The 55609-nt window shown below is 37.9% G+C and carries 70 protein-coding genes; 45 read left to right on the plus strand and 25 right to left on the minus strand.

From position 1 onward, the window contains the following. The 29 genes from PUN35_RS22025 (at window position 1) to PUN35_RS22165 (ending at window position 25384) form a co-directional block, all read left to right on the plus strand. On the plus strand, window positions 1-1458 hold the full coding sequence (locus PUN35_RS22025; RefSeq protein WP_013603208.1) for a hypothetical protein: 1458 nt from the start codon (window positions 1-3) through the stop codon (window positions 1456-1458). A gap of 26 nt (window positions 1459-1484) precedes the next feature. Then, window positions 1485-2576, plus strand: a complete 1092-nt coding sequence (locus PUN35_RS22030; RefSeq protein ID WP_013603209.1) for a hypothetical protein — start codon at window positions 1485-1487, stop codon at window positions 2574-2576. 48 nt (window positions 2577-2624) lie between these two features. Further along, window positions 2625-4985 carry a VirD4-like conjugal transfer protein, CD1115 family gene (locus tag PUN35_RS22035; RefSeq protein ID WP_013603210.1) on the plus strand — a complete coding sequence of 787 codons (2361 nt, stop codon included), beginning with the start codon at window positions 2625-2627 and terminating at the stop codon, window positions 4983-4985. Window positions 4986-4998: 13 nt separating this feature from the next. Next, entirely contained in the window at window positions 4999-7923 is a 2925-nt protein-coding gene (locus PUN35_RS22040) for a pLS20_p028 family conjugation system transmembrane protein (protein ID WP_061113857.1), read from the plus strand. Next, a complete protein-coding gene (locus PUN35_RS22045) occupies window positions 7920-8231 on the plus strand; it encodes a DUF5592 family protein (RefSeq protein WP_013603212.1) in 312 nt (103 codons plus the stop codon). The genes PUN35_RS22040 and PUN35_RS22045 overlap by 4 nt, the downstream gene beginning before the upstream one ends. A 1-nt stretch (window position 8232) precedes the next feature. Further along, on the plus strand, window positions 8233-8811 hold the full coding sequence (locus PUN35_RS22050) for a hypothetical protein (protein WP_013603213.1): 579 nt from the start codon (window positions 8233-8235) through the stop codon (window positions 8809-8811). A 13-nt stretch (window positions 8812-8824) separates the two neighbouring features. Further along, window positions 8825-10720, plus strand: a complete 1896-nt coding sequence (locus tag PUN35_RS22055; protein WP_013603214.1) for a VirB4 family type IV secretion system protein — start codon at window positions 8825-8827, stop codon at window positions 10718-10720. Next, the gene (locus PUN35_RS22060; protein ID WP_013603215.1) at window positions 10720-11346 is read left to right on the plus strand and encodes a hypothetical protein; all 627 of its coding nucleotides are present in this window, start codon (window positions 10720-10722) and stop codon (window positions 11344-11346) included. Before PUN35_RS22055 ends, PUN35_RS22060 begins: the two co-directional genes overlap by 1 nt. Continuing rightward, window positions 11339-12445, plus strand: a complete 1107-nt coding sequence (locus tag PUN35_RS22065) for a bifunctional lytic transglycosylase/C40 family peptidase (protein ID WP_013603216.1) — start codon at window positions 11339-11341, stop codon at window positions 12443-12445. Before PUN35_RS22060 ends, PUN35_RS22065 begins: the two co-directional genes overlap by 8 nt. 18 nt (window positions 12446-12463) lie before the next feature. After that, complete coding sequence (locus tag PUN35_RS22070) at window positions 12464-13273, plus strand: coiled-coil domain-containing protein (RefSeq protein ID WP_013603217.1); 810 nt, start codon at window positions 12464-12466, stop codon at window positions 13271-13273. Between the two features lie 334 nt (window positions 13274-13607). Next, window positions 13608-13847, plus strand: a complete 240-nt coding sequence (locus tag PUN35_RS22075) for a hypothetical protein (protein ID WP_013603219.1) — start codon at window positions 13608-13610, stop codon at window positions 13845-13847. A 182-nt stretch (window positions 13848-14029) separates the two neighbouring features. Then, a complete protein-coding gene (locus tag PUN35_RS22080) occupies window positions 14030-14473 on the plus strand; it encodes a hypothetical protein (RefSeq protein WP_013603220.1) in 444 nt (147 codons plus the stop codon). Then, window positions 14473-15705, plus strand: a complete 1233-nt coding sequence (gene mobP2, locus PUN35_RS22085; protein WP_013603221.1) for a MobP2 family relaxase — start codon at window positions 14473-14475, stop codon at window positions 15703-15705. The genes PUN35_RS22080 and mobP2 overlap by 1 nt, the downstream gene beginning before the upstream one ends. 30 nt (window positions 15706-15735) lie before the next feature. Then, window positions 15736-16206, plus strand: a complete 471-nt coding sequence (locus PUN35_RS22090) for a hypothetical protein (protein WP_013603222.1) — start codon at window positions 15736-15738, stop codon at window positions 16204-16206. Window positions 16207-16280: 74 nt separating this feature from the next. Further along, window positions 16281-17660 carry a DUF3991 and TOPRIM domain-containing protein gene (locus tag PUN35_RS22095; RefSeq protein WP_013603223.1) on the plus strand — a complete coding sequence of 460 codons (1380 nt, stop codon included), beginning with the start codon at window positions 16281-16283 and terminating at the stop codon, window positions 17658-17660. Between the two features lie 106 nt (window positions 17661-17766). Continuing rightward, window positions 17767-17922 carry a hypothetical protein gene (locus tag PUN35_RS22100; RefSeq protein WP_013603224.1) on the plus strand — a complete coding sequence of 52 codons (156 nt, stop codon included), beginning with the start codon at window positions 17767-17769 and terminating at the stop codon, window positions 17920-17922. After that, window positions 17923-18435 carry a type II toxin-antitoxin system PemK/MazF family toxin gene (locus PUN35_RS22105; protein WP_013603225.1) on the plus strand — a complete coding sequence of 171 codons (513 nt, stop codon included), beginning with the start codon at window positions 17923-17925 and terminating at the stop codon, window positions 18433-18435. Between the two features lie 217 nt (window positions 18436-18652). Next, window positions 18653-19000 carry a hypothetical protein gene (locus PUN35_RS22110; RefSeq protein ID WP_013603227.1) on the plus strand — a complete coding sequence of 116 codons (348 nt, stop codon included), beginning with the start codon at window positions 18653-18655 and terminating at the stop codon, window positions 18998-19000. 683 nt (window positions 19001-19683) lie between these two features. Continuing rightward, entirely contained in the window at window positions 19684-20082 is a 399-nt protein-coding gene (locus tag PUN35_RS22115; RefSeq protein ID WP_013603229.1) for a Rok-like winged helix domain-containing protein, read from the plus strand. A 168-nt stretch (window positions 20083-20250) separates the two neighbouring features. Beyond that, entirely contained in the window at window positions 20251-20544 is a 294-nt protein-coding gene (locus PUN35_RS22120) for a hypothetical protein (protein ID WP_013603230.1), read from the plus strand. Then, window positions 20538-21008, plus strand: a complete 471-nt coding sequence (gene ssb, locus PUN35_RS22125) for a single-stranded DNA-binding protein (RefSeq protein WP_013603231.1) — start codon at window positions 20538-20540, stop codon at window positions 21006-21008. The genes PUN35_RS22120 and ssb overlap by 7 nt, the downstream gene beginning before the upstream one ends. A 24-nt stretch (window positions 21009-21032) precedes the next feature. Then, entirely contained in the window at window positions 21033-21482 is a 450-nt protein-coding gene (locus PUN35_RS22130; RefSeq protein ID WP_013603232.1) for a hypothetical protein, read from the plus strand. 114 nt (window positions 21483-21596) lie between these two features. Then, entirely contained in the window at window positions 21597-21812 is a 216-nt protein-coding gene (locus tag PUN35_RS22135; RefSeq protein ID WP_013603233.1) for a hypothetical protein, read from the plus strand. Between the two features lie 121 nt (window positions 21813-21933). Further along, window positions 21934-22503, plus strand: coding sequence for a site-specific integrase (locus tag PUN35_RS22140; protein ID WP_013603234.1), 570 nt, complete (start codon window positions 21934-21936; stop codon window positions 22501-22503). Between the two features lie 28 nt (window positions 22504-22531). Next, window positions 22532-22771: a hypothetical protein gene (locus tag PUN35_RS22145; protein ID WP_013603235.1), complete on the plus strand. Its 240-nt coding sequence runs from the start codon at window positions 22532-22534 to the stop codon at window positions 22769-22771. A 12-nt stretch (window positions 22772-22783) separates the two neighbouring features. Next, a complete protein-coding gene (locus PUN35_RS22150) occupies window positions 22784-23446 on the plus strand; it encodes a hypothetical protein (protein ID WP_013603236.1) in 663 nt (220 codons plus the stop codon). 62 nt (window positions 23447-23508) lie between these two features. Beyond that, a complete protein-coding gene (locus PUN35_RS22155) occupies window positions 23509-23826 on the plus strand; it encodes a hypothetical protein (RefSeq protein WP_013603237.1) in 318 nt (105 codons plus the stop codon). Window positions 23827-23976: 150 nt separating this feature from the next. Then, window positions 23977-25146 (plus strand): DUF4062 domain-containing protein, encoded by a 1170-nt coding sequence (locus PUN35_RS22160; protein WP_256683832.1) that lies wholly within the window; start codon window positions 23977-23979, stop codon window positions 25144-25146. Continuing rightward, complete coding sequence (locus PUN35_RS22165) at window positions 25139-25384, plus strand: hypothetical protein (RefSeq protein ID WP_013603240.1); 246 nt, start codon at window positions 25139-25141, stop codon at window positions 25382-25384. The genes PUN35_RS22160 and PUN35_RS22165 overlap by 8 nt, the downstream gene beginning before the upstream one ends. Window positions 25385-25798: 414 nt before the next feature. Here the strand turns inward: PUN35_RS22165 and PUN35_RS22170 are convergent, their stop codons facing one another. The 7 genes from PUN35_RS22170 to PUN35_RS22200 all read right to left on the minus strand — a co-directional run bounded on the left by PUN35_RS22170 (window position 25799) and on the right by PUN35_RS22200 (window position 31474). After that, a complete protein-coding gene (locus PUN35_RS22170) occupies window positions 25799-26611 on the minus strand; it encodes an ATP-dependent DNA ligase (RefSeq protein ID WP_013603241.1) in 813 nt (270 codons plus the stop codon). A 1023-nt stretch (window positions 26612-27634) separates the two neighbouring features. Further along, window positions 27635-28102: a hypothetical protein gene (locus PUN35_RS22175; protein WP_013603243.1), complete on the minus strand. Its 468-nt coding sequence runs from the start codon at window positions 28100-28102 to the stop codon at window positions 27635-27637. Then, window positions 28099-28896 carry a hypothetical protein gene (locus PUN35_RS22180; RefSeq protein ID WP_013603244.1) on the minus strand — a complete coding sequence of 266 codons (798 nt, stop codon included), beginning with the start codon at window positions 28894-28896 and terminating at the stop codon, window positions 28099-28101. Before PUN35_RS22180 ends, PUN35_RS22175 begins: the two co-directional genes overlap by 4 nt. Before the next feature lie 4 nt (window positions 28897-28900). Next, window positions 28901-29428 (minus strand): thermonuclease family protein, encoded by a 528-nt coding sequence (locus tag PUN35_RS22185; RefSeq protein ID WP_013603245.1) that lies wholly within the window; start codon window positions 29426-29428, stop codon window positions 28901-28903. Next, on the minus strand, window positions 29422-29715 hold the full coding sequence (locus PUN35_RS22190) for a hypothetical protein (RefSeq protein WP_013603246.1): 294 nt from the start codon (window positions 29713-29715) through the stop codon (window positions 29422-29424). The genes PUN35_RS22185 and PUN35_RS22190 overlap by 7 nt, the downstream gene beginning before the upstream one ends. A 559-nt stretch (window positions 29716-30274) precedes the next feature. Continuing rightward, complete coding sequence (locus tag PUN35_RS22195) at window positions 30275-30532, minus strand: hypothetical protein (protein WP_013603248.1); 258 nt, start codon at window positions 30530-30532, stop codon at window positions 30275-30277. 99 nt (window positions 30533-30631) lie between these two features. Further along, window positions 30632-31474 carry an ArdC family protein gene (locus PUN35_RS22200; protein ID WP_013603249.1) on the minus strand — a complete coding sequence of 281 codons (843 nt, stop codon included), beginning with the start codon at window positions 31472-31474 and terminating at the stop codon, window positions 30632-30634. A gap of 352 nt (window positions 31475-31826) precedes the next feature. Here PUN35_RS22200 and PUN35_RS22205 point away from each other — a divergent pair, with 352 nt between their 5' ends. Together PUN35_RS22205 and PUN35_RS22210 are read left to right on the plus strand one after the other, a co-directional pair. Further along, window positions 31827-32117 carry a hypothetical protein gene (locus PUN35_RS22205; RefSeq protein ID WP_013603250.1) on the plus strand — a complete coding sequence of 97 codons (291 nt, stop codon included), beginning with the start codon at window positions 31827-31829 and terminating at the stop codon, window positions 32115-32117. Window positions 32118-32409: 292 nt separating this feature from the next. Beyond that, window positions 32410-32559 (plus strand): hypothetical protein, encoded by a 150-nt coding sequence (locus PUN35_RS22210; protein ID WP_013603251.1) that lies wholly within the window; start codon window positions 32410-32412, stop codon window positions 32557-32559. A 294-nt stretch (window positions 32560-32853) separates the two neighbouring features. Here PUN35_RS22210 and PUN35_RS22215 read toward each other — a convergent pair whose 3' ends face one another. The 5 genes from PUN35_RS22215 to PUN35_RS22235 all read right to left on the minus strand — a co-directional run bounded on the left by PUN35_RS22215 (window position 32854) and on the right by PUN35_RS22235 (window position 34701). Next, entirely contained in the window at window positions 32854-33048 is a 195-nt protein-coding gene (locus tag PUN35_RS22215; RefSeq protein WP_013603253.1) for a hypothetical protein, read from the minus strand. 46 nt (window positions 33049-33094) lie between these two features. After that, window positions 33095-33226, minus strand: coding sequence for a hypothetical protein (locus PUN35_RS22220; protein WP_013603254.1), 132 nt, complete (start codon window positions 33224-33226; stop codon window positions 33095-33097). Window positions 33227-33311: 85 nt separating this feature from the next. Further along, window positions 33312-34163, minus strand: coding sequence for a hypothetical protein (locus tag PUN35_RS22225; RefSeq protein WP_013603255.1), 852 nt, complete (start codon window positions 34161-34163; stop codon window positions 33312-33314). Continuing rightward, window positions 34163-34420, minus strand: a complete 258-nt coding sequence (locus tag PUN35_RS22230) for a hypothetical protein (RefSeq protein WP_013603256.1) — start codon at window positions 34418-34420, stop codon at window positions 34163-34165. Before PUN35_RS22230 ends, PUN35_RS22225 begins: the two co-directional genes overlap by 1 nt. A 92-nt stretch (window positions 34421-34512) precedes the next feature. Continuing rightward, window positions 34513-34701, minus strand: a complete 189-nt coding sequence (locus PUN35_RS22235) for a hypothetical protein (RefSeq protein ID WP_033881410.1) — start codon at window positions 34699-34701, stop codon at window positions 34513-34515. A gap of 347 nt (window positions 34702-35048) precedes the next feature. Between PUN35_RS22235 and PUN35_RS22240 the strand changes: the two genes are divergently transcribed. After that, window positions 35049-35321: a hypothetical protein gene (locus PUN35_RS22240; RefSeq protein WP_072592627.1), complete on the plus strand. Its 273-nt coding sequence runs from the start codon at window positions 35049-35051 to the stop codon at window positions 35319-35321. A gap of 446 nt (window positions 35322-35767) precedes the next feature. Here PUN35_RS22240 and PUN35_RS22245 read toward each other — a convergent pair whose 3' ends face one another. The 4 genes from PUN35_RS22245 to PUN35_RS22260 form a co-directional block, all read right to left on the minus strand. Continuing rightward, window positions 35768-36019, minus strand: a complete 252-nt coding sequence (locus PUN35_RS22245) for a hypothetical protein (RefSeq protein ID WP_013603263.1) — start codon at window positions 36017-36019, stop codon at window positions 35768-35770. Between the two features lies 1 nt (window position 36020). Further along, window positions 36021-36521 (minus strand): hypothetical protein, encoded by a 501-nt coding sequence (locus tag PUN35_RS22250; RefSeq protein WP_013603264.1) that lies wholly within the window; start codon window positions 36519-36521, stop codon window positions 36021-36023. Between the two features lie 74 nt (window positions 36522-36595). Continuing rightward, a complete protein-coding gene (locus PUN35_RS22255) occupies window positions 36596-36838 on the minus strand; it encodes a hypothetical protein (protein ID WP_013603265.1) in 243 nt (80 codons plus the stop codon). After that, entirely contained in the window at window positions 36816-37304 is a 489-nt protein-coding gene (locus tag PUN35_RS22260) for a hypothetical protein (RefSeq protein ID WP_013603266.1), read from the minus strand. Before PUN35_RS22260 ends, PUN35_RS22255 begins: the two co-directional genes overlap by 23 nt. Window positions 37305-37790: 486 nt before the next feature. On the opposite strand from PUN35_RS22260, the gene PUN35_RS22265 reads away from it, so the two are divergent. Then, window positions 37791-38093, plus strand: coding sequence for a hypothetical protein (locus PUN35_RS22265; protein WP_013603268.1), 303 nt, complete (start codon window positions 37791-37793; stop codon window positions 38091-38093). 290 nt (window positions 38094-38383) lie between these two features. Here PUN35_RS22265 and PUN35_RS22270 read toward each other — a convergent pair whose 3' ends face one another. The 3 genes from PUN35_RS22270 to PUN35_RS22280 are packed head-to-tail and all read right to left on the minus strand — an operon-like array spanning window position 38384 to window position 39407. Then, the gene (locus tag PUN35_RS22270; RefSeq protein WP_013603270.1) at window positions 38384-38641 is read right to left on the minus strand and encodes a hypothetical protein; all 258 of its coding nucleotides are present in this window, start codon (window positions 38639-38641) and stop codon (window positions 38384-38386) included. Window positions 38642-38667: 26 nt separating this feature from the next. Then, window positions 38668-38958, minus strand: a complete 291-nt coding sequence (locus PUN35_RS22275; protein WP_013603271.1) for a hypothetical protein — start codon at window positions 38956-38958, stop codon at window positions 38668-38670. Beyond that, a complete protein-coding gene (locus tag PUN35_RS22280; RefSeq protein ID WP_061113858.1) occupies window positions 38955-39407 on the minus strand; it encodes a hypothetical protein in 453 nt (150 codons plus the stop codon). Before PUN35_RS22280 ends, PUN35_RS22275 begins: the two co-directional genes overlap by 4 nt. A gap of 1261 nt (window positions 39408-40668) precedes the next feature. Between PUN35_RS22280 and PUN35_RS22285 the strand changes: the two genes are divergently transcribed. The 4 genes from PUN35_RS22285 to PUN35_RS22300 all read left to right on the plus strand — a co-directional run bounded on the left by PUN35_RS22285 (window position 40669) and on the right by PUN35_RS22300 (window position 44111). Beyond that, window positions 40669-41310, plus strand: a complete 642-nt coding sequence (locus PUN35_RS22285; RefSeq protein ID WP_013603278.1) for a hypothetical protein — start codon at window positions 40669-40671, stop codon at window positions 41308-41310. 134 nt (window positions 41311-41444) lie between these two features. After that, a complete protein-coding gene (locus PUN35_RS22290; protein ID WP_052006222.1) occupies window positions 41445-41777 on the plus strand; it encodes a YolD-like family protein in 333 nt (110 codons plus the stop codon). Then, window positions 41770-43035: a Y-family DNA polymerase gene (locus PUN35_RS22295; protein WP_033881015.1), complete on the plus strand. Its 1266-nt coding sequence runs from the start codon at window positions 41770-41772 to the stop codon at window positions 43033-43035. The genes PUN35_RS22290 and PUN35_RS22295 overlap by 8 nt, the downstream gene beginning before the upstream one ends. Window positions 43036-43775: 740 nt before the next feature. Further along, window positions 43776-44111: a YolC/YozM family protein gene (locus PUN35_RS22300; protein WP_013603282.1), complete on the plus strand. Its 336-nt coding sequence runs from the start codon at window positions 43776-43778 to the stop codon at window positions 44109-44111. A gap of 36 nt (window positions 44112-44147) precedes the next feature. Here PUN35_RS22300 and PUN35_RS22305 read toward each other — a convergent pair whose 3' ends face one another. Then, a complete protein-coding gene (locus PUN35_RS22305) occupies window positions 44148-44765 on the minus strand; it encodes a hypothetical protein (RefSeq protein ID WP_013603283.1) in 618 nt (205 codons plus the stop codon). 440 nt (window positions 44766-45205) lie between these two features. On the opposite strand from PUN35_RS22305, the gene PUN35_RS22310 reads away from it, so the two are divergent. Continuing rightward, a complete protein-coding gene (locus PUN35_RS22310) occupies window positions 45206-45406 on the plus strand; it encodes a hypothetical protein (RefSeq protein WP_033881013.1) in 201 nt (66 codons plus the stop codon). A 73-nt stretch (window positions 45407-45479) separates the two neighbouring features. On the opposite strand, the gene PUN35_RS22315 is transcribed toward PUN35_RS22310, so the two are convergent. Together PUN35_RS22315 and PUN35_RS22320 are read right to left on the minus strand one after the other, a co-directional pair. Next, window positions 45480-46106, minus strand: coding sequence for a VanZ family protein (locus PUN35_RS22315; protein WP_013603286.1), 627 nt, complete (start codon window positions 46104-46106; stop codon window positions 45480-45482). A gap of 32 nt (window positions 46107-46138) precedes the next feature. Continuing rightward, the gene (locus PUN35_RS22320) at window positions 46139-46528 is read right to left on the minus strand and encodes a hypothetical protein (protein ID WP_013603287.1); all 390 of its coding nucleotides are present in this window, start codon (window positions 46526-46528) and stop codon (window positions 46139-46141) included. A 335-nt stretch (window positions 46529-46863) separates the two neighbouring features. Between PUN35_RS22320 and PUN35_RS22325 the strand changes: the two genes are divergently transcribed. Then, window positions 46864-47136, plus strand: a complete 273-nt coding sequence (locus PUN35_RS22325; RefSeq protein WP_013603288.1) for a hypothetical protein — start codon at window positions 46864-46866, stop codon at window positions 47134-47136. 292 nt (window positions 47137-47428) lie between these two features. On the opposite strand, the gene PUN35_RS22330 is transcribed toward PUN35_RS22325, so the two are convergent. Together PUN35_RS22330 and PUN35_RS22335 are read right to left on the minus strand one after the other, a co-directional pair. Next, window positions 47429-47833 (minus strand): hypothetical protein, encoded by a 405-nt coding sequence (locus PUN35_RS22330; protein WP_013603290.1) that lies wholly within the window; start codon window positions 47831-47833, stop codon window positions 47429-47431. 10 nt (window positions 47834-47843) lie between these two features. Next, window positions 47844-49019, minus strand: coding sequence for an Alp7A family actin-like protein (locus PUN35_RS22335; RefSeq protein WP_013603291.1), 1176 nt, complete (start codon window positions 49017-49019; stop codon window positions 47844-47846). Window positions 49020-50404: 1385 nt separating this feature from the next. On the opposite strand from PUN35_RS22335, the gene PUN35_RS22340 reads away from it, so the two are divergent. Together PUN35_RS22340 and PUN35_RS22345 are read left to right on the plus strand one after the other, a co-directional pair. Then, complete coding sequence (locus PUN35_RS22340; protein ID WP_013603185.1) at window positions 50405-51511, plus strand: tetratricopeptide repeat protein; 1107 nt, start codon at window positions 50405-50407, stop codon at window positions 51509-51511. Beyond that, window positions 51508-51642 (plus strand): hypothetical protein, encoded by a 135-nt coding sequence (locus PUN35_RS22345; protein WP_013603186.1) that lies wholly within the window; start codon window positions 51508-51510, stop codon window positions 51640-51642. The genes PUN35_RS22340 and PUN35_RS22345 overlap by 4 nt, the downstream gene beginning before the upstream one ends. Window positions 51643-51812: 170 nt before the next feature. Here the strand turns inward: PUN35_RS22345 and PUN35_RS22350 are convergent, their stop codons facing one another. Further along, window positions 51813-52298, minus strand: a complete 486-nt coding sequence (locus PUN35_RS22350) for a helix-turn-helix domain-containing protein (protein ID WP_013603187.1) — start codon at window positions 52296-52298, stop codon at window positions 51813-51815. 595 nt (window positions 52299-52893) lie between these two features. Between PUN35_RS22350 and PUN35_RS22355 the strand changes: the two genes are divergently transcribed. From PUN35_RS22355 to PUN35_RS22370, 4 genes are all read left to right on the plus strand, one after another. Continuing rightward, window positions 52894-53412 carry a hypothetical protein gene (locus PUN35_RS22355; protein ID WP_013603189.1) on the plus strand — a complete coding sequence of 173 codons (519 nt, stop codon included), beginning with the start codon at window positions 52894-52896 and terminating at the stop codon, window positions 53410-53412. A gap of 383 nt (window positions 53413-53795) precedes the next feature. After that, window positions 53796-54968 (plus strand): hypothetical protein, encoded by a 1173-nt coding sequence (locus PUN35_RS22360; RefSeq protein ID WP_013603190.1) that lies wholly within the window; start codon window positions 53796-53798, stop codon window positions 54966-54968. 3 nt (window positions 54969-54971) lie between these two features. Beyond that, window positions 54972-55271 (plus strand): type IV pilus modification PilV family protein, encoded by a 300-nt coding sequence (locus PUN35_RS22365; protein WP_033881011.1) that lies wholly within the window; start codon window positions 54972-54974, stop codon window positions 55269-55271. A gap of 47 nt (window positions 55272-55318) precedes the next feature. Continuing rightward, complete coding sequence (locus tag PUN35_RS22370; protein WP_033881010.1) at window positions 55319-55603, plus strand: SLAP domain-containing protein; 285 nt, start codon at window positions 55319-55321, stop codon at window positions 55601-55603. Window positions 55604-55609 lie beyond the last annotated feature (6 nt).

A 55609-nucleotide genomic window follows, 5' to 3' on the forward strand; every position in this document is an offset into this window, starting at 1 on the left:
ATGATTCGAGCTTCGTTTAAGGGTGGGAGAAAATTTCGATCCATTATTCCATCCAGAAAACAATACAGTATACGTTTAGCTTCCTCGAAAATGGCGGAATTAGAGAGATTTGCTGAGGAAAATAACCTTAATGCGGAAATAGTATTAACTATCTTTGACGATGAAGATAATTCAGTTCTCTTTCGGGAATCTTTTTCTGTTGGAGAAGGGATTTCGAACAACCTACTCTTTCTCGTAAGCAGAACATTAGATACTACTTTTAAAGACAGTCCGCAGGAAGAAAAAGATGCATTGCTTCAAATGTTATCAAAAGCCATGGAAGAGGAAGCTGTTGAACAGGAATGTAATAAGAAGCTGTTTTCAGTTCCGAATTTAGGTTTTTTTAAAGGCAGAAAGAAAAATGAACTAGATCCTAAGGCAGCCGAGGCAGAGCGTGCCCGCCAGGCTGAAGAGAAGGCCCGGCAGGAGGCAGCCGAGGCAGAGCGTGCCCGCCAGGCTGAAGAGAAGGCCCGGCAGGAGGCAGCCGAGGCAGAGCGTGCCCGCCAGGCTGAAGAGAAGGCCCGGCAGGAGGCAGCCGAGGCAGAGCGTGCCCGCCAGGCTGAAGAGGAAGCCCGGCAGGAGGCAGCTGAGGCAGAGCGTGCCCGCCAGGCTGAAGAGAAGGCCCGGCAGGAGGCAGCTGAGGCAGAGCGTGCCCGCCAGGCTGAAGAGGAAGCCCGGCAGGAGGCAGCTGAAGCAGAGCGTGCCCGCCAGGCTGAAGAGAAGGCCCGGCAGGAGGCAGCCGAGGCAGAGCGTGCCCGCCAGGCTGAAGAGAAGGCCCGGCAGGAGGCAGCCGAGGCAGAGCGTGCCCGCCAGGCTGAAGAGGAAGCCCGGCAGGAGGCAGCTGAAGCAGAGCGTGCCCGCCAGGCTGAAGAGAAGGCCCGGCAAGAGGCAGCTGAGGCAGAGCGTGCCCGCCAGGCTGAAGAAATTGTCGAGGAAAACAAAAAAGGAAAACCAGCTGCAGCTGTAAAAACGCATTTATCCAATGGATTCAGTAAAGGAATAGCTTTTCTTAAAAAGCAGAAACAGTATGTACCTGATCGTAAAAATAAACGTGAAATACATCCGCCTATAGTGGCACAAGAATCAGCTGCTATGCGTGACCTTGAAAAGCAACTTAAGATGGCCAAGATTGAATTGATTGAAGAAATTAAGAAAGAAAAACTAGAATTAGATAAAAAGTTGGCTAAAGAAAAGAAAAAGGAAGACAAACATAAGAAAGCTTTGGCCAAACGTAGAAAACGAATGGCAGCGCCTGGGCTTGGGTCCTCCAAGCTCATTTTGTTTGCCATTCTTCTTATTATCGGCGTACAGGTTTATTTCAACGTTGAATCAGGAAATAGCCCGCTAACAGTTCCCGGCTGGGTAATTGACATTGGAAATAAGGTCAGCAACCTAGTAGCCTCTTACAAAAAGCTTTAACATTGTTAAGCAGAAAGGAGGAAGCTTTGGCCAATAACGTTGATCGATATGATGTTGATATGGAAAAGAAGGCGTCACCTTATCTAAATGCTCTTGGATCGGCTCTCAGCGAAGGCAAAAAAAGAGCTTTAAATGAACTTAATCAAGCCAATACCTTCCTGAACAAAATCTTTAACAGAAAAAAAATTAATCAATTGTCCGAAAAGGTAAAGCTTTATAACTACTGTGAGAACCAAGTAAGAAGTAGCGATTTCAGAAGCAAGTTTTCTAAAATTGAGATTCTAGCTGGAAGAGAATCTCAAATAAATATTAATGTATTTGGGGAACGAATTGAAACAGCTTTAGGAAGCTACTTCAAAGAACAAGGAGAAAACTTGACTCCTGGAAATAGTCTTGAAGCGTATGATGAGTTGTATAGGACAATGGTTAACTCACAAACCTTTTCATCTTTACGAGGTAATAATTTCACAGGCAGATCAGAACAAGATACAAGTTTGATGGGATTTATTTCTTCTCAAAACGAGTATCAGAATTATGTGGCCGATTATCGTGAGTCTAAACCAATTCATCAAATCTTTCCAGACCAGTTCAAGGAAGGCATGTTGGAGAATGAAAGTAAACTTTACATCAACGAGTATACAAAACATTTAGCGTTAGTTCATGACGAGAACAGATCTATGTTGAAGAATGAATCCCCAGATTACGCTGTCATCAAAGAGTTGGAAGGAGAAATTCGTTCTAATTTTAGTAAAGATCCGGAATATCCGGTTATTTTATTAAGGACAATGGCAGCAGATAACCTTAATAAACAGATAGCAACTGCTGTTAATATGACTAACTCCTTTATTAATGATTTTTCTAAAGAGATGAAAATTAAACAAGTACCTTGGCCTACAACTGTGCCTGAACCTCTAACTTATGAGCAGTATAATCAAAATAAATCTAAATATCTTGAACAGCTATCAAAAGATGATGTGCTGATGAAAAAAAATGAAAAAGATCTGTCAACTGAAAGGGAACTAGAGAATAAAGGGACTGAAAAAGGAAAAGTTGAAGTTCAAATTAAAAAGCCCTCAAATTTGAAAGGTTCAAGAAAAGTTAAAGGTCTAGAAAGATAATAGAAGTGAGGAAGCCGTGTTTACGGCTTCTTTTTTTGAGGTGATCTTTTGCACAAGGAGTTTAAACAGTGGAAAAAAGTATTTGCAGATAAGTATTTTTTGATTGCCTTTACACTGTTTTGTTATGTAGCAGTGACGTGTATTACTAATTTTTTCATACATCTTTTAAAACAGATTCCCGTAATACTCTCTTCTTTTAAAAACTTTGACCAGTCACAGCTTTCAAGTCCTTTTAGTTCGATGACCTGGAAGTGGTTTTTTGAATTTGATTGGAGTATGGGCATTGTTTATGGAGTAGTGTACGTTCTTGCTTCAATTTTCATATTGAGACAAGTGTATAGGTTTAGAATCGCTTTTCGTGATATCAATAAGCAAACGAAAGGTACAGCACGATGGACTGAGATTATGGAGATTCAAGAAACCTATAAGGCTGTTAAAGATGATGATAATGAGTATGAAGGCAGTGCAGGAATGCCGATTGTTCATTTTAATGACCATCTTTACGTTGACACAAACTCAACTCATACCCTTGTGGTTGCTTCAACACAATCTGGTAAGACTGAAACTTATTCCTATCCATATTTAGATGTCATTATGAGAGCAAAAGAAAAAGACTCTGTAGTAATTACAGATATAAAAGGTGACATGCTTAAAAATACCCGCGCTGAATTCGAAAAGTACGGTTATGAAGTTATGTGTTTCAACTTATTGAATCCGTATTGGGGAATGGCCTATAATCCATTGGAATTAGTTAAACAAGCATATTTGAAGAAAGACTATTCTAAAGCCCAAATGCTTTGTAATACACTATCTTACTCACTGTTCCATAATGATAAGTCACATGCAGATCCTATGTGGGAAAATGCATCTATTGCATTGGTAAACGCCTTGATTCTCGCGGTTTGTGATTTGTGCATTAAGAATGGACAGCCAGAAAATATCACGATGTATACATTGACAGTTATGTTAAACGAACTTGGAAGTAATCCAGATGAAGACGGGTATACACGACTTGATCATTTCTTTGGTAATTTGCCGCCTTCTCACCCTGCTAAGTTACAGTATGGGACAATTCAATTTTCACAAGGCATAACACGCAGCGGTATTTACACAGGTACAATGGCCAAACTTAAAAACTATACTTACGATACAATCGCCCGAATGACAGCTCGTAATGACTTGAATATTGAGGATTTAGCTTACGGAGAAAAACCAGTCGCGTTATTCATTGTCTACCCCGATTGGGATGATTCTAACTACACTATTATTTCTACTTTCTTATCACAAGTAAACGCTGTGCTTTCCGAGAAAGCTACATTATCCAAAGAAAGTACACTTCCAAGGAAAGTAAGGTTTCTCTTTGAAGAAGTCGCTAATATCCCGCCAATTGAAGGGTTAAATAGATCCCTGGCAGTTGGTCTAAGCCGAGGTATGCTCTATACGCTTGTTATTCAAAACGTTTCTCAGCTACGTGATGTCTACGGAGACGACATGGCCGTGGCAATAATGGGGAACTTGGGTAACCAGATTTACATTATGAGTGACGAGTGGGAGGACGCCGAAAAGTTTAGTGAAAAATTGGGTGTTACCACGGTAATTTCTGCAGATCGTCAGGGTGATTTAATGGACGTTCATAAATCGTATAGCGAAAGAGAAGAAGAAAGGCCTTTAATGCTTCCTGACGAGCTAAGAAGGTTGAAAAAAGGTGAGTGGGTTGTTTTAAGGACTAAAAAACGTGAGGACTTAAAAAGAAATAGGGTAGTTCCTTATCCGATTTTTGCTTCTTTAGATAACGGAACAAATATGCTGCATAGATACGAGTATTTGATGCATCGTTTTGATAATAAGATTGCTCTTGGTGATTTAGGGTTTAGAGGAGAGCATGAAACACTGGATCTGGAAAGCTTATTGATTGAATTTGAATTTAATGAACCTGTGAAGGAGGAAAGAAAAAGTAAACCAGGTAAAGGGAAAAAACAAAAAGCTAAAAAGGCTCCTGGTGAACCTGTTTCTAGTGAATTCCCATTGCCTGAAGAACCGATTGGGTTTACTGAATCTTCAGAGGGAATGGATTCACTATTCGCCTCAATTCCAGTTGAGAATATGAACGAACATGGATTTTATGAAGATCCGCCAATGAATGAATCATTACATGAAGATGATTTAGAAGCAAGTGAGGAGGATATTATTATGAATTCACTTGAAGAGGTGTACGAAACGAGTACACCTATTTCTGATGCAATTAAACCTGATCATTACGTGTATATAAAGTTACTTGCTCATAAGCAATTATCTGAAAGCGAATATGCGTATTTCGATAGTCTGAAAACAGTTGAGGAATTAAGGGCCTTTTTTAGAGCGCCAGAGAAAAAAGAAATTTATGAACAAATTAAAACACATATAGAGTAAGTGAGGGTTGTTTATGGATGATTCAGAGATTCTGAAAATACTGCTTAGGTTTCAAGATTACCTATCCCTGACTTCAATTTGGACCGCACCATTCCGAGTCATCGGATGGTGGGTTATTATGGGCCTGGCCGCAATTGTAGATGCCCTATCTGGGGGGATTGAAGAGATTTATGATTTGCTTAATTTCTTCGATAGTGACCAAATTAGTGGCTTTATAGATAAGTGGATGCCTGTCATTTTTGCATTAATGGCATTGGCGCTTGGCTTTCTTGGATGGAAAATCATAGTTCAGAAGAAAACTGATTACGACAAAATAATCACAAATTCATTATTTGCTTTAACTCTTTTCCTTGTACTGCCATGGGGGATGCAGCAGGCGTCGGATCTCTTGCTTGCTGGGAAAGGAATGCTTGATGAAGACGGAAAGCTTAGTGTTTCCACTAAAATATATCAAAACAATATAGTCGATGTTTATAAAATCGACAAGGATGCTGAGTGGAGTAAGAAAGAATTCAAAAAGCTAAAGAAGAAAAATAATATCGAGAATGACGAGGATGTGAAACTTTTAGATATAACGGAGCCAGTTGATACAGGTGGAATTTTTCACTCTAGTCCGTTAACTAAAGATGGCGAAAAAATATTAGATAAAAAAGTAAGCGATGCATCCGGAGAGAAGAAATTAGAGGATCTTGAGTCATTTTGGATACAAGATGATGAAGCCTATTATCGATATTCTTGGCACCCTTGGTACATGATGTTTGAACTTGGTACCATAGCATTTGTTTTATTTATGACCATGTTTAAGACAGCGCAGTTAATCATGGAACTAGGAATCTTAAAGATTTTCAGTGTAGGAACTGCTTTAACGGATCTTGAAAACGGTCAACGTAATAAAAAGTTCTTGGAGAAGATAAAGAATACTTTCATTGTCTTATTTTCAATCGAGCTTTTGTTACAATGTTACATCCTTTTTACAGATTACATTGGCCAAGCTGACATATCTGCACCAATAAAAATAGTTGTATTGATTGCAGCAGCTATTTTAACGGTGGATGGTCCTAACTTTATAGAAGAAATGTTTGGTATAGATTCTGGATTGAAGAGCATTTCGCGGAGTTTAGTTGGGCTATTTGCAGGTGCTAAAACAGCAAAAATGGCTACGGACTTTACGGCATCAACAGCTAAAAAGGCGGGGAAAATGGCAGGCAAAATTGCCAAGAAATCATCTGATGCTGCTTTAGTTGGTATGGGTGCTGGAAAGGGTATACTTGATGGTTTTAAAGAGAACATGGAAGCTGCTAAAAGTGGTGGAGGAAGTAACGGGGGGAAAATTGGAAAAGACGGTGACACGCCTTTGTCACATGGATTAGCCGGTAAACCGACTAATGTTATGTCAGACGATGCTTTAAAAGAAGCAATGATGTCTGGTGACGATCAGAAAGAGAAGGATAAATCGTCACAATCTGATTCTCCGTTGTCGTCTTTGAATAAAGAAAATAGCTCCGATTCATCAACAGAGGGTATCGAAAATCGCGATGATAGATCAGGCACAGAAAATGGATCTCCAATGGAAGATCATAATACACCACTATCATCCATGTCTTCCGAAGAAGAAGCTGGAAGCAACAATGAGAAAGGATCAGACAATATTCTATCAAAAGATGGAGATACACCATTACAAGCATCAAAAGATCAGTCGAGTCCTGATGCAGCTAGTGATGGTCTAGGTACTCAGCAAGGTAAAAACATTGAAATGGCCACTGACAAAGACGGAAATACACCGTTGTCTAATATGGCATCATCTGAAGGAATACAACCTGATCAACCAGGTGGATCTGCTGCTGACAAAGACGGAGATACACCGTTATCTAATATGGCATCATCTGAAGGGGCACAACCTGGTCAGTCAGGTGGGACTGCTGCTGACAAAGATGGAAATACACCGTTGTCTAACATGACAGGGGAAAGCTCAGTTCCAGGACAAGGCGGCGGAAACGCGCCAGGAAGCTCTGATACGCCATTATCGTCCCAAGGGCCAACAGGAAGTCCAATTCCAGGACAAGGCGGCGGAAACGCGTCAGGAAGCTCTGATACGCCATTATCGCCCCAAGGGCCAACAGGAATCCCAGTTCCAGGACAAGGCGGCGGAAACGCGCCAGGAAGCTCTGATACGCCATTATCGTCCCAAGGGCCAACAGGAATCCCAGTTCCAGGACAAGGCGGCGGAAACGTACCAGGAAGCTCTACTAATACGCCATTGTCATCTCAAATACCACCTGTAGGACCAATTTCTAGTCAGATCGGTGGAAACACATCAGTTACACCTGGTAGACAATTGTCTCAGGGGCCGATTAATAGTGGTCTCACAGCAAACAATAGCACTTCCAATAATGGATGGGATTCGTTGTTTGCGACTATGCCACAGAATACAGGTTCACATTCTTCAGGAAGTCTTATGCCGAGCAGTCCTATTTCACAGGCGGCGCCGGCTTCACTGACACCTGTTGCACCAAGCAGTAATACATCGATAGTAAATTCCGTTTCAAATGGTTCTAATTCAACTTATTCGGCGCCTACACCGGCAAGTAACATTTTGCCAACCCACCGCGCTGCCGTAGGAAATGTTTTACCAACCTATAGAGCACCTGTACAAAATATGGGAGGTGGCCGTTTTGATTACTCACCTAAAGGAGTGAGTACAGTAAGCAATAAACCGATTGGAATGCCTAAACATGTTCAAACAACTGCAGAAGCATTTAAAAATCAGATGACAAAAAGGCCAACTACGAATATGACTGCAAAGGATGTCTTGGTTAATAAGTATGCTGACTTGGCGCAACGGATATATGATTCAAAGTCAGTAAGAAATTCAAGGACAGCTTACGATATCGCAAAAAACACTGTAAATACTGGATTCAAAGGGGGGACTGATAAATGAGGCAAACCGTATCAGTACCAGAAAATATTCAAGCAAAAATACAATGGAATAAACTAACGGTTGTGGATGGTTTTGTGATTATTGGGAGTTTGGCTGTCGGGTATTTCATGAAAGGCTTGGTATACCCGTATCTTCAGATACCTTTTGTATTATTTATCGTGCTTGCCACTACATTTTATCTTTGGCCGTGTCCTGATTCACCAAGTAAAAAGATTTATGAAATGACGCTCATGGTTTTCAGAAAGGATAGTCGGACATATAAAGCACAAGAGCCTGTCAATTATTCCATGATAAAGCAGGAGGATTAAAATGGGTTTTGATGCACTGTCAGTTAAAAAGAAGAATCAATCAGGAAGTACACGGAAATTAAAAAAAATACAAAAGAGTATTGATCGAATCAATCGTGTATATCCGGTATGTGGATATACTGATGAGGGTTATGTAAAAACAAAATTTGGACTAAAAGAAGGCTACTTTGAGGTATTTGACGTTAAACATTATGACACCAATATCCTAGACGAAAAAGAGTTTAACTTTGTAACAGAGTCCTACTGGAAACTACAGCAAATTTATTCAGATCCTCTTAAAGAAGTGCATATGAATTTGCCTGAAGATAATCAGCTTCAGCAAGAATATATTAAATACAAAATTGAACGAACAAATAACTTTGCAAGGTTGAGAGTATTAAACGCTGAACTCGAAAAGTTGAAATTCATAGAAAAAACATATAAAAGTCGTCGCACGTACCTCATTGTCTTTGGAAGAACAGCAGAAGAACTTACTAAAAGGATTGACGATTTAACTCGCTTTACAAACTTTTTAGAACCGCAGCCGATTTCTATCGAGAAAAAAATTAAGATCTTACATGGTATGAATAACTTTATTTAGGCGGTGAATGGATATGGAAAAAATTATTAAGGATTTAGATTTTGTGTATGCCACCCAACCAATGGGTGGCATTTCTTTTAAGGATGAATTTTTTAATCGTACAGGTGATGGATATGTTGCTTGTCTCCATGTATACCGTTATCCGGAAAATTTCACACCATACTGGTTAAACAAATTAACTAGTATTCATAACACAATTGTTACTATTGATACCTATACACAAAAAGACATCAATTATACTGATAAGGTAAAAAGCTCGACTAATGAAATGAAATCGAGGATACGTAATGCAGCTAATGAAACAGATGCAGATGTAGCTCGTGAAGAATTGCAGACTTTAAGAGAACTCGGGTTGGCTATTACCAAAGGTGGAGAAGTAATTAAACAGATTCACGTCCGGATCTTTTTGCATGGTGCCACACAATCGGAATTAGAAAAACGTATATCTGAAGTTCAAAAGAGTATTGACAGTGATGGTTTTAAAAGTAAAGTGTTTCTTGATGAAAATAAAGAAGAATGGCAATCCTTATTTCTTGATTATGAAACTCAATTAACCATGCCAAACAAAAGAATAGGAAATGATATGCCTGCTGAGGCCATTGGTTTAGGTTTTGCTTATGATCAAACCAGTCTAAGTGATCCAACAGGTGTTTATTATGGTTATACATCAACGAGAGGAACAGTTTATTGGGATTTGTTCCATAAGACAACTAAAAGGCTATATTATAACATGTTTGTGGCAGGGGATATGGGATCAGGTAAGTCAACACTTCTAAAAAAGATCCTAAGAGATAATGCTTCAAAAGGTAACTTTATTCGGGGCTTTGATAAATCAGGTGAATTTCAATCCGTTACGGCTGATATGGGCGGAATTACTATTGATTTGGATGGGAGCAACGGCCGTATAAATTTAATGCAGATATTCCCGTCTGTGACAAAGAAAATAGGGGACAAAGTCGTAATAGACGAAAGTGCTTCTTTTAGGCAGCATGTTTCAAAATTAAATTCGTGTTACCGAATTAAAAACCCTAAATCCGATGATAATGTTTTAGTTCAATTTGATGAATTAGTATATGGATTTTACGAGAAGCATAACTTTTGGGGAGAAGATGCACGCTCCAATATCACTCAATTACCTCCTGAAGAATATCCATTATTATCTGATTTTCAAGCATATTGTGAAGAAAGATATCATGCAGAAAAAGATCCAAATTTCAAGTCCAGAATTGGCGACATAGCTATGTCAATAAAGAACCTTGTTACTCAATTTGGAGAGATATTTGATGGTATTACTACTATTCCGGATATGGTGAATGAACAGATCGTATTTTACGACATCGGAAACCTGTCACAGCTGAGCGATCAAGTAAAGGATATCCAAATATTTAATGCGCTCAGTCAAATTTGGGGTACGATGATGAATATTGGAAGAAAAGAAAAAGAAGCTTATGATAAAGGTAAAATACATTGGTTCGATATTACGAGATTCCTTATTATACTTGATGAGTGTCACAATTTGTTGGAATTGAAAAAAGCTCACACCGCGAACTTTTTTGTTACTCTTATGTCTGAAGCACGTAAGTTCTTTGGTGGTCTGGTATTGGCTACACAGCGTATTGAACGGATGTTTCCGAATACCAATACTTCTGATCCAGATATGGCTATAGCAGCAAATAAACTTCGTGAAATATTTGGGTTAACTCAGTATAAAGCTCTGTTCAAACAAGATCAGACTTCAATGAAATTAATTAAGAATTTATTTGAAGACCAAATGACAGACAATGAGTATGCTCTGCTGCCTAAATTTGAAACTGGTGATTGTATTCTTTCGATAGCTGGGGATCGTAATTTAGTTATGCATGTAGAGGCTACCCAAGAGGAACTTGAACTGTTTGAAGGTGGGGCTTAATGTTGAAAAAGATTCCGGCAAATGAAGAAAATGCAGAAAAAAAGATTGTTAGGCAAAAGAAGCTGTTTATAGTCATATGTATTGTTTTTATTGGGGCTATGCTGCTTTATTTTATGGGCGGAAGTAATAAAGAAAAGGTAACAAAGAATGAACAAAAAGAAAGCTTAATTGAAGGGAATAGTTCAGAGCAATCAACCTACAAAAGTTCTGTCGTGAAGGAAGAAAAAGCAGAGGATAAAGATAAACAAGAAATGCAACAAACACTGAAATCCTTTATAGAATCATATTACTCGTACGATTATAAAAATAAAGACAAACATTTAAAGGAGTCAAAAAAATATTTGACTCCGGAGTTTTATAAGGAATTAAGTCTTGCTGAAGAAAACAATACAAAAGTGCAGCCTTTCGCTTATCGAAAAGTACAGGACATTTCTTATTCAGGCTTCTCTTTAGTAAACGGAAAGCCTCATTGGATTGCCAGTGTTAATGCTGAATTATTGGATGATAAGAGGAAGGTCACTGGCACTATTGAAGTTGAATTTGAATTGGATTTAAACAAAAGAGAAGATAATTGGACCGTAACATATTTTGCTGTAACAGGTAAAGGGTTGAAAGAGAATGAATAACGGGGCATCTGCCGCCAAAGAAGCAGTGAAATACTTAATTAAGAAACAATTACAGAAGCGCGCGCTTCTGTTTTTTTTATGCTCTTGGGCCGGTTTAATTACGATTGTAGTATGTGTAGTTATTGTCTGTGCGATAGGGATAATTTCTGGCCTATCAGGTTCAGATTCGGGCGGAGGCGGCGGAGAATCTGCGATAAACATTGCGCCAGAAGTTGAACAGTATAGGGCAGTTGTAGAAAAAGAATGTAAAGCGAATGACATACCAGATTTAGTTGATTTAATACTAGCACTGATCATGCAAGAGTCTGGTGGGAAGTCATTAGATGTAATGCAAGCAAGTGAATCAAAAGGGCTGCCTCCCAACTCAATTACCGATCCTCATGAATCAATCAAAGTAGGTGTTGCAAACTTTGCTTCAGTATATAAAGCAGCCAAAGCAGCTAAAAAAAATGTCAAAGAAACGGCGCTGCAAGGCTATAACTTTGGAAGTGGATATATCAATTGGGCGATAAAGAAAAGTGGAGGTTGGACAAAAGAAAACGCTGCTGATTTTGCTCGAATTCACAGTAACGGACAGCAGCGCCCAAACGGAACTTGGATGTATGGTGATCAGCTGTATGTAGAGCACGTTATGAGGTACCTAAAGCCGAATAACGGTGAAAATGGTGGAGAAGTTGAGGTAATAAAGGGTGGAAACAAAGTTATTGAGAAAGCAATAAAAGAAGGCTCGGCTTATATAGGAAGGTCCACTTATGTAATGGGTGGGGGGAGAAATCAAAGTGACATTTTAAAGGGGATCTTCGACTGTAGCAGCTTTGTACATTATGCGTTTAACAAGGCAGGTTTATCCCTTGGAAACTTAGCCTCTACAACAACAGATACGCTTGTTGTACGCGGAAAAAAAGTCAAATATTCAAATATTAAAAGAGGCGATTTAGTATTCTTTGATACTTACAAAGTAAACGGTCATGTTGGAATTTATCTCGGGAATGGAGAGTTTTTAAATTGCCAAAATAGTTATGGTGTTAGCGTGGCAAAGATGAGTAATAGCTATTGGAAAAGTCATTTTAATGGGGTCGTCGTACGTATTACAGAGTAAAGGAGGGGAACCGAAAAAGTGAAAATAAAATTTAAAACTGTCGGTGCAAAATATAAAGTTTCTACAGGTGTTATTGCCATGATCCTGCTGTTTTTCTTGTCCAGCAGGGTCATTTTTGATTCGCCGTTTGAAGAAGAAAATACAAAACTAAACACCCCCGTTAGTATAAATAACATGACTGTGGAAATGACGGATCGAACTTATTTTTCAGACAATCACATGCTTGAAATTGATTTGATGATCACAGATTCTCTACAAGATATTCCTCCAAAATTAGATGCAATTGTTAAGGAAAAATCAAATAAGAGAAAGAAATATCATCCCGAAATCATCAAGATTCGTGATGATTTTTATGTGTTGTTTGTAAGAGATATTCCGGAAGATTGGACAGCAGTTTCGGTTCAGCTGACTGATGAAAATGATGAAGATTCAAGCTCAATCGGGTCGAGCAAAAAGATATATTCCTCATCTGCAGATACGAAAACAAAGGATGTTTTTGTGAAAAGAAATCAGGATTATTATGAAGCAAAATATATCGATTTAAAGATCAAAAATAATAAAAAATTGATTCAAGAAGAAGAGAAAAAACAGAAAGAATATGCGGTTGAAATTACTCAAATAAACTCTCGAATCTCGTCTTTAAAAGAAGATAAGGAATACCAGATCGGTAAAGAAAAAGAGGAAACAGAATCACAAATTTCATCCAATGAAAGCAAAATTTCTTCAAAAGAAGAGGCAATAAAAACGAGCAAAGAAATGCTAGGTGAACTTGAAAAACGGAATGAATTATTGAAGAAAAGAAAGAGCAATCTCGTCATCGAAGACTAAATTTCTGTATGGAAAACAGTTATTTTTCGTGTGCATAAAATAAAGATTTATGTGCATTTAGTTCTAAATCACCTAAATAATGGTTGAACATAAATGTTTTTTTTATGTGCATTCAGCAATAAATCTGGTACCACGAAAAAACAAACCGCACTGCGGTTTCACCATGCAAATGGTGCCAGTTTCCCCTTATGCTCTTTCCTTTTCCACCCCCTCCTTCCTTCGGAATCGGGGGCCGGCTTTTTGCTGCCGCAAAAAGCCTTGGAAAAAGAAACACTTATTTGAACAGATCGTTGCAAAGTAATGTGCAGAAATCGATGAAAAGGAGCGTTAACAAATGCCGGATCTCAACATCAAAGGTCTTTCAAAAGATACAATGAATAGGCTTGCGGATAAAGCGAGGAAGGCAGGACTTTCTCAGCAAGAATACCTCCGCCAATTGCTTGATAAACATGTTGTTGCGGATGAAGTTGAGGGCGTGCGAAGCGAATTAGGAGAAGTCATTAAATCTGTAGCATTCGCCCTCGAACAAAACACCAAAGTACTTAACGAATTCATCAGAGTAAATGAAGGATAGCGACCGATTGAGGACGCTGTCCTTATTTCTTTTTAAAGCAGCAAATAAGCTGGCCGCAGTGTTTAAAGCGCAAAGTCTTTTCTTTATTAAAGACCGTCTTTAAAAAGAAGGAAAAATGAGCTGCAAAGATCATTTTGTGCTGTCATGTGTAAAAAAGATATTAGAAAGTGAGGGTTAGATATATGGCAAAAGTAAAGAAGCATCTTACCTTTAGTGGTCCGACAGAATCACCGTATGGTATTGCTTATATTGAAAAAGAAATGAAAGCGAAGAATTGCTCAAAAATGAATGAAACAATTGAACTGATCTTTGCTGAACACGATGAAATGAAAGCGAGATTATCAGAACAAGATGCACTTGTCGAGAAAATATTTCAGCGTTTTAAGAAGACGCTTGACGTTATCCGTGTGCGCGCCGGACACACCGATAAAAATGCTCAAATTAACTTAGAGCTTTGGAATGCATTTCTCATGGCCAACCCGTTACCTGTGACAGTTTTAACGGACCAGCATACCTCTGAGTCAGTATCGATGGCAAAAGAAAAAGTTAGTAATGACATTGCTACATTTAAGCAAAGGAAAGATGAACAGAAGGCTAAGCAGGAAATGCAGAAAGGTGAAAAATAATGGATTCTCCTGGCGTTGTATTAGTCTCTAAATATGTGTCGGGCAAATCAACAAAATTTTCGAAGTATGTCAATTATATCAATCGTGATGAAGCCGTCCGAACGGAGAAATTTCAGACTTACAATGTAAATAAATTAGACGGATACAATCAATATATGGGGAACCCGGAAAAGAGCAGCGGGATCTTTACCCAGCACAAAGATAGCTTATCACCAGTAGAAAAAAATCAGCTGAAGGAGATTTTCAGACAAGCACAAAAAAATGATTCAGTCATGTGGCAAGATGTCATAAGTTTCGATAACAAGTGGTTAGAAGAACGCGGGATTTATAACTCGCAAACTGGCTGGGTCAATGAAGGGGCAATTCAAAACTCTATTCGAAAAGGAATGGAAGTTTTATTAAGAGAAGAGCAGCTTGAACAAAGTGGCGTTTGGTCCGCAGCCATACATTACAACACTGATAATATCCATGTCCACATTGCGCTAGTTGAACCCAATCCGACAAAAGAGTACGGCGTCTTTACGAACAAAAAAACAGGTGAGGTTTACCAGGCTCGGCGTGGGAATCGGAAATTAAAAACCCTGGATAAAATGAAAAGTAAGGTTGCAAACACCCTCATGGATCGGGACAAAGAACTTAGCAAAATATCACAGCTGATCCATGATCGTATTGCTCCTAAAGGACTTAAATTTCAGCCTAGATTGGATACATACATGACTAAGATGTATAACCATATCTACGAAAATCTGCCGGAAGACATGAGGCTGTGGAAATATAATAACAATGCTTTGAATAATATTCGGCCGGAGATAGACAGTGTGATTACGATGTACATTCAAAAGTATCATCCTGAAGACTATAAAGAGCTGGATCAGTCGTTAAAAGAAGAAATGGAATTCAGAAAATCAGTATACGGAGATGGACCAAAACAGGTAGAGAGATATAAAGAGTATAGGAAAAATAAACATAAAGAACTCTACACTAAATTAGGGAACTCCATGCTGAAGGAAATGGCCGAAATACGTAGGCGTGAGTCGCAATCAAAACAAATGAATCGCTCAGGTACCTATGCTCCTAGTTCAGTATCAAATAGACAATGGGATACAAAGGGTAGGCGCATAAAAAGATCAGATATCAATAAAATCAAGCACGCTTTAGATAAAGATTATCAGAGCATGAAAAACATGCGTAAGTACCAACAAATGCAGTATGAAATGGAACAGAGCCGGTAGGCAATTCTGAAATTAAAGGAGAGGAAGCCAATGATTTTTAAACTAGATCACTATATCAATGAAGAGAGAGATCCAGATTATTTGCTTTTTATCGAAAAGGACATTGAACCTTCCCGATTTGAGGAAGAGCTTTTAAAGCTTATAGAGATAATTGGGTGTATTCATTTTAGATTTGAGCAGCTTGTTAGGGATGATATTTGTGTGGCAGGAAAAGATATAGTGTTCCTTCTTGAGAAGTATTATGGTTTCAAAAACGTAACGTCCGAATACATGTTGTTAGAAAAAGAAACAAGGCTGCCGCGTGAGGAATGGTATGTTTTTAATGAATTCAGAGTTGGCACTAACCAAGTGCCCGTGTTTCAAATAGATGTATATAAAGCGCGGGAAGCATGCTGCGGACCGGAATACAGAAATCTCATGATAAACAGGCTGCCACTTGATAAGGAATTCGATAATGATATTGAAAAGCTAGGAGCTTTTTATGTTGGTGAACAGCATTAAAAATTAAAGAAAACACATGTGAGATCAGGATAAATCCTGGTCTTTTTTTTATGACTATAAAAGGGGGAGTTTAAATGCCTAGAGTAAGTGAAGATGTCATAAAACAAGCAGCTGCAGTTGATATTGTAGGCTTCTGTGAGGCCAATGGTTATGAGCTTGTTAAATTGAGCGATAGATGGTATCAGGGCGCTGAACACGATAGCTTAATGATTGATAAAGAGAAAAACAGCTTTCAGTGGTTTTCCCAGGGGAAGAACGGCAATTCAATTGATTTTGTTCGCACATTTTACGGAAAAAGCTTCCGTGATGCTGTATCAATGCTCACTGAAAAAGACTATAAGCATACAAAAGAAGTTAAAGAGCAGCCGCAAAAAGAATTCGTTTATGACATCGTTCATGATAACTCCACAGAACAAGTCGAACGTTACTTGACTGAAGAAAGAGGCATCGATAAAGGAATAGTAAATGCACTAATAGCGAAAGGATTACTGAGACAGGATAAAAGAAAAAACTGTGTGTTTGTTTGGGGGAATACAGGCAAGCGTGTAGGTGCCGATCTTCAGGGTACCATTACAATGAATAAAGACGGAAAGAGAACGACATTTAAACAAATTAAACCCAATTCTCAGCGGAATTATGGCTTTAATGTCTCATTAGGCGTCCCTAAAAAACTTTATTTTTTTGAGGCACCTATTGATCTGTTAAGTTATTGGACAATGTATAAAGACCAATTATCTAATTGCCGTCTCATTTCAATGAATGGAGTGAAGAAAAACACGGTTTTCAACCTGATAAAGCATACAATGAAATCCCGTGGTGTGGCTCCGACAGAAGGAGTATACTTCGGAGTTGATAATGACCATGCTGGCCACAAATTTATGGATGAAATACGACAATATGAGTTTTCTGTTAAAGGGGAGGAAGTCAAATTTCATAACTTAATCCCGGCAGACAATCATATTCCCAAAGAATATTTAGAACTGTATCAAACATACGGCAGCCAATATGGGGTCGATTGGAAGTACCTAGCTGCTATTCATAAAGCTGAAACGAACCTTGGAAATACAAATGAGATTACGAACGGTTATGGTTTTGGCAAGTATTTTGGTGCTAAACAGCTGCCTAGTGAAAAACCTTATGAGATCCAGGTGCCAATAGCAATAGAAGAAGCTGCCAGGGCGTTAAAAGCTAACACTATAGATGGAAAAACTGATATAGGATCAGTTTTAAAACAGGATGTAAAAGAGGTTGATCTGACTAATCAGGTGAAAATGCAACAGAAAGTACAACTTTATTACGACAACTATAATGATCTAGGATATCTGCCGGTGGAAGAGGTTTCTAAGGATTGGAATGATGTGCTGAAGGTCCGTAGAGCTGCTTCAAAACATCGCGAAAAAACACATTCTCAAAAGCAACATAGGAGCAAAAAAAATATGCTTGTTAGGGGGTGATAAAACACCGATTTACCTGAATTAATCAAGGGAAAAAAAGGCTAAAAGGTATCTTCAGTATCGCTAAAATGGTATAATATATTATAGAGAAAGGGAGGTCAATTGTATGGAAAAAATAAAAACAATTGAGCAAGCTCGTGAGAAAATGAAAGAACTGCTGGCTGACCCCCAATATAATCGTCCGGAGAACTACCCGGAACGAAACGCTGACGGGACTATCCTGTTAGATGAAAATAATGAACTTCACCAGGAATTAAGATAATTGGCTGAAACAGATCCAAAAAAATTAGAGCTAGGCAATATACATTTAGCGATAACTGAATTTAGAGATGGGACAGGTCGTAAAGCGCGGCCTGTCCTTGTTTTAGGTTCAAAGAAATCCATTGAAGGTGCTTTCGAGCCTGAAGTCCTGATCGGGTACATCACATCTAATAATAACAATAAGAATTTCTCCAAGTTTAAGTATCCGATTGCTGACTGGAAAGCAGCTGGTTTGGATAAGGAATCATGGGTTGTTTTGCAGGAACGGGAACTCAAATGGATGAATCACGAGAAGGATTTTCTTAAACACATCGGATTGCTGACGGAACGTGATACAATAGGCGTCCTGAATAAATTTATGGAAGTCCGAGAATTAGAACAGTCATTAAAGCAAGAGGCTGAAAAATCTAAGCCGCAACCTCGAAAGGGTAAGATGCAAGTGACTATTCAAGAGAATCCTACATTGAAGCGCAGTAGTCCAAGCGCACAACGAAGAAACAGCAGAGAACGGTAATTTTTTTTGAAGACAAGCTCCCTCACTTCAGGGAGCTTTTTTATTTTTCTTATTGTATTAAATGCTGCCGGTTGCGGAAACCCAGGAAGCCAGGTGCGTTGCGCCGATGATGCGGAAGCTGAAGAAGTGCCAGTGATCCAGGAGCGAGAGGATAAATAACTTATAGAGCTGAATATTCTCGGACACATTCTTTCAGCTAAAGAAGGGAGATAAAAAGTTGGTAAATAAAGAAGTAAGTATAAGTGATGAACAATTAAAGCGTATAGGGCTAGACTTATTAAATTTTGGTCTCGTATATATCCGTTCAATATCAGGTGCTGGACATTTTCCTAAAAGGGAACAAGCAATAGTAAATGATGTGTGTTATAGGATGTCGGATGCTTTGCATAATCTCCCTGAGCACTTAATTTATTTTAATCGCTTGTTAATACTTGACGAATTAGAGAAACTGGCACTAACCGTTTCTCGTATTCCTAAAACAAATATAGTTCAAAATCCGACTCTACAGTTAATAGTTGAAAAAATAAAGCTGTTGTCTGGAGATTCTTGTTGCAACACTCAATAACAAGTGCCCTTATTTTGTTACTTTTTTTATCATTTTGTTGTTTGCATTGCAAACTGAATATACTGAGTATATACTGGTTATATAATTTATACGTTAGTCATCTATATGATGACCAATGTAAAAAAAACAGATGTTTTTGCATAAAAAAATACCGGAGTGCGCCAACACTCCGGTCTGTACACAAGCTGTCCTTAAGGGGCTGGCTCGAGTATTTTTCCTAATAGACTTATCCCTTTAACTTTTCCAGAGCTCAAGGGAGGTCTATTTTTTGTTTTTTAAAGTCAACACGGCAACAATTAAAGAGCCCAAACCAATTAATGATGATTGGAAGCTAATAAATACCATTAGAGCTTGATAAGCTTCAGTTGACATTTTATCACCCCCTTTCAGGGGCCAGCAGATCGCTATTGAGATACACGGCAAATGTACAGGAATAATATACACTAGACAACCATATTGTGGTTGTCTTTTTTTGTATCTTAAGTATAGCAAGCTATGGCAAAAACACAATATATAGATTAGTGTTTTCACAAATTAAAGAAGCATTTCTCACTTTCATATAAAGACAATAAGAGCTTCTCATCTATTTATTTTAGCATGGTCATTGTCCCACCGTATAAAGTTCTTTATAATTTGATCTTCTTTCAAGACTGCCGATATCTTTAGATAAAGGAGAGATATAAATGCTTACAGAAAGACAAGCGTTGCAAGATCGTCTGGAAAAAATAGACAAAGATGAAATCACTTTGATCAAGGAGTATCAGAAACAACGAAATCAGATTTTTGAGCGTCTTAGAGAAATCGATAGAGAAGAATATAAAAACCTTCCTGATCTTAAACAATTAGCCTCGCTAGAAATTCATCAAAAGTCAAAACCTGAAAGAGACATAAGAAAACATGTTGCCGTTAATATTTTGAAAGTCAATCCAGACGGTTTGTCTGCTGATGAACTTAGGAGTAAGATTGAGAAAGAGACAAATATGCAAATACTTAACATGACAAATTTTATGAGATCAATTATGGAGAAAAATCCTTCAGTAAAAAAACCACGAAGAGGTTATTATAGATTCGAAGAAATGTAACACAATGTTATTGTGTTACATTTTCAAAAGAGTGCTAATCCCTTATGTACCAAGGGGTTAGCACTCTTTTTTTTTTGAAAAAGTTAAAATAAAGTATAAAAATGTAACACAACATATGTTATAATGATATTGTGTTACATTTTCAAAAAGAGGAAAAGGGGTGAAAAAATGGATGTTCAGTATTGGGAAGTGAATGTTAGTCGTAAAGAAGCTGCTACCAGGATTGCGGAGAAACTTAACAAGGTTAAGTTTTTGTTTGACGCTGGGATTTCTGATACTCCAAGAGGAAAGTGTCTCTACATAAAATTTGATGATTGGCACCTGGAATATACCGAAAAAACAAGAAATGGAATGATGCTTTTTCTCAATCAGTTAAATAGCATGATAAGAGATAAATCATTGGTTGCTGGGTTTATAAATGATCTGAACATTATAGATTTGGAGGGGAAGATTAAATGTTGAATAGAGTAGTTCTAGTAGGAAGATTAACAAAGGACCCTGATCTTCGGTATACCCCACATGGAACACCGGTCGTCACTTTTACTTTGGCTGTGAATCGTACATTTACAAACCAATCCGGTCAACGTGATGCAGATTTTATAAATTGTGTGGCATGGAGAAGGACAGCTGAGAATGTTGCTAATTTTTTAAAGAAAGGCAGTATGGCAGGAGTTGATGGCCGTCTTCAGACTCGCACTTATGATAATAACCAGGGGCAACGTGTTTGGGTAACTGAGGTGTTAGCTGATTCCGTTCAGTTTTTAGAATCCAAGAACAAGAATCAGAATGAGACCAACCCTGGATACGATCAAGGATTTAAAGGTCAAAGTAACAGCCGGGAAGGTTTTGCTGATGTTGGTGTGGGGAGAGATCCATTCACAGGTGGAAAGCCTATTGATGTTAGTGATGATGACCTTCCTTTTTAATGACACGAAAGGAGAATTTAGACCATGAGAGAATATTTATCGTTTACCGGTATTTGCATTGCTTTTCTAATGTTTTTGTATGTGGGTTTCTATTGGATGGTACATGAGACTGACGAGACCCTTACAAAGATGGATAAAGATATCAATAGTCTTATAGAAAAGGCAGCTGAAGAAGCAAGAATTGAGAAAGAAAAAGTGTTAAAGAAGGGGAAGAAGCTGGATGCTTTAGTGATTGACAAATATTCTACTACAGATTCGAGTATGGATTTTACCGTAACACCGGTTGTTATAGGTGGTGGAATTTATATGATGTCTGGAGCTACACCAGGAGTAACAACTGAGAATTATTACATTAAAATTTATGCAGACGAAAAAAATTATGACATAACTGTTCCTAAAGAAGTTTACGATCAAAAACAAGTTGGGCTAAGAATACCGATTAAACTTTATAAGGATAAAATCGAACTACTATAACCCTCCGGGATCAGTCGCCAAACAGGAATCCCGAAGAGTTAAGGAAATGGGGCTGCTTCAGCCCTTAATTAAGTATAAATTATTAAGCAATCGTTGAAAATAGGAGGCGCTGTTATGGAAAGAAAAGAGAAAAATTTTTTAGGATTTACCGTAAGTATTGTTGTTGGTGCTATTGTGGCCTCTTTATGCATAATTCAAGCGATTTTCCCAAATGAATTTAAGGCATTCTTCATTCAACATTCTATTTTCTTTAATATTATGGGTGGATTCCTTGTATTTATTGTTGCCGTGATACTAGGGTTTGTAACCTTTATAAACGGAAGATACTAACAGGCGGGGATATTGAAAAAACTGTTCAACTAACAGCAGCACTATTACAATAGAAGTAATGCAAAAAGGACTGTGAATTTAGATTTCACATGACTTAATTTAAAACGAAGAGGTAATTTGTATGAATTTAGTTGAACCGATCCGAAACAGAAAAGATATAGACAACATGAAAAAGCTACTTTATTCGATGAATGAACGTGACGCCGTATATTTCATTATCGGGATAAACACTGCTTTTCGGATTAGTGACTTAATTCATTTGAAATTCAAAGATGTTATTGACGAAAAAATGAAGCCCCTAGATTACTTTGAATTGAGAGAAACCAAAACAGGGAAACACAACAAAATTGCCATGACTAAAGGTGTTCGAAAAGCAATCGTTCAATATGTTCAGCACCGGTATGAAGGGAACCTTGACCATTACCTTTTCACCGGCCAGAAATCTAAAGATAAGCCGATTACCAGGGTGACTGCCTGGCGGAATATTAAGGCTGCAGCTGACACAATAGGCTTAAAAAACATTGGGACGCATTCATTGCGGAAAACCTTTGGTTATCATCAATACAAGAATGGAACTGATATTACGCTGCTGATGGATATGTTTAATCATAGTAGCGCGGGCATTACATTAAGATATATCGGAATTACACAGGACCAAAAGGATCAGGCTGTGAAGTCATTAGACTTATGATTTGACTACTAACTAACAGGGGGAATTCATGATGTCAAAAAAAATAAAATACATGTTCGCCATTGCGCTGGTGATTACGCTAATGGTTTTATTCAGGCATATTTTATTCCTTCTGTTGGTGAAAATGGTCTTCGGCGCTTTACTGATTTTCGTTGGTATTGTTGGTGTGTATGCTCTATTTAGATTATTTGCGGGATTAATAAGTGTGGCACTTGTGGTCGCAGGAATGTTTCTTATTTTTAAGATCGTTCAATTGGCTTGTGCATAGAAAGGAGATAGCATGGAATATTTATTATTACTAACATCATTGTTACTTTTGCCTTTAGCTGCATGGGGTCCAGAAATTTTTGATGGTTTAATGAATATCTCCAATAAAATTTCTGATATGAGAGAGCTTCCTAAGAAGTACAATACGAGTAAAAAGTTAATTAGAGATTATTTGAAGATACAAAAAAATTTAAGTCTTAAAATGGATGCTATCGTATATCGCCCAAACAAGGATGTAAGTTTTACGACACTGGTGGATAATCTTAAAGATCTGTTGGATGTTCTTAGATTAGAGGCTCCACGCTTTGATCATTCTAATAAGAATGATTTATTGGTAAGGAATTTTCCTCAAGCTTATTATAAAGTATACATTCAGCTTATACGCTATGATGACTCTTTGAAAATAATATTTGATCAATTGATATCTCTAATCTATGGTGATTATGATGACCCCCATATAAAGGAGATTAAAGCTCTTAGAGATGAAGTGACGGATATTATCGTGTCAATTAGAAGAGAAGCCGAAAACACAATTAAACCTTATCGTAGAGAGAAAAACGAATTATTTAAAGTCAATGTTAAACATGCTAAAGAAAGAATTGAATTTGAAAAACAGTTCATAAAAGAGCAACGCGCGTTAAATAATGCCGGCTCAATTGAGTTGAATAAAATATAAGATCGTTCTTAATGACGCGTATTGCAGTGGATAGTCAATCTAATGAAGGGGTTTAAGATAATATGAATGAGACATTGTTTAATATATTTGCAGGATTGTCTTTTATTTTCTTGTTGTTAAGCCTATTTAAAAAATTTGAACGTGTGTTTATCTCTATAGGAGCAATATTTCTAATAATGGCATTTAGTACCGGAGGGTTTGGCGAAGCACTTCGTTCATGGTTACCAGTTGATCAAGATGTACAAAATCAAACACTCTCGGTTATAAAAACATTCCGTATTCATTTTTATATAATATTGTTTTTTGGAATCTTGGGAGTCATTATCAGTCTATTTGTTCGGCATAAAAGGAATAATTCTAGTGTAAGTGAAGAGGAGTGAATTTGAAATTGAATTTAAAAAAAGTTATCGGGGTAATCCTGATGACTTTTTTTGTTGATTAATTTCCTATAGAGCAATCAAGAGGTATAATTTTCAATATGGAAGTGAGAGGGGGAGAGCACGCTGGTTATTGATAAGACGAGAATATTTATCAGTTCAGCATACGAAGAGTCCTTAAAGACACCGAGAAAAATCATCAAAAAACACTTAGAAGAATGTGGCCATGAGGTACCCATCTTTGAAGAAGAAGATTTTGGAACATGGAAGCCGGATACAATGAAGCATTGCATCGAAGTAGTTGAGAAAAGCGACATTGTCATATTACTGATAAACACTAAATCAGGTGAAGAACCGGAATTAAGATGGGGGAATGTAACACCTACATACTTGGAATTCCAAGAAGCTTGGAAAAAGAAGAAGCACATTTTGGTTTTCGTAAATCCGGATATCAAAAAGAGGTTCTTTGAATTAAAAAAGGATTTTGACTCACTATATAACCAATATATTGAAGAGAACCATAGGCCGCCTGATTCACCCTTTGATCCTTTCGAAAACTGGATCGCCAGTCAGGATGGAATGGTTAAAAGACATTTAGAAGCTGCTGATCCTTTTGTTTGGGCATTTTTATATGACATATATATAAAAAGGTATTGGTTGTATGAATTTGATTATGCACAATCGGAAAAAGAGGCTAAACAAATTGCTCAAATGATCAGCAATTCTTTAAAGACGGTTGTTGACTTTATCCCTAGGTTAGACGAGTTAACTGAGATTGAAGAGCAGCAGTCATATTTAGTAGAATACGCCGAACACACCCTTACTATGCTCCATCAAAGAAATTTAATATTGAATAAAGAGCAACAAGATTGGTCAAACTTTTTAAAACAAGGGATTGAATTTCTTAACCACAGTTACGAAATCATACAGGCTAAAGATACAAACCCAGTAGTCGTTAATCATATCAATTCATGTTATGCTGCTTCGTTATATTCTCAGGATGGAGAAACATTAAGATTGGTCGGAAAAGCAGGAGATATAACAGCTCCGGAAGTATTTGCATTATACGAAGAGGGAATTCATGTTGTTGATGCCTTCAATCAAGGTGAACGATTAATTACTTACAGGGAAGATAAAAAGACATTCTACATCACTGAGGCCATTGATAACTTTGTTCTATGCCTTCATTTTTCACTTGAAGAGGATTGGAATGTAAAGCGTGCTGAAGCATACGCACAAGAGGTTGAATGTGCTATAATGGATAAACACCAACTCTATTTTGAATTTTTGAACTTGCTGATAGGAGGGAGCACTAATGAGTAGAGAACTTGCGAATTACAGTAGCTCTGGCTCGGTTGTTGTTAAACGTTCCCCAGCTGTAAGGGCAAGAAAAGTTAAAGGTTCTGCCGGAACTAGGGCTAGAAAAATTACAGCCGATGGTAAGTATATTCCTTCTCAAAATCTAAGAAGAACAATTTCTAAAATGAATTCGAATGTTCGGTCTTTAAATGATTTATTGAATAAGTCAAATCAAATTAAATCAGATCAGGAAAATCGTTAAAATAGTAATCGTCCTTTTTATTAAAGGACGATTTTTTGTTTATAGGCAGGAAAAGACCGTGCGTCAGTATCCTCTATACAGCTGAAGGTAAGATCCGGCCGCATCCGGAATCCAGGAAAGCAGGCGCGCTGCGCCGGTGCTGTGGCAGCTGAAGAAAGAGGTCGATGCCAGGTATCGGAGCACCTGGAAATACGGTGAGGCCCGCGACATCCCCAATCTTATACGTTAGCGACATTGAAAATTTCCGAAGAGGGAGGTTGAAACGTTGATAAAGAAAGGTTTTCGTGATTGTAACAGTGTAACAGGTTTACTCGTTAACAAATTTACTGTGTAACAGTGTTAGTGGGCTATTTTATTTTTTTTGCTGTGGATTTTTTAAAAAAAGAGTGGGGGAGTAGTTATGTAATGGAGAGGTTACTCTCTCCAAGAAACGAATGAAGGTAAACGAAGTTTCCCGTGTTTGGTCATAAAACGATGTTTAACTTTGCACGAGACAGGTTCAACAAAAACAAAATCTTCAGTTTCAGACTTTAATTTTTTCATTGAATGAAACTTATGTCGCTCTGACTTTGGCATAAATTCCATCATGCCAGCGGGCGTGCCATCTTGGTAAGACAGCAGAAATTTTATATCTTTACGTGTGTAGCCGATTATCAGCACTTCAGTAAAGTCATAATTAATGACTTTAATCCAGTTCTTAGACCGTTTTCCGATTTCATATACTGAGTTTGCTTTTTTTAGGACGATGCCCTCTAATCCTTTTTCTTTAACCATATTGAAATAGGAGACACCATTTCCTTTTATCCCTTCAAGTACAAAAGCATTCGGATGGTTTATTTCAAGACCTTTAAGCACTTCTTTACGTTGCGTTAGTGGGTTTGATGCGATGGATTGGCCGTTTGAATAAATGACATCGAAAATGCAATATACGATCTTATGTGGGGACTTATTGGACATAAACCGTTCCATAACAGCCTCAAAGTCAGGAGATCCATCGGCACCGGTTACGATTATTTCGCCATCTAACACCGTACCGTCAGGAACATCTAAATTCAATAACTCAGGAAACTTGCTGCTAACTTCATTGTTGTGACGTGTATAAAGCTTTATATGATTATTGAATTTTGATAGTACAATCCGTATACCATCAAATTTAAGCTCACTGATATAAGAATCATCATCGAATGGTTCTTTTGTGGATTCAAGCAGCATAGGGGATATAAACAAAAAATCACCTCCCTTATGAAATAATAAAGGAAGGACGATGGCCTATAAAGTCATTTGAACCTGGTATATAATGCAAACTGTTTGAAACAAGAATCACCGGAAGCTCGAAGAAAATTGGAAACAGACAATTTTTCTTTTCAGAATTTTTTACATATGCTATAGTTGCTCTAAAGTTAAACATTAAAGCAAAATAAATGGTTCCTATATACTTTGGCAGTATCTGAGGCTAATTATATGATAAGGAACAAGCCCAAATTAGGGGGGAGTGACCAATAGTCACTCTCCCCTTTTAGTTACTAAATATATTTTGTTTCTTTAAGACATTTAAAACAAGAATTGATGTTTTGTTATAACATCAAACTGATAAAAATAATGAAGAGACATCAAGTAAAAGCATAGGCGGAACGTCAGTTTGTTAGGATTTCATTAAAAAGCATCATCGGAATTGTAACAAAAAAAAGTGGGGATAATGTTGGTTACTACGGAAATTTGAAAGGAGGTGATTGTAATGGTTGAAGGGCTGATTGTTCTAGCGTTTTTTTCGCTTTGGTTGATCTTGTTAAAAAAATAGACCTCCCGCAAGCCGAAAAATCTAGAGGGAAGTCTACCAAAATTTAAGTTTCCACTGTCCAGGGTATTGGTAGTACCCTGACAGGGAAATCCCTGACATTATTATTTCCAATATGTAAGAATTTATGCTCGATCAAATAAGGAGGTGATTGTAATGGTTGAAGGGCTGATTGTTCTAGCGTTTTTTTCGCTTTGGTTGATCTTGTTAAAAAAATAGACCTCCCGCAAGCCGAAAAATCTAAAGGGAAGTCTACAAAAATTTAAGTTTTCCACTGTCCAAGGTGTTGGTAGCACTTTGGGCTACTTATCATGTTATCAAATAGAGGTATTAATGTCATCTAACAAAAATAACCCCGGATGGTCATGTCCGGGGCCGGTAGAAATCAATCCTCAAGCACAAAGATTGATTATATGTAATGATACACATCGTGGTGAGATATGTAAACCAGGATGTTACTTGGAGTATATCTTCATTTTTTCATTGGTCTTTTTGCCGTTCTTAATCTTATCCAGGTACTTTTTAAGAAAAGAATCATATAGACTATCCGGAATATATCCAAGTCTTTGCAGCAAGAGATTTTCAACGATATTCATTTTCTTTGTGAGGAATTGATAATCATTCCTGGATTCCTGTGAATCAGTGTTACCGGTCGCCGCCTTCTTATAAAGTTCATTATACTTTTGGCTGCGTTTTTGTCTGATAAGCTTTAACAAGCAAAGCAACTCATATGTGTGAAAAGTCATTAATTCAGGTGTAGTCTTGTAAAGGTCCTCTTCATCGGCAGTTTCACGGAAGGGAACTGTTTTGCGGCTGCCATCTTCTTCGGCGTCTTTTATCTTGATCATGCAGAATTCACATTCATAATAGTTAGATTCGTTTTCTTTTGCTACGGGGCTACCGCAGTATGGGCAAGTTTTCATTTCATTGATCTCCCGTCAGTTAGATTTTTAATGTTCTCATTAAGTGAATTCATTAATGAGTGATGTTTTTCGAGGAATTCTTTCATTTCTTTAGTCTTTTTATCTTTAAATGACTCATTGGCGGATAAAGCAAATGAATAGTATCCTTTAAGCAATTCATTTACTTTATCAATTTCAGCTTTTAAGTCCACAACATCAGGAATCTTGCAAAAGTTTTCTAAGGTGGCTAGTGCATAACAAATAGATTCCGAAAACTCTAAGATTATATCTTTGTTCTGTTTTTTTAATAACTCAATAGGGGCCCACACTTTAGCCTTGATTTCTCTATTTAACAGAGAGCATTTTTCAGAACTTATACTTTCCTTTTTTACTCTAGGTCTGAAGTAGTTGTATTCAACGTATTTCAGCAATCCTAAAAATTTTTTGTATCTAGTTATTTCAATACTATCACGAGGATGTCCCAAAACTTTAAAGTAAGATGGCGCCTTTTTGCTATCGGTAAATGAAAAAGATCTACGATACAGTTCCAGTTCATCTTCTGGATCTTCTTTATCTGTGGTATAGGCAAAACATACAAGTCTAAAGTCAATTTCTTGATAAATATCTGTGCCATACGCTCTTACATAATATTCATTCACCTTTGCGTTGCGGAATTCTGCCCCTTTTCTAAAAAACTCGTAAACAACACCTTTTTTAAAGCCATACAAACGCTCATAAATATCGTTAAGACAAACCACTGTATACAGATATTCAATAGGAAGTTCTTTTTCTAAAGGAAGTATAGTTTTACACATTGTTTTATTCACCTTTCTTATTATTCCATAATCCCAATTTCTTTTTCTTTGCTTCTTTTTCAGCTTGTTTGTATTCATCTTCATATTTAATATTTGGTGGAAAAACAGCTAAACGAGCATAGCCCTTCTCTAAGAGAATTTTGTTAAATGAGGTCCCGTCCTTTAAAAATACGTATGCCAATAGTCTATCGTATTTATCACGCTTTTCTTTGTCGTATTCCAGATAAACACTTTGATTCTCTAACGTCTTTTTTGAAAAGGCTGAAGCTTCTTTTCCATAAGGCTGCACTGCTTTTGTTGGATGGACTGTTTCCGGAGTATCGACCAATATTAAACGGATTCTTTCCTCAGTACCATTAACATCGGCAATAAATGTGTCTCCATCTATAACGCGTCTAACAGTTACCTCAATTTTATCAGATAGATCAACGGTCTTTTCAGTTGTTCCAGAATGGCTGCTGCTAACGCCCTGGCATCCACTAAGTAGGATGACCAGGACGGCCAAAGCTTGCATTAACTTTCGAGTTAGCATGTTCTTTCTCCTTTGAGCGTTTTTTTGGCTGAGAGGAATATGGCTGTAATTTTAATTACAGCTAAAATTCCTGATGTGCCTGCCGGCAGGTATTGAATAACCAGGTTGTGCTGCGGAAATGTACCCGATTCTGTGAAGACAATTTGATTGTCAGTTTTATTGAATGCCATAGTATTATAGTCTAAATCTTCAGCAATAAAATCCGTTTCTGGTAGAGTGATAGTACGGTTCAAGTGAGGCGTTAGATGATCGGACACATCCAAATGCCATGACATAGCTTTCTTCATGATTCATTCTCCTTTTTTTAAGACTTTTTTGGTTTTGCTTGGGGAGCCAATCAGCATTCACAGTCGAAAGGACACAAGGGGTTACGAGCCGTTGAGGGGTGTTCTGTAGCCCTTTACGGATCGTTAAGACCAATTTATTTGTGGCAGCTGCGGGCAGCTGTCCGTTTACAAAAAAATTGGCGGCCCTTGTGTGCTTTTATGAAACACGGATAGTAACGCGGCGGGCGTGCCCGGCGTGTTGCTTGCCGATGTTGAATGTGAAATGCTAAAGCCCCCGGACAGCTTCAGCTGGCCAAGTATGGGGGCGTTTGGCTGAGCAAAAACAAAAAAGGCGTCTAAAAAAAGGATTTAATCATGCCGGCGGCTGCCGGCATTCTTTTTGCGGAAATGCGACCGGGGCTTTCTGGGAGCCTTTCTGCTTCTTTTGGGTTTAAGAGGCTGCTTTAGCAGCCTCCAAGCAGGCTCGATGCCTGCGTTTTAATCAAGGAAAACTTTAGTTTTCCGACCTTGCGTAACCGGCAAAAGCCGGTTGCGATTTTAGCCGCAACAAATTTTGCGCCTAATTTGAACTCACGAGTTTTAAGTCTTTTTCGTGAACTATTGGACCATCTTCCACGTCCCAGAAAGATAAACTTTCATCCTCACGTAAAAGAGCTTCCGTATCTTTATAGTAAAAATCAACTGCTACGTGTGACATCTCCTCATCTTCTTTGTCATGCCAAATAACTTTCCCTATTGTACCTTTTGGGAAGTGCCCCCATGGTGAATCGTGATCAACTAAAAGCTGTACTTTTGCACCTTTTCGAAATGTTTTCATGTTTTTTCCTCCTTTGATTTTTGCTGTCCATAAGTAAATGCGGGGGGACCAGCCCCGCGAGTTTTTCCTTGTGCTTGTGTTTTTGATTCCTACCTGTATTTAACTTGCCGTACTTATTTGATCTTCTTCTGTATTTTCTAAAATATAGTCAACAGCTTTTTGGGCTTGTGCAGATGCATGGAATATCAGGCGGTTATCGTCTTTTAATGCAGAAAGCCAGGATTTGATATAGCTTGCACTATTCTCAATGGTATTGTTTTCTATCCCGGCAATGCCGCACAGCATAGCTGCACCCATTTCTGCCACTAGCTCTTCTTTAGAATATTTCTCGTCACCAAATGTACCAAAGGTTCTTGCTAGGCGACTTTTATGGCCTGTACTGTGTATCATTTCATGGAAAAGAGTCGAGTAGTATTCTTCTGGCACTTTAAAATCTTGTATTGGCGGACAATTGATTTTATCGAGTGTTGGAAAGTATGCAGCTTCTCCAGGTTCAAAGGTGTAGGTTGGACCATTGGGATAGTTATTGATAATTTCTTCAGCTTTTTCAATGGGATCGTGATTATACGTTTCTTGTTTTCGTTTACTTTTTAGCCCGGTACATTGTTTATTGATATCCCATACGCGGTAGTAGATAGGCTTTGCAAATTTCTTTTTTTCTTCTGTTTCTTCGTCTTCAAACTCTTTCCATAACCAGAACACAATGATATGTGAGTTTTTAAATTCTTCTTTTTTGATGCGGCCGCCAGCTTCTAAGATTTGTTTTTTAGAAGCGTATTCCCCAGGAGGGACTAAAAAGTTATTGATACCCCGATAAGGCTTTTGTGTTTTCCAGTTAACTGCTGCACAGGAATTTGTCCAGGGCTGATGCCAAGGAACAACACCCTTTTCAAGTTGTGCAATAATTTTCTCCGTGATGATTTCATAAACTGATTTCCCCACAATGTGACTCTCCTTTTTTTAAGACTTTTTTGTTTTTGCGGAGGCCGAATTGCATTCACAGCCAAAAAGCACACAAGGGGTTACGAGCCGTTAAGGGGTGTTCTGCATCCCTTTACGGATCGTTAAGACCAATTTATTTGTGACAGCTGCGGGCAGCTGTCCGTTTACAAAAAAATTGGCGGCCCTTGTGTGCTTTTATGAAACACGGATAGTAACGCGGCGGGCGTGCCCGGCGTGTTGCTTGCCGATGTTGAATGTGAAATGCTAAAGCCCCCGGACAGCTTTAGCTGGCCAAGGTGGGGGCGTTTGGCTGGACAAAAACAAAAAAGGCGTCTAAAAAAAGGGTTTAATCATGCCGGCGGCTGCCGGCATACGTTTTGCGGAAATGCGACCGGTGCTTTACGGGAGCCTTTCTGCTTCTTTTGATCTTCCGTCCTCGTTCACTCGTGAAGAAATGGCCAGGAACAATGCAGCTGTTGCTTCAGGATCCGCCGCAGGCAATCCGGAAGCTTACAGATGTATGTTATCGGGCATTTTAGAGGGAAGCGAGATGCCGCGGAATGTTGGCCGGCGTTTTTGGCCGGCTTACAGTCCGGGAGCAGACCCGCAGGGGGACCCAAGGGAAATTTTTAACCATTTTTAGAAGTAGATACGCAACTTATAGTAACTGATGATGTCCATTTTGAAAGAATAATACGCAGTTAGAATTAGAAGAGGTTTTCACCATAAATTTGTGCCATTTTAAAAATCGCTTCGCAGTTAATAATGAGGGTAGAAATTTTCCCTTAAATGTGCGGTATAAAAAAAGTGCGAGTATTATCTAGTGAACATGTAAGAGAGGGGTTTGAAATTTAATGTCCCAAAATAATAGCTTAATGCAAGTTATGAAGTGTAAAAGAAAAATAAGACTAATCGAAGGAAGGAGGTTAAACGGAATGGAAAAAATCAGTAAGGGAGAAAGGAGAAATAATATGAATAAAGAGGAACTGCTGTGGATGTTAAGGCTTGTCTTAATTACAAATTCATTTACGGCCACAATATTGTTTGGTATGTTTAAAGTTATTTTGATTGCTACAGGTAATTAAAAAGATCAGCTTAAAAACTGATCTAAAAGGGTGACTGAAGATGTTCCAGCATCAGCAGTCATCATGATATAAAGTTGTTGTAATTATAGCAGAGAAGATATAAAGAAGAAGCTTACAAGGTTTTGATTGGTGGTTTGCGCAGCAAAACCACCAGAGAAGGTTTTAATGTTTTTAGAGGTTGCTTTAGCAACCTCCAAGCAGGCTCGATGCCTGCGTTTTAATCAAGGAAAACTTTAGTTTTCCGACCTTGCGTAACGAGCTTACCGCGCTATGTAGCGCGGTAACTTCTTTTTGTTATTTGAGCAGTTCTTGTTGCGTAATTAACCAATTTTCAATTTTTTCAACTACTTCACAAAAATCTTGATCGAATGGAAAACCCTCATTAAGTTTGTTAAACGTAACATCATCAGATTCATCCCATAAATCAGAAATCTCCCGTGCGGAAGTTTTGAATAGTGTTAAGGCGTTTAATAATTTGTTTTTTGTCATTGCAAAAACTCCTTGCTGAACCGTTCAATAAAGTATGACGGTAGTATTATAATTTTTTCACTTCAACGTATAATGAACCTTCCGTGATTAACGATTTAAAGCTTTCGATAGCTTCTTCGGCTGCTTCTTCTTCTGAATTGGCATCTACTTCAATTTCGCAAACTACTAGGTACTCCATATTGTTCCCCTCCGAATTTATATAGAGGGACAGGTAGACGAATCCTGTCCGATTTGTGCTTGTGTTTTTAATCTCTACCGAGTTTCTATTCAAATATAGCCTTTGCGGCCCTATATGCATTCATTGTTAATTTTCTTTGCCAGGCTTGTGAGTGTGGTGACCATCTAAATGTGTTTTTCTTTAATTTATCTTTTAATTGATCGTCGGGCCGTTGATCATCAGGAAAGATAATTTTTAATCTGTCGCTTTCTTCATCAGCGACTACGCGACACTGTTCATAAGTCAAAGTGGGATAGTGCGGCTTTTTTTCTTCAGCTTGAAAGAGTTTATAGATGCTGTGACGTTTTGTGAAAACTTTTGTCATGCCTTCTGCTTCAAATATCTTGTATAACTCTTCCTTGTTGTGTCCTTCTTTGAATAGTCTTTTTAATTTGGTGACGAGACTGTTTTTGAATAACGTAATATCATATCCAGGCATTTTACCTTCTTTTATTAGGCGGATTCTTATACAATCTTTTCTGAATTCAGAATATGCCTTTACTGCTTTTTCTTCGGGCTTCTCTAAGGAGCCAAGATGTTTCTTTGTGTTTTGAATAAACCGTGTCATCTTTTCAGTTGTTTCTCGATCATAATTGTCTTTTCGAGTTAATTCCTTTTGCTTTCTTTCAAATGGATAGTTTGCCCGTCCGGTAATCAAGGGACTTGGTGTTTTGATCATGGTAAGTGATTTCTCCATTCGCTGAGTTAAAAATTTTTCAAACTCCATCAACCTATTTAGAAAATAATCTCTTTGATCTTCATTTTGAACTAGAGGTGCTAGATCGTTTTTAAATTTGTTTGCATAATACTGAATTTGGTGATCGGGATTGTATTTGTACATGTGCAACTCGTTATATCTCTTTGTGATTTCAGGTTTTACGTACGTTTTTACTGCCATTACATAGACACTCCTTTTTTGTTTTCATATTCAATCATTTTTAATGCTCGCCAAAACTTAACATCAGGAATTCGTAAATCTTGCCGTATGTCAGACAACAGTTGCAATTTGTCTAGAACTACTTTGCATTTTTCTTGGTAGAGTTGAACTTCAAATGGACAGTTAGCAAGTTCTTTTTCTTCCTCTGTTAATTTAAGGTCTAGTTCTAAATCTGTAATGTATCTGGCTAATACCAGCGCTATTTCTTGTTTAGTCACTCATTTTCGCCCCTTGATTAAAAATTGAGTGGAAGGGGAGACCAACCCCCAACCGATAACCCTTGTACGTGTGTTCTTGATTTCTACCGTTTTTATTCTGTAACTTCAAAAAAACGTTTAAGTGGAGGCAAAGCCCACCCATCCTTTTTGGTTTGGGCAATAGCTTTTTTATACATTGCTTCCTCAAAAGCATCACCTAATCGTTTTTGCTCTTTTTGGTAATCACCTTCTAAATAAACATTTAATTGATAATCACCAAAATCGATCTTGACTATGATCATTTTGTCCTCCTTTTTTAAGACTTTTTTGTTTTTGCGGAGGCCGAATTGCATTCACAGCTAAAAAGCACACAAGGGTTATGAGCCGTTAAGGGATGTTCTGCAGCCCTTTACGGATCGTTAAGACCAATTTATTTGTGACAGATGCGTGCAGCTGTCCGTTCACAAAAAAATTGGCGGCCCTTGTGTGCTTTTATGAAACACGGATAGTAACGCGGCGGGCGTGCCCGGCGTGTTGCTTGCCGATGTTGAATGTGAAATGCTAAAGCCCCCGGACAGCTTTAGCTGGCCAAGGTGGGGGCGTTTGGCTGGACAAAAACAAAAAAGGCGTCTAAAAAAAGGGTTTAATCATGCCGGCGGCTGCCGGCATACGTTTTGCGGAAATGCGACCGGTGCTTTACGGGAGCCTTTCTGCTTCTTTTGATCTTCCGTCCTCGTTCACTCGTGAAGAAATGGCCAGGAACAATGCAGCTGTTGCTTCAGGATCCGCCGCAGGCAATCCGGAAGCTTACAGATGTATGTTATCGGGCATTTTAGAGGGAAGCGAGATGCCGCGGAATGTTGGCCGGCGTTTTTGGCCGGCTTACAGTCCGGGAGCAGACCCGCAGGGGGACCCCAATTAATCTTGATAACAACGGATCACAAATGGAAAAAAGGATGTGCTATGCTTTGAAATATAAAGAGGGGGTGGTGTCAAATGGATACAAATGAGGTACTACAGTTGTTAATTGCTACGAATGGAACTACAGCAACAGTTTTAGTTGGGATGTTCACATTAATTTTAACGGCACTTAAAAAGTAAGATCAGTGTATTAAAACACACTGATCAGCAGAATGATTTTGTAACTGAGATGTGGCTGCATCTTCAGTTACGCTCATTATAGCAAATTGATTTTGGTTTTCCCCCTGTTTTTGCGCTAGCAAAATCAGGGGGGAGGTTTTAAAGGTTGCTTTAGCAACCTTCAAGCAGGCTCGATGCCTGCTTTTAATCAAGGAAAACTTTAGTTTTCCTACCATGCGAACCAGCATGATTTTCATGCTGGTTTGTTTGCCGTAATATCTATTAACATTAACAGCAAAATTCAGATGTAACATTATCGGTGTAAAGCACTTCATTTTCTCCGGCTTCTTCTGGAAAATACGTTTCCCCATCAAACTCGTATCTTTTCTCTGAAAGGACGACTGTCATAATAGATGAAAAGCAGTCCGGGTCAGCGTGGATTTTATGCATTTCCTCGTTAGTTAGTTTAAATGATATTCCTGCCCGTCCCCAAATTGTTATAAAGCCAGGTTCTTGGGAGGACTTTTTAGATGATTCCATGTTATCTCACTCCTTTGGAATGGGGTGGGTTTCCTGCACCGCAGATTAATACGTTAGATGTCGCAATTGCATCCTGTAGCCAGCCGGCAGTGTCATCCATGATGTACTCACTTTGAAATTCAGACAGTGAGTCATAGCCGTGCTGTTTCGCTTTACTTTCTGCCCAATCGCTGGGAACTGTAAACCAGGCACAACCTAAGTGATCATTTATGCCGTTCTCATTTGGTATTAATTCACCAACGTAAGTGTAGATTGTGGTGACTTTCGCCTTTTCATAGTTTGAAAGCTCCGCATAAGGCGGGAGCGATTTGTCTTTTTTGGCTTGTTTCCACATATATAATAGATCGATTGCCGATATCTCTGAAAGCTTTATATAGTTCGCTTGTGTGTTTTCGTCTACATAACCTAAGTCGTGAAGATCAAAGCAAGAATCAAGAGCTTCACAAAGTTCTTCAAAGGTTTTGTAGCGAGTGAGAATTTCATAGATAGTTAAAGATTTCATTGCTGTTATCGTCTCCTTTGGAGATTGAGGGCAGGGGGACCAATCCCTGCCAACCAATCTGTATGCTTGTGTTTTTAATTTCTACCGTTTTTCACATTTACTCGTTCATAATCGAAATCGTTGCTGTTTGGAACTAATTTTTCGCCTAAATGCTCGCATTCTATAACCTTCCACTTTAGCGGAGAAACCAGTCTTTGTAGGTATCCCATAGCGTTTGCTTCGGTGTCAGGAACAGGCATAGGAATGACTATTGCCGGATCGCCTTGTTGTTTTTCAAGAGTTGCTTGATATATGTCAAAATGCACTTGGTTTATCATTTTGATAACACCCCTGTATTTGAGATTTCAAACTGTTTTCTATGGCAGTAAGACACGTTTGGAAAGTAAACTCATTCTCTATATCTTTATAGGTGAAAACATAGCCTATACGGAAAAAATGATACTTACCGTTGCGTTTAAAAATAGATTCTACGAAACAATCAAATTCATTTATCCCTTGTTCGTCAGAATCGCAATACATAGCAGGCTCATATGATATGAACTCATTCTCTGAAAAGAATTGATTATGATCCATGAAATTCAAAATTACTGTATCTATGAAGTCGCAGAAAGTGCCGCAAATAGCTTCCAAACTTTCTTCTGAATGACTTTGTAACAAGGCTTTATCGAAAGGTATAGCTTCAGGTATGCCTGTTAATGCTTGGTACTCTTCTTTGGCTATTTCAAGAAACTCATTGAGTGACATAGAACCAACTAGATTCACGTCTGCTGTATTGACATTCATTTGACCCTCTCCTTTTGAGTTTTTAGGAAAATTTACTGCAACAAACTACACCAAGAAACGCTATGGCAATTAGTAAAACCAAGATGGAATACCTTTTGCCTTCACCTTTTGTTCTGATAGTGATAACTGATAAAAAGCCAAATAATGAAAGTGCTATTATCACTAAAATGATCTCTTGCATGTGAATTCTCCTTTTTTTAAGACTTTTTTGTTTTTGCGGAGGCCGAATTGCATTCACAGCCAAAAAGCACACAAGGGGTTACGATCCGTTAAGGGGTGTTCTGTGGCCCTTTACGGATCGTTAAGACCAATTTATTTGTGACAGCTGCGGGCAGCTGTCCGTTTACAAAAAAATTGGCGGCCCTTGTGTGCTTTTATGAAACACGGATAGTAACGCGGCGGGCGTGCCCGGCGTGTTGCTTGCCGATGTTGAATGTGAAATGCTAAAGCCCCCGGGCAGCTTTAGCTGGCCAAGAATGGGGGCGTTTGGCTGGACAAAAACAAAAAAGGCGTCTAAAAAAAGATTTAATCATGCCGGCAGCTGCCGGCATTCTTTTTGCGGAAATGCGACCGGGGCTTTACGGGAGCCTTTCTGCTTTTTTTGATCTTCCGTCCTCGTTCACTCGTGAAGAAATGACCAGGAACAATGCAGCTGTTGCTTCAGGATCCGCCGCAGGCAATCCGGAAGCTTACAGATGCATGTTATCGGGCATTTTAGAGGGAAGCGAGATGCCGCGGAATGTTGGCCGGCGTTTTTGGCCGGCTTACAGTCCGGGAGCAGACCCGTAGGGGGACCCCAAAGTAAGGATTCCTGAAAAATCCTAAAGAAATCTAATGTAATCGATATGAGATATAGCTCTTTCAGCTGGACTCTGAAGGGTTAGGGGTGTTGAAAGGGGTTTGTAAGGCTTTGTGTTAACAAAGCCTTACAAGAGGTTTTTGTGGTTTTAGAGGCTGCTTTAGCAGCCTCCAAGCAGGCTCGATGCCTGCTTTTGATCAAGGAAAACTTTAGTTTTCCGTCCATTCGTCCGCCAAAGGCGGCGAAAAAACCAGGCTATTTGAAGCCTGATTTTACAATGTTATTTTGACCATATTTGTCTGTTTCGGCTGTAAGGGGCTGTATCGTCAAAATGAAGTGTTTCTTTTAGTCTAAACCCTAATTTTTCAACGTATCTAAGGCGTTTCTTCATCCCAAAAGGATAATCGACTTTGATTTCACTAGCTGCTTCCAGGTGTGCTGGGAGGTCTTTGTAACGACTGCTTATGATTCTTCCGGAATCTGCTGTAATTGGTTTATAGATAGTTACTGAATTATCGAGTCTTACAAGTATCATCATGTATCGCTCCTTTGGAATGGGGATGCTTAAGCTATGAGGTTCCCGAAGATTACTGTTCCGAAAAACAACAGTCCGATTAAAGAAAGTGATATTCGTGGACTGACTGCTATAATTTTGTCATCGAATACGATGATCTCTCCCTGGGATTCAAGTTCAGCAATATGAGTCATGACCTTATTTGAATCGCCATATTTTAATAGTTTGCTGATTGTGGTATACTTTGATTCACGTATTGATTTGAGCAGTGATTCTTTGGTCGGGGTCACATGCTCTTTTTTTATTTTCCGTTGAATTGCTTGTGCTGCATTCATATTCATTCTCCTTCATCCTCCTTCAAAATAGTTAGCCCACTTTCACTTTTATTTTCCGTTGCTATTTCAAAAATGAGTTTAGTTTGGTCGTACGTATATTCACTCGTGAAGGTACTGATATCAGGGATATCAGTGAATCTGCGGTTTAGAACTTCTTCTAACCAGTCCTCGTAAACACAAAATCTTACCTGTGTTTCAGGGTATTCATTGGCGGACGCTTTATAAGTCCAAAAACTGCAGTACGCCTTTGACTGGGTTTTATCTAGCTGTGATTCGATTGATCCAATTAGGTCATCTAATATTGTCCATCCTTCTTCAACGCTTCTTTCTTTTAATGTTTGTTCAAAGCCATTGGTAATGCAGGCTTCAATATTCTTCTCAGTGCCAAGGAATCCTTTGGATTCTAATGCGGATTTCAGGTCTTCTTTATGCCATACAATAGATGTGAAAAACATATGTAACAGCTCCTTTTTTTTTAAGACTTTTTTGTTTTTGCGGAGGCCGAATTGCATTCACAGCCAAAAAGCACACAAGGGGTTACGATCCGTTAAGGGGTGTTCTGCAGCCCTTTACGGATCGTTAAGACCAATTTATTTGTGACAGATGCGTGCAGCTGTCCGTTCACAAAAAAATTGGCGGCCCTTGTGTGCTTTTATGAAACACGGATAGTAACGCGGCGGGCGTGCCCGGCGTGTTGCTTGCCGATGTTGAATGTGAAATGCTAAAGCCCCCGGACAGCTTTAGCTGGCCAAGGTGGGGGCGTTTGGCTGGACAAAAACAAAAAAGGCGTCTAAAAAAAAGATTTAATCATGCCGGCGCCTGCCGGCAATCGTTTTGCGGAAATGCGACCGGAGTTACGGGAGCCTTTCTGCTTCTTTTGAACCTCTGTCCTCGTTCACTCGTTAAGAAATGGCCAGGAACAATGCAGCTGTTGCTTCGGGATCCGCCGCAGGCAATCCGGAAGCTTACAGATGCATGTTATCGGGCATTTTAGAGGGAAGCGAGATGCCGCGGAATGTTGGCCGGCGTTTTGGGCCGGCTTACAGTCCGGGAGCAGACCCGGAGGGGACCCCAAAGTAAGGATTTCTAAAAACTCCTGAAAGAAATGATTAAATGTAATCGATATGAGGTGTAATGTGAAAATCAATCTTTCTGCTGAGCTGTGAAGGTGTTAGGGGCGTTGAAAGTGTTTGTAAGGCTTTGTGTTAACAAAGCCTTACAAGAAGATTTTTGTGGTTTTAAAGGCTGCTTTAGCAGCCTCCAAGCAGGCTCGATGCCTGCTTTTAATCAAGGAAAACATTAGTTTTCCGTCCATCCGAGAACTTCAATGGATTGCTCATAGTCGATGACGCCGGCTGTCCTCGAAGCAATCAGGGTACTTATTCTGTTTTCTTTCTAAAAAGGATTTAACTTTTATTGCTATATAGTCAAATAGTAGATCAAGTGCTTTGTTGATTAACCATTCAATTAATAAGACACTAAGAATATATTTCATATAAAATGTTCCTCCTTACCCGTGATATATATAAATATCAATTTTTCAATACAAAGACTTTTATGGAATTCAAAGAAATATTTCAAAGAAATTTGATAGCAGAATTATCAAAATTTGGGTAAGATTGAATTGTTGAGTTTCATTTAAGTGTGTGAAGAAAAATGCTGAAGATATGCTAAAAATTACCGATAGAAAGTATAGGATTGGAAAGAGAGGTAGGCATGAAGAATATAAAGCATATTAAAAAGATGAGGAACAGTATACTATTCTCAGTTGTATGGCGTTTGTTGTTTTTAGTATTATATCCAGTAATTTTAGGTGCTGGACTGCCATTGATTGGGCTTAATTTACCTTCAGCAACGCTGTTTATATTAAGTTTTATTGGTTGTATGATGGTCTGTTTAACTATAGCTACTCATATAAGTAATCTGGTTAACATAAGAGAAGTTCTAAAACAGTATGCTTCAATTGAGAGAGAACTTGTTGGAACATATTCAATTGATGCAAAGGTTTTGGACGACATGCTTGATAATACAATGAAAAAGTATCATCATCAAAGATCATTCGACCGAGACTATAACTTAGCGGATTTGCATGCTATTGAAGAGTTAGTTCAGGAAGAAAGAAATGGTAAGTATTTTGATAAATACCTGGCTCATGATGACAGTATCAAGGATGAAATTCGAATGGCCGTTGTACCGAAACGGGTAGCTGAGGATCTCTTATATTCAGTTTTCAACTCAAAAACCACATTTGGAATAACCGGAAGAAAATACTATCATAAATGGCATATGGCTCGATTAGATGAACAGCTGCTACCGTTCTTACAAGAAAAACAAGAAAAAATGCATAAAACAAATTAGATTAAAGTACCTGAAGCTTTTCAGGTGCTTTTTTGTTTAGGAAAAACTTTCTTGTACTAAAGGAACGTATGTTCTGTTAATATATAATCAAAAATGTTTGAGGGTGTGATCAAGTGATAAAGGATCGAGGTTTAATGAAATGGGCAACTTCTATGATGTTGCCGGAGCACAACGAAATGTTAAAGCAGCTGAATCTTGAAATGGAAAAAATGAAGCGCCCTGAAAATGATGAACAAAAAATTGAAGCAATGGCCCTTATAATTAATGAAGCAAAACAAGGAAACCAACTTTTAAGTATCTCCTATTTTGAAAATGGCCATATTTCATCGCTTACAGGCTTTGTAAGGTCTTTTAAGTACATTGAGAGGGAAATGTTAATAAAAACGAATGAAGGGCATATTAAGGCTGTTTCAGTTGATGATTTGATCGAGGTGGAGCTGGCTGAAGGAGAAAAGTTTTATGATTGACTATGATAGCCTTCCTAAACGTACTTTTTTGACCGTAGATATGCGTAGCTTTTACGCCAGTGCATCTGCAGTTATGCTGGGCCTCGATCCCATGAAATGTTATCTCGCTGTGGTAGGCGATACTGAACGATCAGGAAGTGTTGTTTTAGCTGCATCACCGGCTTTAAAAAAACGATTTGGTATTAAAACAGGTTCGCGCCTTTATGAAATACCTGATCATCCTCAAATTCACATTGTAAATCCTCAGATGCGGATGTTTATTAAGCTTTCCACCAATATAACTCATTTGTTTTATCAGTTTGCTTCACCTGAAGATATACTCACCTATAGTGTCGACGAGAGTATAATTAGATTTGATTTTTTGAAGAGACTATGGGGAACACCGATGGATCTGGCGAAAAGAATACAAAATGCAATCTACAGAGATTTTGGTGTACCAGCAACAGTAGGAATCGGCCCAAATATGCTAATGTCAAAACTAGCCTTAGACTTAGAAGCCAAGAAAAGCCCTTCAGGAATTGCGGAATGGACATATGAAGACGTTCAAACAAAATTATGGCCAGTTCATCCATTATCGAAAATGTGGGGCATAGGAAGGCGAATGGAGAGGAATCTGAATCGAATGGGAATCGCCACAGTAGGACAGCTTGCAAATTATCCCTTAGAACTATTAGAAAATCGATTTGGCATCATGGGGAATCAGATTTATTATCATGCCCATGGTGTGGATCTTAGCGAGCTGGGAACGCCTATTAGGCAAGAACAAATTTCTTTCGGGAAAAGCCAGATATTGTTGAGGGACTACAATGAAGAAGCTGAAATTAAATCAGTCATATTAGAAATGTGTGAAGAAGTGGCCAGCCGGGCTAGAAAGGCTAAAAAGGCAGGCAGAACCATTCATTTAGGAGTAGGTTATAGTCAAACAGTAGGCGGAGGCGGCTTTCATCGGTCTTTAACAATAGACCAACCAACGAATATCACGATGAAACTTTATAAAGCGTGCATTGCTTTATTTAAGAAATTCTATCAAGGTCAAACGGTAAGGAGCTTATCAGTTACATTAGGGAACGTAGTTGATGATAACCAATTTCAGATGTCTCTTTTTGAAGAAAACAGTGAAAAGGAACGTCAACTTGGCCATGTTATGGATTCTATTAGGGAAAAATACGGATCAGATGCGATTTTAAGAGCTATTTCTTATACAACAGCTGGAACTGCATTAAAACGGGCAAAGCTTGTGGGTGGCCATCAAGCATAAAAGTACATGAAGATAGTGAATGTCACTATTAATATTTCAAATTCATTAAACAAAAAGAGCCTGAAGTAAGTATCAGGCTCTTTTTTAAAAAAACACAAAAAACAAGATTTCTACTTGAAATCTTTTAAAAATTGTGATATAATACTATGTAAGTAGGCGTATGCCTTTTTGGTTCAGCTTTTCTGTTTGATGATACGGGAATATCATCTTCAGTATCTGATGTGTTGATTGTTAGTCAACAACGTTACATTGACTATAATATCTCACAAGTTTACCGTTGTCAACTAGGTTTTTGTAAAAAAGTGTTTTGACAATAGCATACATACTGATTATGCAGATTTGATGGTTTCAAAAAGTGCATATTGCCTGCTTAAAATAAATTTAAGGAGGTAATGCACAGTGTGTAAATTAACGTTGCATTACAGAAGACCACATAAGGTTAGAGGACATTTTAGAAATTGTAAGGGAGGCCGTGTTTGGATTCCTGAACACGAAAGGGGTGGAACTTGGGTGAATGACCATTGCTACCCAGGTTTCTTGCCTGAACTTCCAAGTTAATACTGAAGGTCCTCAGTGGCCTTTCTGATTATTTCCTCGCTGTTTTGGCAGCTTAGTAGCTGCCCCCTTTTTTAAGAGATATCTCTTTAGTTAGCAACATTTAAAACTTCTATAGGATTTCAATTGCTAGACATGATATACTCGTTAGGAAGATATTTACTGGAAACAAGGGAGGCGGGAAAATGAAAAAGAAATTCATTGGATTCTTGGTCTTAGCTTCTTTTTTGTTGATGTTTAATACGGCTTCATATGCAAGTGGAACTGACGAAAACACAGAGAAATCAACTGCTGAATTGTTGGAAAGTGTAATGGATGATTTTGGATTATTCAGTTTTCAAATTGGCCGAACAGATCCGACGATTACAATTGGGATGGATCAAACCAAAAGTGAATCAAAACTTCGTGAATACTTAGATGATAATTTGTCTGAAGAAGCAAAGAAAAAGTATGAAATCTATATATTTAAAGAGGATATTGATAAGTTGAAACAAGAACATCAAAAGAGTTTACAGGAATAAAGCAGACCGACTAAGGTCTGCTTTTTTATATCAAAATTAGTTATACCACAAAGTAGCTTGATTTATTGTAATTAATTTATCAGTGTTTCCTTCATTTTCGAATTTAATGTGATAGCTTTTCCCTTTTTTTAAGTTCCAATTCATATGAAATTGGCCTTTCCATCCACCAGGTAAAGTAACCTTTTGGGCACGACCTTTAGCCCCACCTCTACCATCATCGTAAAATGCGGATACAGAAAACTTTCTCGCTGTTCCTTTATAGGTTACGATGAGGGTACTTGGATCTTTAAAAGTTTTTCCATATGTCCCTTTTCCAAGCCAAATGTTATAGTAAAAATCAAAGTAGCCTGATGAATATGTTTTTTTCAATACCTTTATTGGATTATCTGTAGGCTGCTCTTCTGTAAGTCTAATCATGCTTTTCAGCTGTTCAGTTGTATAAGGATGAATCTCTTTGTTATTTTCGTCAAAAATTTTGATTTGAGAAGCAATCTCTTCCTTCTTAGCTTCAATTTCATCCTGTGACAGAATTTTTTCCTCAATAGGCAAAGATTCTTTTACCTCTGCTGCCTCTACTTTGCTTGTTCCCATGAAATCAAAAAGAGAAATACCCAAAACAGCTGCTATTGACCAGTACTTGAAGTTTGCTTTCATATTGAACGGCTCCTTTATTCATTTTTTAATTTGCTAAAGTTGCATTGAATTTTCTTATGTTTTCTCACTGGTGAAATTTTTACTGAGGAATCCTATGGAGTATAGATACAGCTGATAATTTGAGCCATTAAAGCTGTGGAAGCTATTCATGGGGTTTTGGGTTCTTTCGTAATGACTCAATCAGCAAAAGAGAAAAATTAAACGATAATGTGAAATCTAAATTAGTGTTGACGTTGGCAGCCAGTAATTTTTATCAAGACAAATTAACCCCTCCTTTGAATGATAATACAAAGCAAAACTACCATAGAGATCAGGAATATTACAACAAAAAACACCAAAATAATTGAAAATTATCTATATTTCTACAATTATGTACATAATTATATGCTTTATGTACATATATTCTCTGAACAGTGAAACCAGCTGCAGCTGAAGAAAAGATGTTGCCGGTACCGGAAACCAGGAAGCCAGGTGCGACTTGTCGTGATGTGGCAGCTGAAGAAAGAGATCGATGCCAGGCATCCAGGAGCGAACCAGCTGCAGCTGAAGAAAAGATGCTGCCGGTACCGGAAACCAGGAAGCCAGGCGCGGCTGTGTCGGTGATGCGCGCAGCTGAAGAAGATCAATGTCTGGAATTGTGAGACAGAACTATTTGGTCATAAAAAAGAACCAGTGGCTTCCTGGTTCTCATTGATTTATGGCCATAATTGGCTCTTATATATGTTTACGTACTTTTTGTTTCCTAGACGTCTTGTTAGTGCTGTCCACTTCAAATAGCTCCTGTCTAACCATTGGATAAACGAATTTATAAAATAGGTATCCAAGTGCAGAGCCTAGGGTGTTTAATATAAGATCATCTACATCAAAGCTTCTGTATGTGAGTCCAATCGCTGATGATATAGTAAACTGTGAGGTTTCTATGATGAGTGAAGCAATAAACCCAGCGATAATAACACGCTTTGCTTGTCTCATTCTGTTGAAAAGAAGAGGAAGAAAACATCCTAATGGGAACAAGAGTATTATATTTCCGCCGAGCTGATATACGGTTACGGATAAACTTGAGCCTGTTAGTGCATCCTTCATGGTGTTAAAAGGTATGAGGTTATTAGTTTCTTGGAAGCCTTCTGCGGCTCTGTCATGAATTAATAAAGGGTCAGTTGGAATTGGAAATAGCGTCATACAAATAACGCCTGTAAGATAAACAAAAGTAGCAAGTATATAAATACTTTTCTCTATTGTATATCTCGGCTTCTTTTGCACAAAAACAGCAAATAAACGATAAACAACAAACAAAACATAAGCGTAAACAACGTACGGAATAATAAAACTATTAAGTAACACTATATCACCCTATTCTTATAATAAGCTGTTACTTAATTGTAAATGTCCCCGTATCCTCCTGTCGATGCTCCATTATTCTTCTTTTTCATAATAAAATAAAATTTCCCTTTAGTTTTATTTCCATAACTGTTTGTAGTTGAACCGTTTTGAGAGAACTTTTTAGAGCCAAGATATTTGGCTTTGCCTTTTTTCTGTTTTCTGTATAGTTCAATGTTAAAAGTGCCACCACTACCACCTGTGTCAGCATGAGTATAAATTTTAATATTACTAGCACCGCGGCTGTACGTTTTAGAAGTAACTTGATGTTTAAACTCAAACCAAAAATCATGCTTTGATGCAGCCAATGCAGCTGGTGCCGTTACAGGGAGTAGTAATGTAAAACTTAGAGCTGAAGAGACTAGAACTTTTTTAATTTTTTTCAAGAAAAAAACCTCCTTTAATATGGTAATCCAAAACAAAATTACCATAGGGATTAAGCGGTTACAACAAAAAATATCAAAATAATTGAATATTCACTAATTCTCTACATTTTATGTGCATAATTACATATTTTATGTACATATGAGATGATATAAGTGTCACCGGCTTAATCTTTTGGAGAAGTAGCATGCAGTCACCATGCCTACAATTTTAATTGGTTGTACATATTTTAAAGAGTTACAGAATAACATAGTAACAGATGAAAACTGTTACGCTGTTACAGTGTTAGTGGGATAATCTCAAATAAGTTGATGTTTAGTTGGGGGGAGAAGATGATATGAAGAAAAAAACGACTAACCAGGTCGAAGAAAGAAAAGTACGTTCGGATAAAAAAACACGAGTTAATCCTTCATTGGATGCAAATACACATGAAAAGCTGAAGAAGTTGGCCATTTCTTGTGATATGACAAAGACACAGTTAGCAGCTGAAATTCTTAAGATGGCGCTCAACAATGAGAGTGTAATTGACTGGTATCAAAAAAAATACAACAAAGACGATTCATATAGAATTATCCTTGCCCGTATTAATGGTGAATTGCATTATTCTTAACCAACTTTCCCCCAGGTGCGGCCAATTTTTTTCCAGAGTTTAAAACAACTAGAACAAAGTTTTTGATTCTTATTATATTTTTCTTTTGACATCCGGACCGTTTTACCACAATGTTTACATTTCATTTTTATGACCTCCCTTTAATAGTATCAGCATTGCCAATAAAACAGATTTTATACAGATTAAGTGGATTCTAATGTTGCTCAGGGCGTCTGTGTTGCAACTAAAAAAAGTTTGTCATGCAATCCTCCCTTAAATGGCATAAAAAAAGAGCCTAGATTAATCCAGGCTCTTAAAAATCATAGTCGTATTCTTCTTCAATAGTTCCAGTGATTTTTTCAGTGATTAACTGACCTTCTTCAATCGTTTCTGAAGCTGACTTTGGATCAGCTGTTTTGTGTTCTACGTAGATCGATCCCTGATCAATTTTCTTCCTCAAATCACGAAATTCTTTCTTCATTTCTTCTCTCATGGCAATTAATTCATCATGAACATGACGATCTTTTTCTCTATTCTGCTGTTCCTCTTTCTGTTGTTGCATGTCCCTTTCTATGAGCTGAAAGGCATACTCTCTAAAGGTACCCTTACTCTTACCTTTACTGAATGTACTAATCTGCTCTAAAACAAAATCGTACATTTCATCAGACATTTGTGTTGTTCGGACATTAAAGAGTGGAATTCTTTTGTTTTTCCCCATTTCTAATCACCTAAATTGATTGTGCCTCTTTTTCATTTGCCTGTTTCTTTACTTGTTCAGCGCGGCTTAAAACTTCAAGGCCATATAAGTTGAGCAGTCTTGCATCCTCAGCAACTATATGATTTGATTCAGAAATATCACGGCCATATCTCTCTTCAGTAACCACACTAATTGATTCTTCAAGCACCTCGCCAACACCGCCAAAATAAAGGTATTTGTAAACCTTATCTTTTGGTGCAGGGAACGTATTTTCAGCTTGGGCTATTTTGATTTCTGTGTATTCTTTAAGAGATTTTTTGATGATATCAGTTAAATCAAATTTCTGACCGGTATTCCCGTCTCTTCGTTCCATCTTAGTTTTTCCAATATTTGAGTATATAAACTTTTCAAGCTCCCTAACGCTATCAAAGTGCTCTAGGAGTTTTTCTTTTCTCAATTTTTCTAAGTGCGCTAAAAACGGTGCTTCGGTATTAGAAACAAAAGAATCACGACTTTTTGGCGGTTTTAATCCAGCTGGTAGTAATACTAGATCATCTGTTCCGCCACCTAAATCACAAAAAACTACGTCATAATTTTTAAATTGTTCGGCATAGTCTTTATCTTCTAGGTCAAAGTTTTTCTTTATTGCCCATCTTGCTACTTCAGATTCGATCCTGCACGCTGCATCTTCCACTTTTATAGTAAGCTCTTTTTCTAATCCTAATGTCAGCACCTTTACTTGGTGAGTGCCCAAAAATTTAGATGCCATCCTTTTCTGCATTTCACTGAACTTATCCAATTTTTTAAGAAGCCAAATTGGTAGCATTGTTTGAAAGTATTCAATAGTAACTTCATTATCTTCACGTTTGCCTTTTAGCGCTTGGTAATAAGCAGTTGCAGCTAAAAATGTTACGTATGGAATATGTGACTCTACTTTATTATGTAACTTCTTGATGTGTTGGTTGCCTAACACTTCTGGTTCAGCAAGTTCACCAACTAGAAAATATCTCTCTGTTTCATCAATAACTGTAGAAACTAATAACCGGTCCTTTAAATCTGCCGGATCTTCAACGATACTCGTAAATTTTCCTTCAGCAGCTTCTTTAGATATCTCTACTACATTTGTAGGCAATTCAAAAAAATAACCATCAATTAAATTCATGTACATACTGTTTCCAAAGTCCACGTTCATACGAGAAATATTCATATTTTTATTCTCTCCTTTGATTTCACTTTCCTCAATACTAGCATCTTATATCACTAAAGTCAATAAAATGAAATCACATTTAAAATCAGTGAATACAGGCTATTTGAGGATTATATAATAAAAATGAAATCAGTGAAATCAGTAGAGAAAAGTGATTTCAGGCCCGGGGCTTTACGTCAAAAAAAAAATCGTGTAAGATAAAGTCAAGTTAAGTCAATGTGAAAGTTTTGGCATTGAATTCTGGTTCTAGTTATTCTAAATAAACAACAAAAAACCCTGTTGTTTGCAGACAACAAGGTTAATAGATTTGATGATACATATTTTGTTTGCGAGCTATTTGCAAAATTGAATACAAATAAAGAATGACAAATAAAAAGTGTCCGATGTTGCAGCATCGAACACTTGGTTTGTAAGCCCTCACTTACAATGTTTAAGTTATGTCTTCATTTTACCGAAAACAAGTGTATACGTCAACACTTTTCGGCTATTTTTGGACGACAGAAAACCACTGTTTGGAGGGTATCAAACCGTGGTTTTCTGTCGTTTTTTGTTTGTCACCCAGCTGCCGTTAAGGGGTGTAAAATAAACTGACGTCAGGAGTTGCCCCGTCCACCGCAAACCCGGGGATATACCACAATAAGCGTTCCTTGCTGCGCTTGTGGTGAATGGCGAGGACGGCCATTAACGGTCCGGAGAATGTGGATAAACCACTAGGTTGCTTGGCGCACTACGGTGCGGGCAACTATGGCCAAGCTTCTATGCAGCGGCACACAATTGAGTGTGACCGTGTGAGAGAACACGAGACAAACCCCATAGAAGTTGCATACAGGACAAGCATTGTATGTAAAAAGGTCATGGCAGGCGAAAGCCTGGCGATAGCAAGGCAGAGCTGGAAACCTCAGACGTCTCTATGACGCTAGTTTCAAATCCTGATCGATTGCCTATGTCTGTCCGTTTTTATTTTTTGCGCGACAGACATAGGCAATCGAAATTCGCCCTGTTTCCTAGAACAGTCAGCTATTCTGCTAGTTTCAAGTTCTCAAAGTCAAGAGAAAAACACTAAATAAATGCGAATTTCCTTAAAACCCAGAGGTTTTAAGTTCCTTTTTAAGGGTTGTTCGTTTGATAGAACATTAGTATTTTAATATATTTTTCCTGTGGGATTTCACTAACGTATACTGTTATTCCCTTTGGCCTATCTTAAAAACTTGTATAGATTGTGTTTGAGCCGTTTAGTATGATATCAGTACATGCTTGGGTTCAGAGCATCAAAATGAGATTTGAACATTAAGCACTATGTACTAAATGTTCTGTGTTTTAAAATGTTTGATGATGCCGATAAGTATTAGGACTAGTTTTGTTTTTGAATAGCTGGAGGGAAGTGTATGTTGTCCAAAGTAAAAAAAGTACCGTCTCCCTATGTAGGCAATCTGTTGAATAAATGGCATGACTATATTATGCAGGAGAAGGTTCATGAGTCTATAGAGAAAAGAACTGAAATAAAGCAATTGTTAAGTCAGGCTGAAGATAATAAGGACCTGGTTGATTATTTTATTCTACTGGATCATCGTCATAGCCTTTGTTTTGATCAAGAGGCATCTATGGGTGATGTCGTTAATATGTTAAGTAAGGGAAGTCATGATCTTTTAATAAATTTTTATTTTGAATTGTTTGCAGGGGATTATGAGTTTTTTAAAAAAAATTATGTTAAAGCAATTTCTTTTTATGAAAAAGCTGAACAAAAGTTATCGAGTATTCCCAATATTGAGGAAACGAAGTTTGCGGAGTTTCACTATAAGATTGGAGTTGCTTATTATGAGATTGACCAGCATTTGGTGTCAGTCAACAAAGTAACTAAAGCCAGGGATATTTATAAAAAAAGTGATATGTGGAACCTCGAAGCTATTCAGTGCAGTTTGGTGGTCGGTATTAATTTGTATGATATGGGGCGTTTAGATGATGCGGATGCATATTTTCGTGATGCCTTGACTGAGGCCTTGGATCATGGCTATGATAAGCCTATAACTAAGATTTACCACAATCTTGGATTAGTCCATTGGCAAAAAGGTTCTCTTGAATTAGCTCTGCATTATTTTAGGGAAGCTTATTCGCATGAATGGTTGAGGGATTCGCCTAAAGGACAGCAAACTGTATACATGCTTTCAAGAGTACTGTATACAATGGGGCAAAATGAAGAAGCTTATCACTGGTATGAATTAGGGATAGAAATGGCGCGTAAATTTGATGATCATGAGTATAAAGCAAAACACGACATTCTTTATCATCTTTATGAGCAGCCTTCAATCGATGAAGTAAAGCAATCTTTAGCTTTCTTAGAAGAGCGTAATCTTTGGCCGGACGTATCCAAAATTGCAAAAGGTATTTCAGAGCTTTATGAAAAAAAAGGTGATTTAGTGACTAGTCACGAATTTTTGAAAAGAGCTTTTTATGCTAAAGAGCAAATTCAAAGAATAACGGAGGCGTTAGGATGAAGAAAATTAATGGTTGGATTGTCGTTGCTTTGCTTGCTGTTACTACTGTAGGAGCTGCAGCAGCTATACAATACACTAATAATGCTGATTCTCCTGGACAATTTCAAGTAGCCCAAAAAGGGATGTATTAAAAGCTGACCAATAAGTGTCAGCTTTTTTTGTGTTCGATCACGGCTGCAGCTGAGGAGAAGATCCGGCCTGAATCCGGAACCCAGGAAGCCAGGCGCCTATGTTCGACAGCTGAAGAAAGAGATCGATAAGCTATTGATCGGTAATCAGTAAAAAAAGGACTGCACTTAGGCTAGTCCTTTTTTAATTTCATGTATTCATTTCTAATTTTTAATAATTCTATCTCTTCTTTAACGCGCTCTATATCCTTTTCTGAAAGCCCAGTAACATCAAAAAAACGAATAACACTATTATTTTCACTTGATTTTAACTGGTCAATTTGATTTTGAATTTGATTGATACTTGCCTCAGTTAATCCAGTTAAATCAAATAATTTTATCTGTTTTGAAGTATCTTTATCTTTCTCTTTAACATGATCTTCTTCCATTGATGCTATATACTCCATTATTTGAAGCATTTCTATATTAGGAATGGAGAGCGCCGTTGCCAACTTTTTAATAACTGCCTGTGTCGGTCTTTTTCTTTCACCTTTTTCAAGCATGGAAATATAAGCAGATGATAACCCTGTATCATTTGCTACTTGTGTTTGGCTTAACCCTTTTTGTTTTCTTTTTTCTAACAAGTATTTAGAGAGATCAAATTGCTCTCTATTGCCCACTTATACCACCTCGCAAAATAAACCCTGTATACGGTCTAGCGCTTACAATTTTTCGCGTTTTTTTTACTCAGTGAAAAAAACCGGTTAAAAATTTCACTGAAATACTTTACAGTTAAAAAAATGTCTGTTATCTTAGTGAAAGAGTCAGTGAAAAAAATGCAGAATAAGGTTTTTTGTTGTTAATCTCAAACAATTTCTGTGTAAAAAGAACTAGAATTCAACTTTTGTTTTAACCAACGTATTCACTGTTGTCTCTGAAGTTTTAACTACCAGTTAATTTAACCGTATGTATGTGTATTAATCATACACTATCAAAGTGTGCTATCACAATGTAGTCAGTTAATAATAAGTTTAGTAAAAACAGGATAAGGGCCATCAAAATCATGCTGCAACTTGGTTTTGATATAGCTCACAGTGAAAGTTAGTGTGAACTTGCCCCATTTATTGTATTCATACATCATTTTAGCTTTAAAAGAGAGGCATCTTTTGAAGTAAAATTCATTTGGATGTATGTTTATCAATTTGGAGCTGTCAGACTAACTGACAGCTTTTTTTGTTGTCTTTACACTGATTGAAAATTTAGGGAGGGAATAGCTTGGCTAAAGTTAAATTGCTCGAAAAAAAAATGACTGAAAAAGATGTTTTAGAGTATGGAAGCTCTTTAAGATTGTTTGACGGCAGCACTCATGTGTTGATCGGTAAGGATTGTTTACATACTCATACAAAAAATAAAAGACCGATTTCACAATGTTATTCGGATATTCGAAACGTGAAGAACGTTGAGGGTGTTATTGTGGGAAAACGGGTTTCTCCGCATTCTAGTCTTCTTTTTACGACTGAAGCCTTTCAGCCGGCAAGAAAAGTAACCCAGGTATATAAAGCTCCAAAAATGCCGCGTAGAAGTACACAAGTACGGCCGAGAAATACCTCTGGAAGAGCTAAGAAGGTATCAGTTCTTTTAAGTGAAACTGGATATGCAAATGTTCATCAGCTGAAACAAGTGTTACTTGATGCTGGTGCTAAAAAAGTCCAAACATATAACACAAGCAGAGGCATTGCTATCGTTTGTCATCCTAATCCTAACTATTTGCTACAAAAAGTAATTTCTGAATAAAGTGAGGTTGATCAGGATTCACACGTTTATCAGTGATTAAGCTGATAAAGAATTAAATATTAGGGAAGGTCCCCCTCCAAAGGTATAACGGCCATGCAATACCTTTGGGTGAACATTTCTTCTTGGCGCGAGTGACGGTTTTCACCGGTCGTAGACGGCAAGTTTGGCCTTACATTATCAGATTCAGATGAAGTTAAGTCTGAATACTTGGCTGATATAGAGTTCCGTGAGTAACAACTGCTACAAACTCACGATTTTGGACTGTTTCATTGATAAACGTGTGAATCCTGGCTTCCAAGTCAAATTACATCATATGTTTTTAACTCAAACCATAGTAAAATTGTGAATGGAAAAATATATTTAAAAAGGTGTTGAGTGTAAGTATGAGAAAGAAATTGGCTGCTGGTATTGTTGCCGGTGCAATTATTTTAGGAGTGCCTGGCTATACAATTTTTCATTCATACCAAGCAAATGCTGAAGAAGCTCGTGTGTTAGACAATGCAACGGATGCAGTTAACTCATTATATGCTTCTAAAAAATATAATTACTTGGCTGATGGGGTTTCAAAGAATGATATTCAAAAGGCTCAGAAGTTAGTATCCGATGTAGCTGATTCTAAGAAACAGAAATCATTAGCAGAAAAAGCATCTAATGCTGCGATCATGTTAGAGGCCTCAAATGCAGTTAAAGAGGATATCGTTGACGGGGTGATCGTTGATGATCTCACAAAGTCTATTCTTTCTGTTACCAAGGAAAGCGTAGATAAGGTAAAGCCGATCAGCAAAGATTTGTATAAAGATTTATCTAAAGACTTATCTAAAGCTTATGATCAAATTGAACAAATAGACAAAACAAAAAAATTACTCAAAGATGCGAAGAAAGATTGGAATTCCTATAAAAAGATTGAAAAAGAAGTAAATAAGATTTCCAATCAGACTGCGAAAAAGAGTCTGAAAAAACAGCTTGAAACGCTAAAAAAGAGAATTGAAGATCAAGAGTCTATAAGCAAAAAAGCGAAAGAAAAGCTGAATGAGATTGAGAAAACGTCACAGAAGGACAGTGACAGTAAAGCAGCAAACGACAGCAGTCAAGTAAGCACAAACGATAATGAAAATGCTACTTCAAGTGCGGCATCAAGTAATACTTCTGCAACACAGAATAAATCAGGTAGCTCGTCCAATTCAAGCAGCAGTTCGGGATCATCGAATTCCGGGTACAGCTCATATTCAAACGGGTCTAGTAAATCAAGCTCCAACACGAAATCATACTCAAATTCTTCTTCATCAAGATCCTATACATCTAAGTCAAATTCGGGCAGCACTAGCCATAGCGAAAGTAAAAAAAGCAGAACTGGAAGCAGTTCAGCTGGGAGCAGCAATAAATCATCAAGCAGTAAGTCGTCTTCCAGCACATCTAAAAGTAAACAATCCCAAAACAACACCATGAAAAATGCGAACGATTTTGTTAATGACTTTAACAGTGGAAATTATAATCATGTTGGTAGTGGTAATAATGGGACAGGTAATAACTACGATGTGTATGAGAGAGGACAGTAAGCATTGGGTGATAACACGAATAAATACGTGGTCTCTCTGATTTCGGTATTCATTGCTGGTTTAATAGTGTTAATTGGTCTTATGGCGTTAAGTGGGGTGTATGCACAGATTGAGGAAAGGCAGTCTGAAAAAAGATATCAGGCAGTTTCAACTCAATTAGGCATTCCAAAAGCTGAGATCCTAATAACACCTTCTGCCCATGACGGAATCTATACTGTAAAAGCTAACAACAGGTTATACTTAGTAGAGTTTGACACCTCAGATAAAAAAATTGCACATATGACTGAAGAACGGACTAATTGATTAGTCCGTTCTTTACGTTTTTTAATAAAGAAAAAGGGGCTTGTGGAATGAAAAAGATTTTGCTAATTCTAACATTTGTAATCCTGGCATTTTCAGCTTTAACCGGCTGTAGCAGTGAGAGCTGGGATCGCACAGTAAAAGATCATGAATCAAGTGTTAACGGGCTGAAACGCACAGCAACGGTATATGACCAAAATGGGAAGGTCATCAAGACGTATAAAGGCAAGTTTGATGTAGAGGTCAATGATTACGGAAATAAAGTTAAGTTTGACATTGATGGTAAGCGCGTGGTTATCAATAACGCGATAGTGATTGTAGAAGAGGATAAATGATCGAAT

The organism is Bacillus sp. N3378-2at, from assembly GCF_033412715.1.
GTDB lineage: Bacteria > Bacillota > Bacilli > Bacillales > Bacillaceae > Bacillus > Bacillus subtilis.

Bases quoted from the DNA above. Each gene is read 5' to 3' on its own strand.
- PUN35_RS22090 (WP_013603222.1), top strand. From the start codon at position 15,736: ATGATTTTTAAACTAGATCACTATATCAATGAAGAGAGAGATCCAGAT.
- PUN35_RS22235 (WP_033881410.1), bottom strand. From the start codon at position 34,701: ATGATCATAGTCAAGATCGATTTTGGTGATTATCAATTAAATGTTTAT.
- PUN35_RS22220 (WP_013603254.1), bottom strand. From the start codon at position 33,226: ATGGAGTACCTAGTAGTTTGCGAAATTGAAGTAGATGCCAATTCAGAA.
- mobP2 (WP_013603221.1), top strand. From the start codon at position 14,473: ATGGATTCTCCTGGCGTTGTATTAGTCTCTAAATATGTGTCGGGCAAA.
- PUN35_RS22285 (WP_013603278.1), top strand. From the start codon at position 40,669: ATGAAGAATATAAAGCATATTAAAAAGATGAGGAACAGTATACTATTC.
- PUN35_RS22340 (WP_013603185.1), top strand. From the start codon at position 50,405: ATGTTGTCCAAAGTAAAAAAAGTACCGTCTCCCTATGTAGGCAATCTG.
- PUN35_RS22195 (WP_013603248.1), bottom strand. From the start codon at position 30,532: ATGAAAACATTTCGAAAAGGTGCAAAAGTACAGCTTTTAGTTGATCAC.
- PUN35_RS22310 (WP_033881013.1), top strand. From the start codon at position 45,206: ATGTTGCCGGTACCGGAAACCAGGAAGCCAGGTGCGACTTGTCGTGAT.
- PUN35_RS22165 (WP_013603240.1), top strand. From the start codon at position 25,139: ATGAGTAGAGAACTTGCGAATTACAGTAGCTCTGGCTCGGTTGTTGTT.
- PUN35_RS22370 (WP_033881010.1), top strand. From the start codon at position 55,319: ATGAAAAAGATTTTGCTAATTCTAACATTTGTAATCCTGGCATTTTCA.
- PUN35_RS22300 (WP_013603282.1), top strand. From the start codon at position 43,776: ATGAAAAAGAAATTCATTGGATTCTTGGTCTTAGCTTCTTTTTTGTTG.
- PUN35_RS22190 (WP_013603246.1), bottom strand. From the start codon at position 29,715: ATGAAGAAAGCTATGTCATGGCATTTGGATGTGTCCGATCATCTAACG.
- PUN35_RS22145 (WP_013603235.1), top strand. From the start codon at position 22,532: ATGATGTCAAAAAAAATAAAATACATGTTCGCCATTGCGCTGGTGATT.
- PUN35_RS22205 (WP_013603250.1), top strand. From the start codon at position 31,827: ATGCCGGCGGCTGCCGGCATACGTTTTGCGGAAATGCGACCGGTGCTT.
- PUN35_RS22155 (WP_013603237.1), top strand. From the start codon at position 23,509: ATGAATGAGACATTGTTTAATATATTTGCAGGATTGTCTTTTATTTTC.
- PUN35_RS22215 (WP_013603253.1), bottom strand. From the start codon at position 33,048: ATGACAAAAAACAAATTATTAAACGCCTTAACACTATTCAAAACTTCC.
- PUN35_RS22360 (WP_013603190.1), top strand. From the start codon at position 53,796: ATGAGAAAGAAATTGGCTGCTGGTATTGTTGCCGGTGCAATTATTTTA.
- PUN35_RS22255 (WP_013603265.1), bottom strand. From the start codon at position 36,838: ATGATAAACCAAGTGCATTTTGACATATATCAAGCAACTCTTGAAAAA.
- PUN35_RS22150 (WP_013603236.1), top strand. From the start codon at position 22,784: ATGGAATATTTATTATTACTAACATCATTGTTACTTTTGCCTTTAGCT.
- PUN35_RS22185 (WP_013603245.1), bottom strand. From the start codon at position 29,428: ATGCTAACTCGAAAGTTAATGCAAGCTTTGGCCGTCCTGGTCATCCTA.
- PUN35_RS22120 (WP_013603230.1), top strand. From the start codon at position 20,251: ATGGATGTTCAGTATTGGGAAGTGAATGTTAGTCGTAAAGAAGCTGCT.
- PUN35_RS22025 (WP_013603208.1), top strand. From the start codon at position 1: ATGATTCGAGCTTCGTTTAAGGGTGGGAGAAAATTTCGATCCATTATT.
- PUN35_RS22080 (WP_013603220.1), top strand. From the start codon at position 14,030: ATGGCAAAAGTAAAGAAGCATCTTACCTTTAGTGGTCCGACAGAATCA.
- PUN35_RS22290 (WP_052006222.1), top strand. From the start codon at position 41,445: ATGAAATGGGCAACTTCTATGATGTTGCCGGAGCACAACGAAATGTTA.
- PUN35_RS22065 (WP_013603216.1), top strand. From the start codon at position 11,339: ATGAATAACGGGGCATCTGCCGCCAAAGAAGCAGTGAAATACTTAATT.
- PUN35_RS22135 (WP_013603233.1), top strand. From the start codon at position 21,597: ATGGAAAGAAAAGAGAAAAATTTTTTAGGATTTACCGTAAGTATTGTT.
- PUN35_RS22245 (WP_013603263.1), bottom strand. From the start codon at position 36,019: ATGGAATCATCTAAAAAGTCCTCCCAAGAACCTGGCTTTATAACAATT.
- PUN35_RS22115 (WP_013603229.1), top strand. From the start codon at position 19,684: ATGCTTACAGAAAGACAAGCGTTGCAAGATCGTCTGGAAAAAATAGAC.
- PUN35_RS22060 (WP_013603215.1), top strand. From the start codon at position 10,720: ATGTTGAAAAAGATTCCGGCAAATGAAGAAAATGCAGAAAAAAAGATT.
- PUN35_RS22075 (WP_013603219.1), top strand. From the start codon at position 13,608: ATGCCGGATCTCAACATCAAAGGTCTTTCAAAAGATACAATGAATAGG.
- ssb (WP_013603231.1), top strand. From the start codon at position 20,538: ATGTTGAATAGAGTAGTTCTAGTAGGAAGATTAACAAAGGACCCTGAT.
- PUN35_RS22055 (WP_013603214.1), top strand. From the start codon at position 8,825: ATGGAAAAAATTATTAAGGATTTAGATTTTGTGTATGCCACCCAACCA.
- PUN35_RS22050 (WP_013603213.1), top strand. From the start codon at position 8,233: ATGGGTTTTGATGCACTGTCAGTTAAAAAGAAGAATCAATCAGGAAGT.
- PUN35_RS22240 (WP_072592627.1), top strand. From the start codon at position 35,049: ATGCCGGCGGCTGCCGGCATACGTTTTGCGGAAATGCGACCGGTGCTT.
- PUN35_RS22270 (WP_013603270.1), bottom strand. From the start codon at position 38,641: ATGATGATACTTGTAAGACTCGATAATTCAGTAACTATCTATAAACCA.
- PUN35_RS22260 (WP_013603266.1), bottom strand. From the start codon at position 37,304: ATGAATGTCAATACAGCAGACGTGAATCTAGTTGGTTCTATGTCACTC.
- PUN35_RS22045 (WP_013603212.1), top strand. From the start codon at position 7,920: ATGAGGCAAACCGTATCAGTACCAGAAAATATTCAAGCAAAAATACAA.
- PUN35_RS22330 (WP_013603290.1), bottom strand. From the start codon at position 47,833: ATGGGGAAAAACAAAAGAATTCCACTCTTTAATGTCCGAACAACACAA.
- PUN35_RS22175 (WP_013603243.1), bottom strand. From the start codon at position 28,102: ATGAAAACTTGCCCATACTGCGGTAGCCCCGTAGCAAAAGAAAACGAA.
- PUN35_RS22140 (WP_013603234.1), top strand. From the start codon at position 21,934: ATGAATTTAGTTGAACCGATCCGAAACAGAAAAGATATAGACAACATG.
- PUN35_RS22095 (WP_013603223.1), top strand. From the start codon at position 16,281: ATGCCTAGAGTAAGTGAAGATGTCATAAAACAAGCAGCTGCAGTTGAT.
- PUN35_RS22275 (WP_013603271.1), bottom strand. From the start codon at position 38,958: ATGAATATGAATGCAGCACAAGCAATTCAACGGAAAATAAAAAAAGAG.
- PUN35_RS22325 (WP_013603288.1), top strand. From the start codon at position 46,864: ATGAAGAAAAAAACGACTAACCAGGTCGAAGAAAGAAAAGTACGTTCG.
- PUN35_RS22295 (WP_033881015.1), top strand. From the start codon at position 41,770: ATGATTGACTATGATAGCCTTCCTAAACGTACTTTTTTGACCGTAGAT.
- PUN35_RS22100 (WP_013603224.1), top strand. From the start codon at position 17,767: ATGGAAAAAATAAAAACAATTGAGCAAGCTCGTGAGAAAATGAAAGAA.
- PUN35_RS22280 (WP_061113858.1), bottom strand. From the start codon at position 39,407: ATGTTTTTCACATCTATTGTATGGCATAAAGAAGACCTGAAATCCGCA.
- PUN35_RS22225 (WP_013603255.1), bottom strand. From the start codon at position 34,163: ATGGCAGTAAAAACGTACGTAAAACCTGAAATCACAAAGAGATATAAC.
- PUN35_RS22180 (WP_013603244.1), bottom strand. From the start codon at position 28,896: ATGTGTAAAACTATACTTCCTTTAGAAAAAGAACTTCCTATTGAATAT.
- PUN35_RS22335 (WP_013603291.1), bottom strand. From the start codon at position 49,019: ATGAATATTTCTCGTATGAACGTGGACTTTGGAAACAGTATGTACATG.
- PUN35_RS22210 (WP_013603251.1), top strand. From the start codon at position 32,410: ATGGAAAAAATCAGTAAGGGAGAAAGGAGAAATAATATGAATAAAGAG.
- PUN35_RS22305 (WP_013603283.1), bottom strand. From the start codon at position 44,765: ATGAAAGCAAACTTCAAGTACTGGTCAATAGCAGCTGTTTTGGGTATT.
- PUN35_RS22130 (WP_013603232.1), top strand. From the start codon at position 21,033: ATGAGAGAATATTTATCGTTTACCGGTATTTGCATTGCTTTTCTAATG.
- PUN35_RS22345 (WP_013603186.1), top strand. From the start codon at position 51,508: ATGAAGAAAATTAATGGTTGGATTGTCGTTGCTTTGCTTGCTGTTACT.
- PUN35_RS22250 (WP_013603264.1), bottom strand. From the start codon at position 36,521: ATGAAATCTTTAACTATCTATGAAATTCTCACTCGCTACAAAACCTTT.
- PUN35_RS22040 (WP_061113857.1), top strand. From the start codon at position 4,999: ATGGATGATTCAGAGATTCTGAAAATACTGCTTAGGTTTCAAGATTAC.